General features: G+C 36.8%; 60 protein-coding genes, 1 tRNA gene and 2 pseudogenes (2 of these 63 only partly in view). 45 read left to right on the top strand and 18 right to left on the bottom strand.

Annotation, left to right across the window (positions count from 1 at the left end; all coding sequences use genetic code 11):
• From fabF to CUN60_RS12110, 4 genes are all read left to right on the top strand, one after another.
• A protein-coding gene (gene fabF, locus CUN60_RS12125) for a beta-ketoacyl-ACP synthase II (protein ID WP_102952292.1) crosses the window boundary here: on the top strand, positions 1 to 299 show its final stretch. It extends 934 nt beyond the left edge of the window; only the last 299 of its 1,233 coding nucleotides appear in the window; its start codon lies off the left edge, out of view; it ends in the stop codon at positions 297 to 299.
• A 20-nt stretch (positions 300 to 319) separates the two neighbouring features.
• Positions 320 to 547: an oxidative damage protection protein gene (locus CUN60_RS12120; RefSeq protein ID WP_425266147.1), complete on the top strand. Its 228-nt coding sequence runs from the start codon at positions 320 to 322 to the stop codon at positions 545 to 547.
• Complete coding sequence (galU, locus tag CUN60_RS12115; protein ID WP_102952290.1) at positions 548 to 1,426, top strand: UTP--glucose-1-phosphate uridylyltransferase GalU; 879 nt, start codon at positions 548 to 550, stop codon at positions 1,424 to 1,426.
• Positions 1,427 to 1,831: 405 nt separating this feature from the next.
• Positions 1,832 to 2,563: a hypothetical protein gene (locus tag CUN60_RS12110; RefSeq protein WP_158649421.1), complete on the top strand. Its 732-nt coding sequence runs from the start codon at positions 1,832 to 1,834 to the stop codon at positions 2,561 to 2,563.
• 68 nt (positions 2,564 to 2,631) lie between these two features.
• Here CUN60_RS12110 and CUN60_RS12105 read toward each other — a convergent pair whose 3' ends face one another.
• Positions 2,632 to 3,843, bottom strand: a complete 1,212-nt coding sequence (locus tag CUN60_RS12105) for an aromatic amino acid transport family protein (protein ID WP_102952288.1) — start codon at positions 3,841 to 3,843, stop codon at positions 2,632 to 2,634.
• Between the two features lie 189 nt (positions 3,844 to 4,032).
• On the opposite strand from CUN60_RS12105, the gene CUN60_RS12100 reads away from it, so the two are divergent.
• The 19 genes from CUN60_RS12100 (at position 4,033) to CUN60_RS12015 (ending at position 21,300) form a co-directional block, all read left to right on the top strand.
• Positions 4,033 to 6,237 (top strand): UvrD-helicase domain-containing protein, encoded by a 2,205-nt coding sequence (locus CUN60_RS12100; protein WP_102952287.1) that lies wholly within the window; start codon positions 4,033 to 4,035, stop codon positions 6,235 to 6,237.
• Between the two features lie 7 nt (positions 6,238 to 6,244).
• The gene (gene hemL / locus CUN60_RS12095) at positions 6,245 to 7,537 is read left to right on the top strand and encodes a glutamate-1-semialdehyde 2,1-aminomutase (RefSeq protein ID WP_102952493.1); all 1,293 of its coding nucleotides are present in this window, start codon (positions 6,245 to 6,247) and stop codon (positions 7,535 to 7,537) included.
• A gap of 233 nt (positions 7,538 to 7,770) precedes the next feature.
• Entirely contained in the window at positions 7,771 to 8,445 is a 675-nt protein-coding gene (locus CUN60_RS12090; protein ID WP_102952286.1) for an alpha/beta hydrolase, read from the top strand.
• Between the two features lie 69 nt (positions 8,446 to 8,514).
• Positions 8,515 to 9,264 (top strand): OmpA family protein, encoded by a 750-nt coding sequence (locus tag CUN60_RS12085; RefSeq protein ID WP_102952285.1) that lies wholly within the window; start codon positions 8,515 to 8,517, stop codon positions 9,262 to 9,264.
• Positions 9,265 to 9,324: 60 nt separating this feature from the next.
• Complete coding sequence (gene ribF / locus CUN60_RS12080) at positions 9,325 to 10,254, top strand: riboflavin biosynthesis protein RibF (protein WP_102952284.1); 930 nt, start codon at positions 9,325 to 9,327, stop codon at positions 10,252 to 10,254.
• Between the two features lie 10 nt (positions 10,255 to 10,264).
• Entirely contained in the window at positions 10,265 to 13,048 is a 2,784-nt protein-coding gene (ileS, locus tag CUN60_RS12075; RefSeq protein WP_102952283.1) for an isoleucine--tRNA ligase, read from the top strand.
• 19 nt (positions 13,049 to 13,067) lie between these two features.
• The gene (lspA, locus tag CUN60_RS12070) at positions 13,068 to 13,553 is read left to right on the top strand and encodes a signal peptidase II (protein WP_245866355.1); all 486 of its coding nucleotides are present in this window, start codon (positions 13,068 to 13,070) and stop codon (positions 13,551 to 13,553) included.
• A gap of 2 nt (positions 13,554 to 13,555) precedes the next feature.
• Positions 13,556 to 14,488 (top strand): 4-hydroxy-3-methylbut-2-enyl diphosphate reductase, encoded by a 933-nt coding sequence (ispH, locus tag CUN60_RS12065; protein ID WP_102952282.1) that lies wholly within the window; start codon positions 13,556 to 13,558, stop codon positions 14,486 to 14,488.
• Positions 14,489 to 14,510: 22 nt separating this feature from the next.
• Positions 14,511 to 15,854 carry a signal recognition particle protein gene (gene ffh, locus CUN60_RS12060; RefSeq protein ID WP_102952281.1) on the top strand — a complete coding sequence of 448 codons (1,344 nt, stop codon included), beginning with the start codon at positions 14,511 to 14,513 and terminating at the stop codon, positions 15,852 to 15,854.
• 190 nt (positions 15,855 to 16,044) lie between these two features.
• Complete coding sequence (locus CUN60_RS12055) at positions 16,045 to 16,416, top strand: Arm DNA-binding domain-containing protein (RefSeq protein WP_102952280.1); 372 nt, start codon at positions 16,045 to 16,047, stop codon at positions 16,414 to 16,416.
• A gap of 25 nt (positions 16,417 to 16,441) precedes the next feature.
• Positions 16,442 to 17,272, top strand: a complete 831-nt coding sequence (locus tag CUN60_RS12050; protein ID WP_158649420.1) for a tyrosine-type recombinase/integrase — start codon at positions 16,442 to 16,444, stop codon at positions 17,270 to 17,272.
• A gap of 101 nt (positions 17,273 to 17,373) precedes the next feature.
• Positions 17,374 to 18,096 (top strand): hypothetical protein, encoded by a 723-nt coding sequence (locus CUN60_RS12045; RefSeq protein ID WP_102952278.1) that lies wholly within the window; start codon positions 17,374 to 17,376, stop codon positions 18,094 to 18,096.
• Between the two features lie 199 nt (positions 18,097 to 18,295).
• A complete protein-coding gene (locus CUN60_RS12040) occupies positions 18,296 to 18,529 on the top strand; it encodes a hypothetical protein (protein WP_158649419.1) in 234 nt (77 codons plus the stop codon).
• Positions 18,530 to 18,668: 139 nt separating this feature from the next.
• Positions 18,669 to 18,827, top strand: coding sequence for a hypothetical protein (locus CUN60_RS13025; protein WP_158649418.1), 159 nt, complete (start codon positions 18,669 to 18,671; stop codon positions 18,825 to 18,827).
• 12 nt (positions 18,828 to 18,839) lie between these two features.
• Positions 18,840 to 19,574, top strand: coding sequence for a hypothetical protein (locus tag CUN60_RS12035; RefSeq protein ID WP_102952276.1), 735 nt, complete (start codon positions 18,840 to 18,842; stop codon positions 19,572 to 19,574).
• 24 nt (positions 19,575 to 19,598) lie between these two features.
• Positions 19,599 to 20,039: a hypothetical protein gene (locus tag CUN60_RS12030; RefSeq protein ID WP_102952275.1), complete on the top strand. Its 441-nt coding sequence runs from the start codon at positions 19,599 to 19,601 to the stop codon at positions 20,037 to 20,039.
• A 214-nt stretch (positions 20,040 to 20,253) separates the two neighbouring features.
• Positions 20,254 to 20,484 (top strand): DUF6290 family protein, encoded by a 231-nt coding sequence (locus CUN60_RS12025; RefSeq protein WP_102952274.1) that lies wholly within the window; start codon positions 20,254 to 20,256, stop codon positions 20,482 to 20,484.
• On the top strand, positions 20,462 to 20,737 hold the full coding sequence (locus CUN60_RS12020; RefSeq protein ID WP_222593271.1) for a type II toxin-antitoxin system RelE family toxin: 276 nt from the start codon (positions 20,462 to 20,464) through the stop codon (positions 20,735 to 20,737). The genes CUN60_RS12025 and CUN60_RS12020 overlap by 23 nt, the downstream gene beginning before the upstream one ends.
• A gap of 236 nt (positions 20,738 to 20,973) precedes the next feature.
• Positions 20,974 to 21,300, top strand: coding sequence for a DUF4156 domain-containing protein (locus CUN60_RS12015; RefSeq protein WP_158649417.1), 327 nt, complete (start codon positions 20,974 to 20,976; stop codon positions 21,298 to 21,300).
• A 69-nt stretch (positions 21,301 to 21,369) separates the two neighbouring features.
• Here the strand turns inward: CUN60_RS12015 and CUN60_RS12010 are convergent, their stop codons facing one another.
• Genes CUN60_RS12010 through ygfZ form a run of 3 tightly spaced genes read right to left on the bottom strand, consistent with a single transcriptional unit; the run spans position 21,370 to position 23,404 of the window.
• Positions 21,370 to 21,963, bottom strand: coding sequence for a thymidine kinase (locus CUN60_RS12010; RefSeq protein WP_102952272.1), 594 nt, complete (start codon positions 21,961 to 21,963; stop codon positions 21,370 to 21,372).
• The gene (upp, locus tag CUN60_RS12005; protein ID WP_102952271.1) at positions 21,963 to 22,592 is read right to left on the bottom strand and encodes a uracil phosphoribosyltransferase; all 630 of its coding nucleotides are present in this window, start codon (positions 22,590 to 22,592) and stop codon (positions 21,963 to 21,965) included. Before upp ends, CUN60_RS12010 begins: the two co-directional genes overlap by 1 nt.
• Positions 22,593 to 22,597: 5 nt before the next feature.
• Positions 22,598 to 23,404: a CAF17-like 4Fe-4S cluster assembly/insertion protein YgfZ gene (ygfZ, locus tag CUN60_RS12000; protein WP_102952270.1), complete on the bottom strand. Its 807-nt coding sequence runs from the start codon at positions 23,402 to 23,404 to the stop codon at positions 22,598 to 22,600.
• A gap of 185 nt (positions 23,405 to 23,589) precedes the next feature.
• Here ygfZ and ychF point away from each other — a divergent pair, with 185 nt between their 5' ends.
• Positions 23,590 to 24,681 carry a redox-regulated ATPase YchF gene (gene ychF / locus CUN60_RS11995; RefSeq protein WP_102952269.1) on the top strand — a complete coding sequence of 364 codons (1,092 nt, stop codon included), beginning with the start codon at positions 23,590 to 23,592 and terminating at the stop codon, positions 24,679 to 24,681.
• Positions 24,682 to 24,736: 55 nt separating this feature from the next.
• On the opposite strand, the gene CUN60_RS13370 is transcribed toward ychF, so the two are convergent.
• From CUN60_RS13370 to CUN60_RS11975, 5 genes and pseudogenes are all read right to left on the bottom strand, one after another.
• A complete protein-coding gene (locus tag CUN60_RS13370) occupies positions 24,737 to 24,862 on the bottom strand; it encodes a hypothetical protein (RefSeq protein ID WP_279639054.1) in 126 nt (41 codons plus the stop codon).
• Positions 24,863 to 25,210: 348 nt separating this feature from the next.
• Positions 25,211 to 25,564, bottom strand: a pseudogene (locus tag CUN60_RS11990) (IS1595 family transposase); the annotation flags it as partial.
• A gap of 401 nt (positions 25,565 to 25,965) precedes the next feature.
• A complete protein-coding gene (locus CUN60_RS11985) occupies positions 25,966 to 26,589 on the bottom strand; it encodes a hypothetical protein (protein WP_102952267.1) in 624 nt (207 codons plus the stop codon).
• 534 nt (positions 26,590 to 27,123) lie between these two features.
• Positions 27,124 to 27,660, bottom strand: a complete 537-nt coding sequence (locus CUN60_RS11980) for a hypothetical protein (protein ID WP_102952266.1) — start codon at positions 27,658 to 27,660, stop codon at positions 27,124 to 27,126.
• A 274-nt stretch (positions 27,661 to 27,934) separates the two neighbouring features.
• On the bottom strand, positions 27,935 to 29,557 hold the full coding sequence (locus CUN60_RS11975; protein WP_102952265.1) for an electron transfer flavoprotein-ubiquinone oxidoreductase: 1,623 nt from the start codon (positions 29,555 to 29,557) through the stop codon (positions 27,935 to 27,937).
• Between the two features lie 194 nt (positions 29,558 to 29,751).
• On the opposite strand from CUN60_RS11975, the gene xth reads away from it, so the two are divergent.
• The 7 genes from xth (at position 29,752) to CUN60_RS11940 (ending at position 36,066) form a co-directional block, all read left to right on the top strand.
• Positions 29,752 to 30,525 carry an exodeoxyribonuclease III gene (gene xth, locus CUN60_RS11970; RefSeq protein WP_102952264.1) on the top strand — a complete coding sequence of 258 codons (774 nt, stop codon included), beginning with the start codon at positions 29,752 to 29,754 and terminating at the stop codon, positions 30,523 to 30,525.
• A gap of 20 nt (positions 30,526 to 30,545) precedes the next feature.
• The gene (rbsK, locus tag CUN60_RS11965) at positions 30,546 to 31,433 is read left to right on the top strand and encodes a ribokinase (protein WP_102952263.1); all 888 of its coding nucleotides are present in this window, start codon (positions 30,546 to 30,548) and stop codon (positions 31,431 to 31,433) included.
• Positions 31,426 to 31,824, top strand: coding sequence for a D-ribose pyranase (gene rbsD, locus CUN60_RS11960; RefSeq protein WP_102952262.1), 399 nt, complete (start codon positions 31,426 to 31,428; stop codon positions 31,822 to 31,824). The genes rbsK and rbsD overlap by 8 nt, the downstream gene beginning before the upstream one ends.
• A gap of 9 nt (positions 31,825 to 31,833) precedes the next feature.
• Complete coding sequence (locus CUN60_RS11955) at positions 31,834 to 33,324, top strand: sugar ABC transporter ATP-binding protein (RefSeq protein WP_102952261.1); 1,491 nt, start codon at positions 31,834 to 31,836, stop codon at positions 33,322 to 33,324.
• Positions 33,311 to 34,249: an ABC transporter permease subunit gene (locus CUN60_RS11950; protein ID WP_102952260.1), complete on the top strand. Its 939-nt coding sequence runs from the start codon at positions 33,311 to 33,313 to the stop codon at positions 34,247 to 34,249. Before CUN60_RS11955 ends, CUN60_RS11950 begins: the two co-directional genes overlap by 14 nt.
• Positions 34,246 to 35,163 (top strand): D-ribose ABC transporter substrate-binding protein, encoded by a 918-nt coding sequence (locus tag CUN60_RS11945; RefSeq protein WP_102952259.1) that lies wholly within the window; start codon positions 34,246 to 34,248, stop codon positions 35,161 to 35,163. Before CUN60_RS11950 ends, CUN60_RS11945 begins: the two co-directional genes overlap by 4 nt.
• Before the next feature lie 180 nt (positions 35,164 to 35,343).
• Positions 35,344 to 36,066: a queuosine precursor transporter gene (locus CUN60_RS11940; RefSeq protein ID WP_102952258.1), complete on the top strand. Its 723-nt coding sequence runs from the start codon at positions 35,344 to 35,346 to the stop codon at positions 36,064 to 36,066.
• 16 nt (positions 36,067 to 36,082) lie between these two features.
• Here the strand turns inward: CUN60_RS11940 and CUN60_RS11935 are convergent, their stop codons facing one another.
• The gene (locus CUN60_RS11935) at positions 36,083 to 36,802 is read right to left on the bottom strand and encodes a ComF family protein (RefSeq protein ID WP_102952257.1); all 720 of its coding nucleotides are present in this window, start codon (positions 36,800 to 36,802) and stop codon (positions 36,083 to 36,085) included.
• Here CUN60_RS11935 and CUN60_RS11930 point away from each other — a divergent pair.
• Complete coding sequence (locus CUN60_RS11930; RefSeq protein WP_102952256.1) at positions 36,801 to 37,634, top strand: class I SAM-dependent methyltransferase; 834 nt, start codon at positions 36,801 to 36,803, stop codon at positions 37,632 to 37,634. The two genes, CUN60_RS11935 and CUN60_RS11930, sit on opposite strands and share 2 nt — an antisense overlap.
• On the opposite strand, the gene CUN60_RS11925 is transcribed toward CUN60_RS11930, so the two are convergent.
• Entirely contained in the window at positions 37,603 to 38,385 is a 783-nt protein-coding gene (locus tag CUN60_RS11925) for a lysophospholipid acyltransferase family protein (RefSeq protein WP_102952255.1), read from the bottom strand. The genes CUN60_RS11930 and CUN60_RS11925 overlap by 32 nt on opposite strands.
• A gap of 136 nt (positions 38,386 to 38,521) precedes the next feature.
• Between CUN60_RS11925 and CUN60_RS11920 the strand changes: the two genes are divergently transcribed.
• Entirely contained in the window at positions 38,522 to 39,019 is a 498-nt protein-coding gene (locus tag CUN60_RS11920) for a low molecular weight protein-tyrosine-phosphatase (protein ID WP_222593270.1), read from the top strand.
• Between the two features lie 32 nt (positions 39,020 to 39,051).
• Here the strand turns inward: CUN60_RS11920 and CUN60_RS11915 are convergent, their stop codons facing one another.
• From CUN60_RS11915 to tal, 4 genes are all read right to left on the bottom strand, one after another.
• Positions 39,052 to 39,996 carry a ribose-phosphate pyrophosphokinase gene (locus CUN60_RS11915; RefSeq protein WP_425266146.1) on the bottom strand — a complete coding sequence of 315 codons (945 nt, stop codon included), beginning with the start codon at positions 39,994 to 39,996 and terminating at the stop codon, positions 39,052 to 39,054.
• Between the two features lie 64 nt (positions 39,997 to 40,060).
• A tRNA-Gln gene (locus CUN60_RS11910) sits at positions 40,061 to 40,135 on the bottom strand.
• A gap of 13 nt (positions 40,136 to 40,148) precedes the next feature.
• The gene (gene ispE / locus CUN60_RS11905; RefSeq protein ID WP_102952253.1) at positions 40,149 to 41,000 is read right to left on the bottom strand and encodes a 4-(cytidine 5'-diphospho)-2-C-methyl-D-erythritol kinase; all 852 of its coding nucleotides are present in this window, start codon (positions 40,998 to 41,000) and stop codon (positions 40,149 to 40,151) included.
• A gap of 7 nt (positions 41,001 to 41,007) precedes the next feature.
• A complete protein-coding gene (gene tal, locus CUN60_RS11900) occupies positions 41,008 to 42,069 on the bottom strand; it encodes a transaldolase (protein WP_102952252.1) in 1,062 nt (353 codons plus the stop codon).
• Between the two features lie 291 nt (positions 42,070 to 42,360).
• Between tal and aceE the strand changes: the two genes are divergently transcribed.
• The 8 genes and pseudogenes from aceE to CUN60_RS13130 all read left to right on the top strand — a co-directional run bounded on the left by aceE (position 42,361) and on the right by CUN60_RS13130 (position 49,869).
• A complete protein-coding gene (aceE, locus tag CUN60_RS11895; RefSeq protein WP_102952251.1) occupies positions 42,361 to 45,018 on the top strand; it encodes a pyruvate dehydrogenase (acetyl-transferring), homodimeric type in 2,658 nt (885 codons plus the stop codon).
• A 12-nt stretch (positions 45,019 to 45,030) separates the two neighbouring features.
• Positions 45,031 to 45,261, top strand: a complete 231-nt coding sequence (locus CUN60_RS11890; RefSeq protein WP_102952250.1) for a hypothetical protein — start codon at positions 45,031 to 45,033, stop codon at positions 45,259 to 45,261.
• Positions 45,258 to 46,885 (top strand): annotated as a pseudogene (aceF, locus tag CUN60_RS11885) (dihydrolipoyllysine-residue acetyltransferase). The gene CUN60_RS11890 and the pseudogene aceF overlap by 4 nt, the downstream one beginning before the upstream one ends.
• A gap of 295 nt (positions 46,886 to 47,180) precedes the next feature.
• Positions 47,181 to 47,510 (top strand): LysR family transcriptional regulator, encoded by a 330-nt coding sequence (locus CUN60_RS11880; RefSeq protein WP_102952249.1) that lies wholly within the window; start codon positions 47,181 to 47,183, stop codon positions 47,508 to 47,510.
• A gap of 4 nt (positions 47,511 to 47,514) precedes the next feature.
• Positions 47,515 to 48,105: a LysR substrate-binding domain-containing protein gene (locus tag CUN60_RS11875; RefSeq protein ID WP_102952248.1), complete on the top strand. Its 591-nt coding sequence runs from the start codon at positions 47,515 to 47,517 to the stop codon at positions 48,103 to 48,105.
• Between the two features lie 161 nt (positions 48,106 to 48,266).
• The gene (locus tag CUN60_RS11870; protein ID WP_102952247.1) at positions 48,267 to 49,136 is read left to right on the top strand and encodes a tetratricopeptide repeat protein; all 870 of its coding nucleotides are present in this window, start codon (positions 48,267 to 48,269) and stop codon (positions 49,134 to 49,136) included.
• A gap of 119 nt (positions 49,137 to 49,255) precedes the next feature.
• On the top strand, positions 49,256 to 49,690 hold the full coding sequence (locus CUN60_RS11865; RefSeq protein ID WP_222593269.1) for a pilin: 435 nt from the start codon (positions 49,256 to 49,258) through the stop codon (positions 49,688 to 49,690).
• A complete protein-coding gene (locus CUN60_RS13130; RefSeq protein ID WP_222593332.1) occupies positions 49,615 to 49,869 on the top strand; it encodes a hypothetical protein in 255 nt (84 codons plus the stop codon). The genes CUN60_RS11865 and CUN60_RS13130 overlap by 76 nt, the downstream gene beginning before the upstream one ends.
• Positions 49,870 to 50,009: 140 nt before the next feature.
• On the opposite strand, the gene CUN60_RS11860 is transcribed toward CUN60_RS13130, so the two are convergent.
• The 3 genes from CUN60_RS11860 to CUN60_RS11850 form a co-directional block, all read right to left on the bottom strand.
• On the bottom strand, positions 50,010 to 51,164 hold the full coding sequence (locus CUN60_RS11860) for an iron-containing alcohol dehydrogenase (protein WP_102952488.1): 1,155 nt from the start codon (positions 51,162 to 51,164) through the stop codon (positions 50,010 to 50,012).
• A 232-nt stretch (positions 51,165 to 51,396) separates the two neighbouring features.
• Positions 51,397 to 51,672 carry a cyclase family protein gene (locus CUN60_RS13500; protein ID WP_102952246.1) on the bottom strand — a complete coding sequence of 92 codons (276 nt, stop codon included), beginning with the start codon at positions 51,670 to 51,672 and terminating at the stop codon, positions 51,397 to 51,399.
• A gap of 196 nt (positions 51,673 to 51,868) precedes the next feature.
• Entirely contained in the window at positions 51,869 to 52,621 is a 753-nt protein-coding gene (locus CUN60_RS11850; RefSeq protein ID WP_102952245.1) for a helix-turn-helix transcriptional regulator, read from the bottom strand.
• A gap of 338 nt (positions 52,622 to 52,959) precedes the next feature.
• On the opposite strand from CUN60_RS11850, the gene CUN60_RS11845 reads away from it, so the two are divergent.
• The 4 genes from CUN60_RS11845 to CUN60_RS11830 form a co-directional block, all read left to right on the top strand.
• Positions 52,960 to 54,891: a hypothetical protein gene (locus CUN60_RS11845; protein ID WP_102952244.1), complete on the top strand. Its 1,932-nt coding sequence runs from the start codon at positions 52,960 to 52,962 to the stop codon at positions 54,889 to 54,891.
• 210 nt (positions 54,892 to 55,101) lie between these two features.
• Positions 55,102 to 55,866 carry a helix-turn-helix transcriptional regulator gene (locus CUN60_RS11840; protein ID WP_102952243.1) on the top strand — a complete coding sequence of 255 codons (765 nt, stop codon included), beginning with the start codon at positions 55,102 to 55,104 and terminating at the stop codon, positions 55,864 to 55,866.
• A gap of 584 nt (positions 55,867 to 56,450) precedes the next feature.
• Positions 56,451 to 57,116: a hypothetical protein gene (locus tag CUN60_RS11835; RefSeq protein ID WP_102952242.1), complete on the top strand. Its 666-nt coding sequence runs from the start codon at positions 56,451 to 56,453 to the stop codon at positions 57,114 to 57,116.
• A 141-nt stretch (positions 57,117 to 57,257) separates the two neighbouring features.
• Positions 57,258 to 57,671 carry the beginning of a glycosyl hydrolase family 18 protein gene (locus tag CUN60_RS11830; RefSeq protein ID WP_102952241.1) on the top strand. 3,549 nt of this gene lie beyond the right edge of the window, so the window shows 414 of its 3,963 coding nt (coding positions 1-414); the start codon lies at positions 57,258 to 57,260; the stop codon falls past the right edge of the window.

Genomic DNA, 57,671 nt, shown 5'->3' with positions numbered 1-57,671 from the left:
ATGAGACTAATGCGGTAAAAGAAGTTTTTGGTGAACATGCTTATAAATTGTCTGTTAGCTCAACTAAATCGATGACTGGACACTTATTGGGTGCTGCTAGTGCGATTGAAGCTGTGTTTACAGTTAAAGCAATTCAGGATGGAATTATTCCGCCAACGATTAATATCTTTGAACAAGATCCAGAATGTGATTTGGACTATACTGCCAATGTAGCTAAAGAACGTTCTTTAGAATATGGAATGTCAAATTCATTTGGCTTTGGTGGTACTAATTCAACAGTAATTTTCAAGAAAGTTTAGAGCTTCGTATAATGGGAAAAATGATTAATTGCATAAAGTTAGGGGTTGAATCAGAAGGGCTTGATTTTCCTCCGGTGCCTGGAGAACTTGGGCAGAAAATATTGGATAATGTTTCAAAAGAAGCATGGCAGGCATGGCTTAAACAGCAAACAATGATAATTAATGAAAATCGTCTGAATTTATCTGAAGAAGCCGCCCGTAAATATTTACGCCAGCAAATGGAGTATTATTTTTTTGCAGGTAAGTAAATGGTTGCCAAAATAACTAAAGCAGTATTTCCTGTTGCTGGGATGGGTACGAGGTTTTTGCCTGCTACCAAAGCTTCACCAAAAGAGATGCTTCCTATTGTAGATAAGCCATTGATTCAATATGCTGTTGAAGAGGCGATTGATGCTGGTATTACCGAGATGGTATTTATTACTGGACGGAATAAGCGGACAATTGAGGATCATTTCGATAAGGCTTATGAGCTGGAAACTGAGCTTGAGCTAAAAAATAAGACTAAATTGTTGGAAATTGTCCAGAATATTTTGCCAAGTAATGTAAACTGTATTTATATCCGACAGGCTGAAGCTTTAGGTTTGGGGCATGCGGTATTGACTGCCAGCAGTGTTGTTGGTAATGAGCCTTTTGCAGTGATTCTTGCAGACGAATTGATTGATGCTAAGCCAGGTGCTTTAGCACAGATGATGGAAGTATATAAGGAGACTGAGTCTTCTGTTTTAGGTGTAAATGAAGTTGATCCGGCAGATGTTTCTTCGTATGGTATTGTCAAACTTGCTGAAAATGCAATGAAACATAAGAAGATTGAACAGATTGTTGAAAAACCTAAACCAGAAAATGCGCCATCTAATTTAGCCGCTGTTGGTCGTTATATCCTGACACCACGCATTTTTACTGAGTTGCGTAATACCAAACGTGGCATTGGTGGTGAAATTCAGCTGACAGATGCAATCTCTGAAGTTCTTCATTATGAAGCTATTTTTGCCCATGTTATTGAAGGTAAACGCTATGATTGTGGATCTAAACTAGGTTATCTTGAAGCCACCATTGGCTACGGGCTTAAACACCCTGAAGTTGGTGATGAATTTCATAATTATCTCAGGCAGTTACAGCTGGGGTTGTAAGCTATCTATCTTATCCGGGTTGATATTATGATTAATCCGGATCCTTTACCCTCTTCTTTATTCATTTTCGGTTTAGATTCTGGACTCTATAGTGTATCAAAGTGCAGCACTTTCCAGATGAAGTTATCAAGTAATTTTCTTTAATAATCTTTATCTATTTTCATTGAACATTATTTTCCTCAACTCTATTAACCGCAACGATTATCATTGTTTGTAAAATGGTTTATTGTGCAAATATATTGCAAATAAAGGATTATGTAATTAAAGTTTATTTCATAAAAACCATATTTTAAATGTTGACATTTCCTTTTGAGTTAAATTAAAATTACTAACTATGTGGTTATTTAACCATTCTATTAAAATGGTTAAATGATGGGATATAATTTTGATAAACTAAAAGGTAAAATGATGAAAAAAACGTTACTGATAATTCTATCTTGTGGAACTTTTGGGGTAGCTAATGCAGACTCGTTTCAAGATTTTAATAATAATGCTTTCTTGCAGTATGGTAACGTATATGTTAACCAAAATCAAGCTGGACAAGCTCAAGAATGGTCTGTTGGTGCTAACGTTCAAACAAAGAATAATATCTGGATTAATGCAATAGCAACTGGTATGCCTAATAATGATTCATTAGCAGTAAGTTTGCCTGGTTATAATACGACTTTAGGTGGATCGACTTATGGGCAGTTTCTGGCTACAGCAAAAGCTGGTTATGCTTTCCAGTTTGGCAATGGAAGTAGTAATGGCTTTCAAGTAATTCCCTATGCAACTTATACGTATGGTACATCGCTAGGTGCGATTAATCAGTATTACGGGCTTGGCGTGAAGCCGGAATATCGCTTTGGTTCTTCACTCAAAATCTCACTTGATATGACCGCATATGATGCTACCCAGGCTGGTGGTGGCGCAGGATTACAGCCAGCAACAGTAAACCCTACCTTCTGGGGGCAGACTAATAATGGATATATTCAGGATTTTAGATATACCATTAACCCTGAGGTTCAGTACGACATTGCCAAAACAATTTTATTAGGGGTTGGATATTCTTATGATAATTCATTTAATCAGCAGCAAACAACAATGAATGGTGCGGGTAATTCTACTCTTTATGCAAAAATTGGTTATTTGTTCTAATTTTTGTAGGTGCTTTCTTTTTGTGTTTTTCCTCTGCCGGTATTCCCTACCGGCCTTTTTACTGACTATCAGGCTACTGCTACTACGTGACTTCCACCATAGCTTGGAAAAATGGATAAATCATCTAGAACTTGTGCTGTAATCAGTGCGAATCCAATTAGGAGCATAATAATTTCCATTATTATGGCTTTTTTGAGCTTTTTCTTGTAAATTATACTAGCTGCAACCGGGATTAATGCGGCACCGATTTGAAACATATTTGATTGTTGGTATATAACCACGAATGCTTTTGGAAACAGAAGTGCAATTATAACTGGAATTAAAAATGCCATAAGCGTTGCGCCAAAACGAGTTATTGCAGTCTCTTTCCATTTTAATGCATCTATTACAAACGCTACTAGAGCAAAACCAATTGACAGAAAAGCAGTTAATACCGTAATCGCTGCAAATCCACCAACCATAGTAGAAATAATCGATGGAACACCTGGCTTGGTTAAGGCAAAATGCATTATATCGCCAATAGTTGCCAGATCAACAAACTTGGCTCTTGGTACTAATGAGAATATTAACATCATCCAGCCAACATAAGCTAGTGCCGGAATAATCATTCCTACCAAAACTGCTTTTTTGGCTTTCGCTGGGTTCCAGTGATTAATCTTTAATACCAGTGGTAAAACCATATGCATCATCCAGATACAAAACATTGTCGATGCGCCAGCTCCAAGATATTTTACTCCACTTGGTATAAATTCGAAAATCTGAGGATTAACCAAATGCAGTCCGAGAATAATTCCACCTATCAGAAGAGTAAATTTAATTGTAAAAATAACCCCATTAAGACGGCTTATAAAGCCAAGACCAATAACAAATGCAGGCATGAAGACTAGAAAGAAAATAATCATACCAATTTGAGAGGGAATATGTATATTAAAAATAGGCAGTACAGTTTTTACTAGTAGGTCACCACCTGCATTCACATATGCTGCAGCAAGTGAACCCATAGATAGCACGTTTAGTATTGCAGTTAGCCAGTAACCTTTCTTGCCAAAGTAGTCAACTGCCAGTGTTGCGGCATTTACATTATGATTGTCGTAGCTGGCATAAACATCAATGCTGACTCCAGCCATAAGAAAGGCAACTATAAAAGTAATTGAAATAAAGATAAATGTATTTACAATCCCGGGACCCGAGGCTAGAATTGGTAAAGCCAAGACCCCAGAACCAATTGCTGCTCCAGCAACCATAAACGAAGATAGTAGCAGTCTTTTAAAATCACCCACTATAAAGCCTTTGTTAAATTATTGTTATTACGGTATTGTAAGGGGATAGGTTCATTAAATAATACATGCATTGCACAAATCCAGATATTAAAATGAGAGTTCGGCAGGATTTGATGGGTTTATTATGTTAAAATAATTGATAATTATGAAGAAAAATAATCACATACTATATTAATTGGTCAAATTTTAATGAATGAACAGTCTTTACTAAATAATCTAAATGATGCGCAACTTCAAGCTGTTACTTATACCAGTGGCTCTTTGCTTGTCCTTGCTGGTGCTGGGAGTGGTAAAACTAAAGTCCTTACAACCCGTATTGCATGGTTAATAAAAAATGCTCAGATTGGGGTTAGTGAAGTTCTTGCGGTGACGTTTACCAATAAAGCCGCTAAAGAAATGCTTCATCGAATCGGAAGTATACTTCATATTGATACCAAATACATGTGGGTAGGTACTTTTCATTCAATCGCACTACGACTATTGCGCCTTCATTATCAGGAAGCTGGATTGCCAAGCGGATTTCAGATTTTGGATTCCCAAGATCAACAGTCATTGATTAAGCGCTTAATCAAGCACAATAATATTGATGAAGATCGTTATCCGGCAAAAGAAGTACAGGGTTTTATCAATTACCAAAAAGAGCAGGGGATCCGTGCTAGTGAGCTTTCTCCTGATAATTTGAAAAACAAGATTCTGATAGATTTGTATCTTTTATATGAAGAAAATTGTAATCGCGATGGTTTAGTTGATTTTACCGAGTTATTACTCAGGAGTTATGAGTTATTAAGCATGAATCTACCGTTATTAAACCGCTATCGGCAGCAGTTTAAGCATATCTTGGTTGATGAGTTTCAGGATACCAATGTTTTACAGTATAAATGGCTTCATCAGCTAGTCGGTGAAAGGACTATGATTTTTGCGGTTGGTGATGATGATCAATCAATATACTCATTTCGTGGTGCCAAAGTTGCCAATATGCATGCTTTTTTACGTGATTTTCAGGTAACTGAGCCAATCAGACTTGAGCAAAATTATCGTTCTACCCAAGTAATTCTTGATGCTGCCAATGCGGTTATTGATAATAACTCTGAGCGGATTGGTAAGAAGCTTTGGACGGAAAATCGTCATGATGAAAAAATTCGCCTTTATGAAGGATATACTGAAGAGGATGAGGCTTATTATGTGATTGATGAGATTCGCCAGTTGCATAATGCTGGAATTGAGCTAAATGAGATTGCGATTTTGTATCGTTCCAATGCCCAATCACGGGTTTTTGAACAACATCTTTATAATCGTGGGATTGCTTATCGGGTTTATGGAGGCTTACGCTTTTTTGACCGACAAGAAATCAAGCGAGTACTTGCCTATTTACGTTTGATTATTAATCCGAGCGATAATGAAGCATTTTTGCGCGTAGTTAATTTTCCAGCTAGAGGGATTGGCCCACGAACGATTGAACAATTACAGGAAACTGCTACTCAGTTAAAGCGTTCTCTTTTTGATACTGTGGATGAATTAACTGGTAAACTTAAAGTATCACTTAGCAAATTTACTGATTTGATAAGGTTGATGCAGATAGAAAGCAAGGTGCTTAATCTTGCGGAGACTATTAGCTATGTTATTGAAACTAGTGGTATTCGCGAACATTATGAGAATGATCCTAAAGAAGGCGAAGAGCGTATTGAGAATCTAAATGAGCTGATCTCGGCTGTTACTGGTTTTCAAGCTGAAGATACAACTAATCCGCTGGTTGAATTTTTGGCACATGCAGTACTTGAATCAGGTGATAATCAGGCAAATAGCTATGATTCTGCGGTTCAGTTAATGACGGTTCACGCTGCTAAAGGGCTTGAGTTTAAAGTAGTTTTTGTCGTTGGTTTGGAAGATGGTTTATTTCCGCATGAGAATTGCTTAAATAATCTGAAAGAAGTCGAAGAAGAGCGCCGTTTGATGTATGTTGCAATCACCCGGGCTAAAGAAAAGCTCTACCTCATGCGTGCATGTAGTCGCCTAATGTGGGGTAAGCGACTGGCTGCACCTATTTCCAGATTTGTTAATGAAATTCCGGCAGAGTTAATCAAGAATATTTCTGGAGTAAGTAAAATCGGCTATAGTGAGTTGTCTGGTTATTATGACCCAGCAGAGAGTAATTATAGTGGAATGCGAAACTCACGTGCTGAATTTGAACACCCAGAGACAAAAACCTCGCGAGTATCTTTGAAAGACAGTGATGTTACTCTCAAAATCGGTGATATGATAAAACATGCCAAGTTTGGCAATGGTAAAATTCTTCGCCTAAATGCAGATGGCAAAAAAATGACTGCTGAGATATTTTTTATCGGAATTGGTAAAAAAACACTGGATTTAAATATTGCAAATATTGAGAAAGTTTAAAAGAAAAATGTTAACAAATAAAGAGCTTTTTGAGCAAGCGAAGTTATGTATTCCGGGGGGAGTAAATTCTCCGGTACGCTCGTTTAATTCGGTTGGTGGGACACCATTTTTTACCGCTCGAGCAGAAGGAAGTAGTCTTTTTGATATTGAAGGTAAAGAATATATCGATTATGTTTGCTCGTGGGGAGCTAATATTGTTGGTCATGCCAATAAAACTGTCATTGCTAGAGTTACTGAAGCTTTAGCCAATGGCTTTTCTTATGGGACGCCAACAGAGCTGGAGGTGGTTTTTGCCAAGAAAATATGTGAATTGGTACCAAGTATTGACAAATTTCGCTTAGTAAGTTCTGGAACGGAAGCGGTAATGTCGGCAATTCGCTTGGCTCGCGGTTACACTCGGCGTAATTATATAATCAAATTTAATGGTTGTTACCATGGGCATAGTGATAGTCTATTGATTAAGGCTGGCTCGGGTTTACAGACTTTTGGTAATCCAAGTAGTAGTGGTGTTCCCGAAGAAGCTGTTCGTCATACATTGGTGCTTGAGTATAATGATACTGAGCAATTAGTCGAGGCTTTCCGGGTGTATCCAGAAGCGATCGCTGCTGTTGTAATCGAGCCTTTTGCCGGGAATATGAATCTGGTTCGTCCTACTTCTGAATTTATCCAGCAGCTACGTGAATTATGTACTAAAAATGGAACAGTGTTGGTTTTTGATGAGGTTATGACTGGTTTTCGGGTTGCTCTTGGTGGAGCGCAGCAACTTCTTGGAATTAAACCGGATCTGACTACAGTTGGTAAAGTAATTGGTGGCGGAATGCCTCTTGCTGGTTTTGGTGGTAAGGCAGAGATTATGGATTGTCTCGCGCCTATCGGTGGTGTTTATCAGGCAGGAACGCTTTCGGGTAATCCGGTTGCTGTGACTGCCGGACTTGCGGTGCTGGATCTGATTCAACAACAGGACTTTTATTTAAGATTGGCTAATAGTGCATCGTTACTAATGGATGGCTTAAAGAAGATTGCCAATGAAGAGGGCATTAGTCTTAGTGTGGACTCTGTTGGTGGGATGTTTGGTTTTTACTTTTCTGATCGAGTGCCACAAAGTTTTGCTGAAGTTAAAGAAGGAAATCAGGAATTATTTAACCGCTTTTTTCATCTAATGCTTGATCGGGGAGTGTTTTTTGCTCCGAGCATGTATGAAGCTGGTTTTATTTCCGCTGTTCATGATAGTCGAGTAATTGATAAAACACTTGCAATAGCTCGTGATGTATTCAAGATATTATATACTCAAACTGTTTGAAGTTACTGGGTTGTTGCTTCGCTTCTTACTTACTACTTGTAGGCTTCGTCGCTCGCGCCTACCATGAATCTTCAATCTGATTGAGTATAGTAACTACTAGGACTATTTCGCAATAGCTATGCTGCAAGGTTCCTTATGTACGTTTGTACACTGCGGCCATACTCTTGCTTCATATTCCGGCAATTACATGGCTTATCAATATGAGCAATTACATATTATAAAGGTTAAAATTAATGAGTAATAAATTAGAAACAAAAGTTGTATTAAATAAACCAGATGTAAAGCCCGTTGGCGCAGTCATCTGGATGCATGGTTTGGGTGCAGATTATAATGATTTTGTGCCAATAGTTGAGGAATTACGCTTACCTTTTTCATTAAAATTTGTCTTTCCGAATGCGCCAATTATTCCAGTGACAATCAATAATGGCTACCAGATGCGCGCTTGGTATGATATAACTGATTTTAGCAGTTTAACTCGAGAAGTTGATTCTGCCGGAATACTCGAAAATCGGGAGCGGATTCATCTATTAATCGAGGGTTTAATAAAAGAAGGATTTAAGCCAGAGGAAATCGTTGTTGCTGGGTTTTCTCAGGGTGGTGTGATGGCATATTATACTGGTTTGGGGCTCGATTATAATTTTGCTGGAATTATGGTTTTATCGGCATATCTACCAGATACTTCCTTGATAGATGTTGCCAAAATCCAACATAAATTAAAGATGCCTTTTTTAATCTGTCATGGGCAGCAAGACCCTGTTGTTAGCATAGCCTATGCTAAAGAGGCAGTTAAGTATTTACAATCGCTTGATGTTAATTATCAGTGGTTCGAGTATCCAATGCCGCATAGTGTATGTTATGAAGAGGTTGTAACAATAGCGAATTGGTTAGGGCAAATATTTAACTCTTAATTGCGGCAATATTCATCAATTGTGTATAATTGAGGGAGTTAGAACATAATTTACAATGCGGGGAAGGCGATGTTAAAGGCAAAAGTCTTATTGGTAATGCCGTTGTTACTATTGGGTGGAATAGCAGCTAGTAATGCAGATAATATGCCACCTGCAGGATACGTTTATTCTCCTGCATCTGGGTCAACGGTTGTAAAGACTTCATATCGGCAGTGCTTACACACGGCATACTGGGTGGCGGCTAATGGTATTGAGGAATGTGGTGAAGCTCCGGAAAAGCCTGAAGAGAAGAAGTATGTTACTAAGATGACCTCATTTATGGAGTCTGATACACAGTTATTTAGTTTTAATAGCCCTGAATTGTCTGTTGCAGGTCAGGCCAAACTAGGCGCATTTCTGGAGAATTTGGCTAAATCTTCCGCCGCAATTCATTCTATTACCATTCGTGGTTATACTGATATGATTGGTGGAGTGGATTATAATCAGCGGCTATCTCAGGAGCGTGCTGACGCAATAAAGAGTTATTTCGTGGAGCATGGTGGGCTTAATCCTGATACAATTGTGGCTGAAGGCATGGGGATGAAAAATGCTACGGCTTCTCCTGAGTGTTTCAAGAAGTATGGTAAAGATGATATTGATAAAATCAATTCAATTACTGCTCGTGAGAAGACTCAGCCTAAAGAAGAGCGTAAAAAAATGGATGAAGAGTTGAAGAAATTTGAGCAAAAACATGCTGAACTGGTTGCTTGTGCAGCACCTGATCGGCGAGTTGAAATCTCAGTTGAACAGACTAAACAGGAAGAAGTTCCCGTCGAATAACTAATACTTTTTGTGAATGTCCCGCACTCTTGTGTGGGATTTTTTATTGCCAGAGTTTATATGTTACGTTTAAAAATCACTGAAGCCAAACAAAAGCAGCAGAAGACCATTGCCACTATTGGTAATTTTGATGGTATGCATCGCGGACATTGGCAGTTAATCGAGAAATTAAATGCGGTTGCCAAGGCTGAGAATGCTAGGAGTATGGTAATTACTTTTGATACTCTTCCTCATGAGTATTTTGCAGATCAAAGTGGAACTATCCGTACGCCAAGGATTAGCCTTTTGCGTGATAAAGTGATGATTCTTGCTGAATCTAAACTTATTGACGAAATAGTAGTTCTTCATTTTAATGCTAGTATGGCAAAACTAAGTCCAGATGAGTTTATCGAGGATTATCTTGAAGAAAAACTAAAGATAGATCAGATGATAGTTGGGCACGATTTCCGTTTTGGTGCCAAGGCTCGGGGTACAATTGCCGATCTAATCCGTCATGGTATTGTTACTGATGAGTTTACGGAAGTAAAACATAATCAGATAAGAGTATCTAGTTCTTTGATTCGGGAGTTGGCAAGTGAGCAGCAACTTGGTTTGATTCGGGATTATCTTGGGCGTAATATTCGCTATAGTTCTCGGATAGTACGGGGAAATCAACTAGCCCGTAAATTTGGGATGCCAACTATAAATCTAAATTTATGCAAAATCCGCCCAGTTCTCTGGGGGATTTATGTTTCTTATGTATATATCGATGGAGTTCGCTATAACGGTGTTACGAATATCGGTAAAAATCCAACTGTAAGTGAGGGTAAAGTCTATAAGATAGAAACCCATTTACTCGATGTAAATACTGATTTATATGGTAAAATTGCGACCGTTGAAATACTTGAATATTTGCGTCCAGAATTGAAGTTTGACGATCTGGATACCCTATTTAAACAAATGTATAAAGATATGGATGATGCACGTGATTTTTTTGTTCGTGCAAATTAAGGAATGATTAATGGATTATAAGAATACCGTAAACTTATTGGATACGCCATTTCCGATGCGTGGAGATTTGGCTAAGCGTGAACCAGCAATGCTGGATAAATGGGTAAAAGAAAATCGTTACCAGAAAATTCGTGAAATTAGTCGCGGGCGAAATAAGTTTATTTTACATGATGGACCTCCATATGCTAATGGACAGCTTCATATAGGACATGCTACCAATAAAATTCTTAAAGACATAATCATTCGTAGTAAAACCATAGCGGGCTTTGATGCTCCTTATGTACCAGGCTGGGATTGCCATGGGTTGCCTATCGAGCATAATATCGAAAAGCAGTTTGGCAAAAATATGGAGCCACGTGAATTTCGTAATAAATGTCGTGAGTATGCTAATGGGCAGATAGAGCAACAAAAAGCTGATTTTATACGGCTTGGTGTACTTGGTGACTGGAATAATCCATATAAAACCATGGAATTTAAGACTGAAGCTGGAATTGTGCGTGTTTTGGGCGAAATTTATAAAAATGGTTATTTATTTCGTGGTGTAAAACCAGTTTATTGGTGTATTGATTGTGGATCAGCACTTGCCGAAGCTGAAGTAGAATATTATGATAAAGAGTCGCCAGCTATCGATGTTGCCTTTAAAGCTGTTGATAATCATGAGATTGCCAAAGAGTTTGGAGTTGAGATACCACACAATGCCGAGGTTTATGCAGTAATCTGGACTACCACACCATGGACATTACCTGCCAATCAAGCGATATGTGCTGGACCGGAAGTTGATTATGCTCTGGTTGCGATTAATAGTAAGTATTTAATTGTTGCCAAAAATTTGGTAGTCGATGCGATTAAGCGCTACCACGGTGAAGGAAGTCATCATCAAGTAATTGCAACTGTAAAAGGTAGTAAGCTTGAATTATTAAAGTTTGAACATCCATTTTATGATCGTCAAGTACCGATGATATTGGGTGAACATGCAACTGATGATGCGGGTACTGGATTGGTTCACACCGCTCCAGCTCATGGTATGGATGACTTTTTGGTTAGTTCCAAATACGATCTTGATTTACATAATCCGGTTGGTGATGATGGTTGTTATTTAGCAAGTACTGAGCTATTTGCTGGATTGAATGTTTTTGCTGCTAATGAAAAAGTTATCGAAGTCTTGCAGAATAAGCAGCGATTAATGAATGCTGCCAAGATTACCCATAGCTATCCATGTTGCTGGCGCCATAAAAGTAAGATAATTTTCCGAACTACTGGACAATGGTTTATCGGGATGGATAAGCATGGCAATGATGATCTAACACTACGCGAAAAAGCAAATAAAGCAGTAGATGATACTGCCTTTTTCCCAGCGTGGGGTAGGGCTAGGCTTGAAGCGATGATAAAAAATCGACCTGACTGGTGTGTTTCAAGACAGCGGAATTGGGGTGTTCCAATTGCTTTCTTTGTGCATAAAGAAACTGGCGAGCCACATCCAGAAACCTATAATCTACTTCAGCAAGTAGCTGATTTGATTGAAAGCGAAGGTATCAATGCTTGGTTTGATTTAAAGCCTGAGCAACTACTATCTGGTGAAGATTTAGATAATTACGTAAAACTCACAGATACTCTTGATGTCTGGTTTGATTCCGGGACTACCCATTTGACAGTGGTTGATGCAAAAGAAGAGTTGCAATGGCCTGCGGATTTATATCTGGAAGGTTCGGATCAGCATCGTGGTTGGTTCCAGTCTTCAATGTTAACTGGCTGTGCAGTTAAAGGGCGTGCTCCTTACAAACAGTTATTGACGCATGGTTTTGTTGTTGATGGTAATGGGCATAAGATGTCCAAATCTAAAGGAAATATTGTTGCACCTCAGGAAGTGATTAATAAGTATGGTGCGGATATTTTACGCCTTTGGGTTGCGGCAACCGATTATTCTGGTGAATTATCTATTTCCGATGAAATATTGAAACGGGTAACTGAATCATATCGCCGGATTCGCAATACTTTAAGGTTCCTACTTGCTAATCTAAATGATTTTGATTATAGCAAAGATGCTCTGGGTATAGATAAGCTGCTTGAAATTGATCAGTATGCCTTGGCTTATTTACATAAATTACAAGATAAAGTAGTAAACCAGCTGTATCCAAGCTATCAATTCCATTTTATTATTCAGGAAATGGTTAGTTACTGTTCAGAAGAGCTAGGTAGCTTTTATCTTGATGTGCTAAAAGATCGCCTATATACTTCTAAGGCAGATGGTCATGCGCGTCGTTCAGCACAAACAGCTTTATGGCATATCAGTAAAGCATTGTTACAAATGTTATCACCAATTCTTGCCTTTACTAGTGATGAGGCATGGGAAGTGCTAACAGGTGATAAAGATGATTCAACCTTGTATCATTTACATCATAATTTGCCATTGGCTGGTGATAATAGTAAGCTTCTGGAAAAATGGGCTGCAATTCGAGAATTTAGAACTTTAGTTCTGAAAGAGTTGGAGAATAAACGTACTGCCGGATTAATTGGTGCTTCATTGCAGGCTGAATTAAAAATCAAAGCAGATAGTAAACTATATCCAATTTTGGCATCGCTTGGCGATGATCTCAAATTTGCCTATATGGTTTCTAAAATCAACCTTGAAGAGGCGGCAGAAACGCAGGTAGAGGTGGTAGTGAGTAATGCGCCTAAATGTGAACGTTGCTGGCATTATGATGATGCAGTAGGAACAATTGCCGAGCATCCAGCGATTTGTCCACGTTGTCATGAAAATATTGCGGGAAATGGCGAACTGCGTAAATTTGCTTAAATAAAATAAGGTTTCTAATATGCAAAAAGAATTGACTAAATCATGCCGAATGGGGCTATTGGGTATTAGCCTAATAGTGATTGTTCTGGATCAAATAAGTAAATATATAGTTCGAGGGCATCTTGAATTGTATCAATTGAAGCCAGTAATGCCATTTTGGAATTGGACGCTTGCTTATAATGAAGGTGCTGCATTTAGCTTTTTGGCTTCCCAAAATGGCTGGCAGAAAATCTTTTTTGCTGGTATTGCGATTGCGGTTTCTATAGGATTGATTTACTATATTATGACTAAGCCATTTAATCTGCTTGCTGGGTTAGCCTTCAGTTTTATTCTGGGCGGTGCACTTGGCAATCTGATTGATCGGATTGTTGCCGGGAAAGTAACTGATTTTATTGATTGGTATGTCGGTACTCACCACTGGCCTGCATTTAATGTTGCCGATAGTTTTATTACGGTTGGAGTTACTTTACTGATAATTGATAGTCTTTTTGTCAGTAAGAAATAACCATGAAAAAAATCATTTTGGCAAATCCGCGGGGTTTTTGTGCTGGCGTTGATCGGGCGATAACCATTGTCGAAAAAGCACTTGAAAAGTATGGTGCACCAGTTTATGTTCGCCACGAAGTCGTTCATAATAAATATGTTGTTGATGGACTGGTTGAGCGTGGTGCGATATTTATTGAAGATATAAAAGATGTTCCTGCTGGGAGTATTTTGATTTATTCGGCGCATGGTGTACCTTTGTCTGTCCGTGATGAAGCACAATCCAAAAATCTTACCATGATTTTTGATGCAACTTGCCCATTAGTTAGTAAAGTTCATGTTGAAATCAGAAATCTTTACCGCCAAGGTTATACTATCATTATGATTGGGCATAAGGGGCACCCTGAAGTCGAAGGAACTATGGGGCAGGTAACTGATCACATCCATTTGATCGAACATGAAGCAGATATTGATAATTTGGAGCTTCCACGGGATATTGAGAAAATTGCGGTGGTTACTCAGACAACCTTATCAGTAGATGAAACTAAATCTATTATCGAGAAGCTGAAAAAGACTTTTCCAAATCTCAAGTTGCCAAAAAACGAAGATATCTGCTATGCCACCCAAAATCGTCAAGATGCAGTAAAAGCAATGGCAGAAAGCTGTGATGCAGTAATTGTTATTGGCAGTAAAAATAGCTCTAATTCAAATCGGCTGAAAGAACTAGCCGAGAATTTAGGGGTAAAATCATACCTGATTGATTTTGATTACGAGATTCAGCCCGAATGGTTAAATGAGGTTAGTTCAGTTGGAGTGACTGCTGGGGCTTCTGCGCCAGAGGTTTTGGTTGAGGGTGTGATTAATCGTTTGCGTGGATTGGGTTATAGTACGACTGAATCATTGAGTGTTGTCGAAGAGCATATGACATTTGCCCTGCCAAGTGAATTACGTAGCTAGTATTATTTAGGAATAAATTAGAATGTTTGAAAATTTATCAGCTCGGTTATCTGGGGTTGTAAAAACTCTGTCGGGAAATGCCCGGTTAACTGAATCGAATATTAAAGATGCCTTGCGTGAGATCAGAATTGCCTTACTGGAAGCTGATGTTGCGCTACCAGTAGTTAAGCAATTTGTTGATACGATCAGAGAAGAAGCTCTTGGTGAAAAGGTTGTTGGTAGCCTTACACCTGGACAGGCATTAGTTGGAGTCGTAAATGACAAATTAACCGAACTTATGGGTGGATTTAATGATAAATTAAATCTTAGTGCAGTTCCTCCCGCAATTATCCTGATGGCAGGTTTGCAAGGTGCTGGTAAAACTACCACGGTTGGTAAACTTGCCAAGCGGCTTAAAGAAGCTGAAAAGAAAAAAGTCTTAGTTGTTAGTTGTGACGTTTATCGTCCGGCTGCGATTGAGCAGCTTAAAACGCTTGCTAAATCACTGGATATTGAATGTTTCCCAAGTAGTGTTGAAGAAAAGCCAGAAGCAATTGCTTTAGCTGCTGTTGATTATGCTAAGAAGCATTATTTTGATGTATTACTGGTCGATACTGCAGGACGATTAACCATTGATGAATATATGATGCAAGAGATTAAAAATTTGCATCAGACACTAAACCCAGTTGAGACCTTATTTGTCGTTGATGCCATGCTTGGTCAAGATGCGGTGAATACTGCGAAGGCATTTAATGATACCTTAAATCTGACCGGGGTTATTCTTACCAAAATGGATGGTGATGCTCGTGGTGGTGCTGCGCTTTCAATTCGTCAGGTAACTGGTAAGCCAATTAAATTCATTGGTGTTTCTGAGAAGGTAGCAGGGCTTGAGCCTTTTTATCCAGATCGGATGGCTTCACGTATTCTTGGTATGGGTGATATATTATCACTGATTGAAGAAGTTCAGGGTAATGTGGACGAAGTCGAAGCCAAGAAATTGATGGAGAAAGTCAAAAAAGGTAAAGGCTTTGATTTGAATGATTTCAAAATGCAGTTTGAGCAAATGAATAATATGGGTGGTATGGGTAAAATTCTCGATAAATTGCCGGGAAATATTGCTGAAAAAGCCCCTCAGGTCATCAATGATAAAATGATCAAGAAAAATGTAGCGATAATTGATTCAATGACTTCCGAAGAGCGACGTAAGCCAGACTTATTAAAAGCTTCACGTAAACGTCGGATTGCCTTAGGTAGTGGTACTTCGGTGCAAGAGGTGAATCAGCTTCTAAAGCAATATGAGCAAGTTAGCCAGATGATGAAGAAATTTAGCGGTGGTGGTATATTTAAGATGATGAAAAATTTTAAACATCTGATGCCAAAAATGTAGTCATATTTTATGCTTATACATGACCCTTTATGATGCCTTGCAAATAAAGGGTTTTTTATTCTCTTGTATTCTACATCTATCTATCAAAATCTATAATAAGGTGCAAAAAATACACCTAAAAATTCCCCTTGTATAATATTCATTTAATAAGGTGTACTTGCCTTACTTACTAGACTATAGGGGTACATATATGGCAAAACTAAACAAAACTCAAATAGATAGCTTATTGGGAAAGCGACAGCCAAAGATTAAAGAAATGGCAGACGGAAATAATCTATATCTGATAGTTACTAAGATTGGTAGCTGCAAATTCAAATATCGTATTCGTAACGACAATAAAGCTTCTTGGGTGGTGATCGGTGATTATCCTGATATTACATTAAATGAGGCGAGAAAAAAGGCTTTAGAGTTTCGTGCCCAAATTTCCGAAGGGGTAGACCCGAATGAGGAAAAGAAACGCGAAAAAGATAGACAAATTACTGTCAGTGATTTGTTTGATCGATACATAATAGAGGATTGCCAATTGTCAGAACTAAAGAGCGCAGTAGAAATGAATACCTAACCTCTGTAAGCGTAATATTATTGCGGTGATTGGTAATGAGCTAGTTACTAAAATTACTGATGATTTTATTAAACAACGTTTACTATTGCCAAAGATAGAAAATAATAGTGCTTCTGTGGCGCGATTAATTCTAATAAATATAAAAGTATTAATTGATTTTGCTGTTGAGCTTAAAATAATCGAATATAATCCTGCCACAAAGATTAAAGCGGTTAATATTTATCGCGATAAACCAAGAACCCGCCATTTAAATAATAATGAGATAAAACAATTATTGGATTTTGTCTATGCCTCTAATATAAGAACTCAGACTAAATTAGCCGTTCATTTATCATTAATGCTACTTACGCGTAAGTCCGAATTAATCCATGCTACTTGGGAAAATGTTGATTTTGAGCAATCTAGATTCATTATAAATGAAAGTAAAATGAACTCACAATTAGTTATCCCATTACCAAAACAGGCTTCAAATATGTTTGAAAAGTTAAAAAAGCTTAGTAGAGGTAGTAAATATATTTTTCCCGGTATTACTCAAGATTCCCCGATCAGTGCAACTAATCTTAACTGGATGTTACGTAACTTTAATAAAACTATATTTGGAAATGATAGGCAGAGTTATGTCACTGTTCATGATTTACGCCGCACTGGTGCAACTCATTTGGGAGAACTAGGCTATCCAAGTGATTATATTGAGGTGGCATTAAATCATAGCAAAGGCGGTATTAAGCAGGTTTATCAACGCAGCCAATTTATTGAGCAACGCAAAGAGATGTTACAACGGTGGGCAGATATACTGGATAGTTTAATTGATCAAGAAATATTGTATCATTTTAACATGTTTTATGATGTATTTTAGTTTAGGGTGGACTTTTGAAATTAAAAATTATAGAATCTTGCTGTGAGTGAATGCTGGTGGTCAGCATAAGCTCAGAAAAATAATTTTTATAGGTATGAATAATGAAAGTACAACCAGAGCTTAATTCAATGTATGAAAGTTGTATAACAGGATATTTAAATGATATTTTACCAACTTACTCTATAAGTAATCTTGATTTAAATATTACTATTATGAAATTTATACGGTCGAGAAACTCAATAAGTGGAATCTTTAATGACGAACCTGCTGCTGCTATTATCTCTGAAATTACTCAAGAGTTTTTAGATTTTAATGAATTAAAAGACGGTTTAGGTAAATTAATAAGGAAGACTCAAAATAGCGGTAATAAATCTGGTGAATATAGAGCCTTTAATGTTCTTGAAAGATTGAACCTACTTGATGTTACTAGATGCTCTAAACTTTATTTATTTTTTTGTGATATTGAAAATCCTGACATGATTAATTTAACAGGAAATATGAAATTGTTGAAAGGTAGTACTTTCACAATGGTAAATCATAGTTTATTCAATGATATAAAATTGCCAGCAGACTGCGATGGAGCAATTTATCTTTGTTTGATCAAATGCTATGAAATAATATATCAATATAGTCAGTTAAATGTAGATGATGATCAGTTGTTGGATAAACTAAGAAAGATTTCAATTATTTTAGGTTTACTATATAAAATATATGTAGATATAAATTGGATAAAAATATCTAAATCTAAAGCTAGTAAAAAGCGTCCCAAAAGTTACCAAAATGAAAGAGGGGATATAGCCAAACCCTTCTCAGAAATAAACTGAAAATTTTAGGCTAGTCCACTGGATATGGTGGATTAATGGAGTTATGAGAATGAGAAAATCACACAATACTAAATCCAACTTGGTTGGTATCCCTAGTAATATGGATATACGCAGGCTACCTGAAAGATGGCAGAGATTATATTATGCGTATAAGTGGAAAACGTGGAAAGTTCAAAAGATGTGTAGGACGTATCCCCATATGCGTAAGATAGTTAGATATATGGAGCTTAGCATAGGTACAAAGAAAGAAGCTGACTGTTTACGGATTGCCCCCTTACTTGAGCGTTATCCTGCATCATGGTTTAAAGCTATGTATGACTTGAGTATTGATCATGAATTAACTGCATTATGCAATATTTTAAATGCAGCCGCAGCTGGTGATGACCCGGTAAAACCGGCTATTTCATTTAGAATTTTTGATTCTGGGTTTTAATATTTGTAGTAAAAAACCACTAAATTTAAAAGCGATTTTAAGTTTTTCTATATAATTACCCGATTGTCAGGACTTTTAAGGTATAAATAATGGGATTTGTATTAAAATTACAATTATAAAGTTCTTCTTGGTGCGATAAATGAAATTATGGATTCTAAATTTAATTATTGGTGCTATTTGTGCTGAAAATATTCCATATAACTCAACAACTCTTACAACCTATAATCAAGGTGTAACAACGTACTATAATAATAGTGGGAAGATACAGGCTATGTCTACAGATAATGTTATTTTTTGAAGGCGTGAATTGATGGGGAAATTGATATTTATACTTGCGTTATCGGGTTGTAGTAGTATGCCTATAGTAAGCGATAACAAAGTCTATGAGAATAAAATTTCTGAAATTATAGCTAAGCAATTAGCATATGACTGCACTTCATCTGTAAGTTTTAAAGGACAAGGGGTGAAGTATGATGATATATCGGACTATAAAGAAAATTCATGTAATACGGTAATTGATAAAAGTAGTATTCAACAAAGTATAAATAGTCTTGCAATACAGTTAAATAATTATAATGTTTGTAATCCTATAGATGATCGTGACTTAATTAGACTACAACGTAGTTGGAGTTCGCCATGTATATTCTTAATGACCCCTAAGGATCGATATGGTGAAAAATATAATGGAACTTTTTTACAGGATTTTTCAACTGATTTAAATAGTCAGTATAACGCGCTCAAAAAGAATGTACTATTCCAAGCGCAAAAGATAGTTGATACTCAACAAGTAGCTGATGAAAAAAAACAAAATGAGAAGATAGCGGAAGATAATAGAAAAAAAGAAGCAAAAGAATCATGCATTGCTAATTTTCAAAAAAGTATACTATATAAAAAATATTACGCCCAAAAGGACAAATTTATTAAACAAAGGTATAATCAGTGTATTAACAATGGTTTTAGTAGTATGCAATGCTATTCTTTTAAGCTTCAAGATAGCATTGGATATGATATAGAAAATCATCCCCCAAGTGCAAATTGTGATTAATTTAGGGTTTTAGAAGGTGTGCATGTGAGTAAGGCAATATTATTTATTATTATGCCTGTAACAATTCTGATAATTAGTTATAGCTATTACCAAAGTAAAGTGAATGTACCTAAATGCGGCTCTCAAGCTACATTAAACATTGTCGGACAGATGTATAGTAGTTATTTAAATTCAATCACAGATGATAGATATGGATTTGTTATTAATGCTGTTACTCACGGGGATCAATTATTTACGACTGAAAATAGTCAAAATGATATTGTATGTGATGCCTATATGCTTCAACTCATTGTAAATACAGAGCCATCTGAGCCAATTTTATTAAACAATATAAAGTATAATGTCAAGATGTCAGATGATAAAAGTTCTTTACTGGTGAGTATTCAAAATTTTAAAATTTGGGATTTGGATAATACTGCAACTATTTATAAGTGGTTAGAAAGTCATTCTTATCAGCATAAGTGAAACTCTAAGCTATGCGCAAGAAAATATAATGATGATTCTGCTATAGAACATTATAATACTCAAGTTAATATAATAAATTTATATATTATACCTAAAGTCATTGAGACAGAGCAAAAGCCAATTCCTAATCTTCCAGAAATTTAATTGACGCCCTATAAATAACCTTGTATAATATTGTAGTTAATATTGAATACAAATTGTAGTGAGGTAAATAATGAAACATGCTGCTGTATCCACCAGTGTAAGGCTTCCAGCTGGTGCTGATGAGATATTGAATAAGCTAGTGGAGGGTATGCACACTACTAGAGCTAAATTTATTCGTGATGCCATCATTGAAAAGATAGAGGATGCATTAGATATTAAAAGCATTGATGAAGTGCTGGCACGTAAAGAAAAGACATACTCTATGGAGCAGGTAAAGCGTGAGCTTGGCTTGGAAGATTGATTTTAGCGAGAGTGCATTAAAGCAGTTAAAGTCATTAGATAAGCCAATTACTAGGCGCATAATTAAATGGCTTGAGGATAGGGTTTTGTCCGGTGTTAACCCCAGATTGTGGGGTAAGCAGCTAAAAGGTGATGCGCTAAGTGAATATTGGCGTTATCGGGTAGGGGATTACCGCGTGCTTTGTATCATTAAAGATAATATTGTTACTGTAGAAGTGGTAAGTATTGGGCATCGTAAGGAGATTTATAAATAGTTTTTCCATTGCCAAATAAGTTATAATTTTTGGCTATACTTTAGCTTGTAATTGCCTGCTTTTTATAAGAATACACCTTGTTTTACACCTAAATGCTTCTTGGTGTTGTTTTATTTGATTGTAAAACAGTGTGTTGATTTACAGCTTAATTTTTTGATGCCAAAAATGTAGTCATGTTTTTGGGAAATTTAGTTATAATTATTACGATAAAAAATATAATGCATTGGAGTCTTGACGTGAAAAAAAATGGGATAAATATTATATTGGGTGCTTTTGCTGTTACTCTTACCGCTTGTTCTTTTGTCAGCCTCAATCCACAGGCTGAGAGTACTACGGTTTTACCTAAGGGAAGTTCCTATACTAATTGTAAGTATTTGGGTAATACCAATGTGTCAATCTGGTCGAAAGCTACTACATTCCAGAGCCAAGAGAAAGCTGAAAGCCAGCTTGATACTTTAGCCAGAAATGAAGCCGCATCAATGGGTGGTAATACGGTAACGCCGACTTCTGAAATTGTCAATGGGCAGAGAACTTATGGAGTATATAATTGCCCGGTCAAATAATAAAGGTCTGTGCTAGTAATCTATTATAAGATTCTAATCGCAGAAAATGGTAATATAGCTTGCGTTTACTTACTGCCAAACGCCAAGCTTCCAATGTTTGCGACAAACGGAGATATACTTACTATCAACAGTTTTTAGATTGTCATCATCAACGACAACCTGTTCTCCGGCTTTGATAACAGTACCATTTCTGACTAGCATATTAAAATTGGCTTTACGCCCACAGTGGCATATGGTTTTTACTTCTTCCAGTGTATCAGCAATTGCTAGGAGAGTTGATGCCGCAGGAAATGGTTCTCCTCGATAGTCGCTCCTTAATCCATAACAGATTACCGGTATATTGAGGAAATCAACCACATCAGATAGTTGTAGTATTTGTTCTGGGCTAAAAAAGTGAATCTCATCTATTAGTACGCAGGCAATTTTCTGTTTCTGATTTTCCTTTTGAATCAAATCATGGAGATTATCACCGATCTGTGTTGATAATGCCTCTTTGTCAAAACCAATTCTTGATTTGACTTTATTATTGCCAGCACGTTTATCTATAGCTGAAGTAACTATTAGTGTATGCTGTCCACGATCTTCATAATTATAAGCAACTTTAAGTAGGTCAAGGGTTTTGCCTGCATCCATTGCCGAATAGCGAAAATAGAGCTTTGCCATTATTTTGTTCCAAATATCCGGTCGCCAGCATCACCAAGTCCTGGAACAATATAGCTGTTTTCATTTAGCTTTTCATCAATTGCTGCGGTGTAGATATCTACATCAGGATGTGATTCATGTAATTTTGCAATACCCTCTGGCGCAGCAAGAAAGCACACAAACTTTATATTTTTGGCACCGTGCTCCTTCAGAATTGAAAGCGCTGCAATCGCTGAACCACCCGTTGCTAGCATGGGGTCAAGTACAAATACTTCACACAGGTCAAGTTCGGTTGGGAATTTACTATAGTATTCGATTGGTAGATGAGTTTCTGGATCACGGTATAAGCCAATGTGACCAATTTTGGCATGAGGGACAAAATCGGCAATAGCATCAGACATAACTAAGCCTGCTCTTAGGATGGGAATTAATGCCAGCTTTTTACCTGATAAAGTTGGAGCTGACATTTTAGTTAACGGGGTATCAATTTCCATATATGAATTTGTCAGATGGCGCATAGCCTCATAACCAAGTAACTGTGATAACTCTTTAGAAAGTTCGCGAAACTGCTTGGTGCCGGTGTTTTTATCGCGCATAATAGTTAACTTGTGCTGGACTAATGGGTGATTTATAAGATGTGTGTTTTTCATGGTGATTATTCGGTTTCGGCTAAAATGGGTGTACAAAGAATAGGTGTTTCTAGATTGTTATCAAGGTATGCATCGCTAGCACAATCAGTCTGAATTGATACTAGTCCATGATACTTGTCTTCAGCTTTATAGTAGTCAACAATAAAACCAACTTCCTGATTATCCAGTTTTGGACTAACGACGGTTTGTCCTATTGTTGGTTCATTGACAGAGGTGAGTTTTTGCATCCGCCTTTTGACTTTGCCAAGATAATGAGTGCGAGCAACGATTTCCTGTCCGGTATAACAGCCTTTTTTAAAGTTAACTCCACCGATAAGTTCATAGTTCACCTGCTGGGGAATAATCTTCTCGCTGGAGTTTGCATAAATCATGGGGATTCCATTATCAACCAGCACTTTGTGCCATGAGTTTGTATCTTCTATTGCATCTTCAGGCAGATCACCAATACATAGAAAATTATTCGTTGCCAATTCGGCAAATTCTATTGTGGCAGGTTTTATTGTTTGATAATAAATGCTTTTGGTACTGAGTTGGCATTGTACTTTACTACGTAAAATGAACATTTTTAAGCGCGGTAGAATTTTATCAGCAAGAGTTTTACTGGTGATGAGATAAAATCCGCCAGTCATATTTTTTAGAATAAAAAAGGAGGCAATTATTCTCCCCTTATTGTTTAAATGTGCCGATAACTGAAATTGGACATGGCTTAGTTCACCAATGTCATTGGTAAGCTGTCCTTGTAAATAACTTGCTGCATCTTCTCCGGTTATTTCAAGCGCAATTAATGCTGAATCTAGATTTATTACCTTCATTTGAACTCCTCCTGAAGAATAGATTTTAGCATAAATACCCCAATCAGGCTAAAGTCAGCAAATAAAGGATACTTTGAAATAGTGCATCATTCATTTCCTTTCTGCCAAGATTTCAGAGACGGTTTAGGCTATTTTGTGCTAGAATGTCAGATATATACAAGTTGTATTGATTAGAAGGAATCTAGATGTCTTTAAAATGTGGAATTGTTGGTTTGCCAAATGTTGGTAAATCAACTTTGTTTAATGCGTTAACTAAAGCAGGAATTGCTGCTGAGAATTATCCGTTTTGTACTATTGAGCCAAATGTAGGTATTGTTGAAGTGCCAGATCATCGTTTGGCTGAATTATCAAAAATTGTTAATCCACAAAAAATTCAGTCGGCAATTGTTGAATTTGTCGATATTGCAGGTTTGGTTGCTGGAGCGTCAAAAGGTGAGGGTTTAGGAAATCAATTTCTTGCTAATATCCGTGAAACTGATGCAATAGTAAATGTGGTACGTTGCTTTGAAGATAATAACATTATCCATGTCAGTGGCAAAGTTGATCCGATTAGTGATATTGAAGTGATTACAATGGAATTGGCACTTGCAGATATGGCAACAGTTGAAAAAAGTATTCAGCGTGAAGGTAAAAAAGCTAAGTCGGGTGATAAAGAAGCTCAAAAATTAATTGCTACACTGGAGAAATTGTTACCACATCTAAATGAAGGAAACCCAGCCCGGACACTTGGTTTGGATGAAGAAGAATTGTTACTGATAAAGCCTCTTTGCCTTTTAACGGTTAAACCTGCAATGTTTGTTGCTAATGTGAGTGAAGCTGGCTTTGAAAATAATGCACATTTGGATAAATTAACGGCTTACGCTAAAGAGCAAAATGCACCGATTGTGGCAATCTGTGCTGCAATAGAATCTGAAATAGCTGAGCTTGATGATGCTGATAAGCTTGAATTTTTGAATGATATGGGAATGGAAGAGCCAGGGCTAAATCGCTTGATTCGTGCAGGCTATAATCTTCTTGGTTTACAAACTTATTTTACAGCAGGAGTGAAAGAAGTTCGCGCCTGGACTGTTAATATTGGAGCTACTGCACCACAGGCAGCGGGAGTAATTCATACTGACTTCGAGCGTGGATTTATTCGCGCTGAAGTGATTGGCTACTCTGATTTTATTCAGTATAAAGGTGAACAGGGTGCTAAGGAAGCTGGCAAAATGAGGCTCGAGGGGAAAGAATATATCGTCAAAGATGGCGATGTTATGCATTTCCGCTTTAATGTGTAATTGGTTTTCTGTTCTACTAAATAAAATAACCCCGGAGTATAATACCGGGGTTATTTTATTTTTCAAGAATACAAAAGTTACTTGTATTTAATGGACATACTTTTCCGCCCCGGTTTAGCACCGCAACTTTAAGGTAGGTTAATGTTCCTGGGATAAACGGAGTTATTGTACTTAGCATCATGATTATTTCCCTCTTTAGTTATTTTTGTTTCTTACAGGGAGATATTTTAATTCAAACCATCCTTAAAGTCTAATTAATTGAATTTATATTCTTAATAGCCTTTAGCTATTATTTTAGGCTGATACTCGGGTAATGTCCTTTGCTACCTTGTTCTAAGATAGCTATGCCTCGTTAATAGTAGTACCACATAGTGTAATTATCTGAAAATATCTAATTTTTATCTCAGTTATTGCAATTTTTGTTAACATTTAAAGATCTTAAAGGTGCTTTTAGATAAAACAGAATCAGATTGAATTTTTAATGCTACAATAGTTGTCTTAAAGAATTATTAATCCCTAATTAAAACAATCAAAGCGGATTATTTCTAACCAATTTTAATATTATAGCATAGAGATTATCATTCCGATAATTGGACCTAAACTCACATTCTTTTAAATGCAGATTAAATGTGCTTTTAGAAATACCATGAAACTTTACTAATCTAGTTTTGGCAAATGACCAAAAGCGCTCTATACCGTTAATATGAGTTTGTTTATTAGCAAACTCATTGTTACCATGATTAACACGAAAGTGTTTATCATATCCTATATCCACTAAACCGTCATAACCACGCCAGCCATCTGTGTGGATTACTGATTCAGCTGATACTTTACCTCTAACAATATCCTGTAGTGTCTTGCTTTTACAATCAGGAACTATTTCAAACTTTAGTTCAGCGTAGCTATAATATATTAGCACACCTTTAAATGTGCTTTGATTGTCTAGCCCCAAAATCTAATTGTATATCTACTCATAGAACTATATTAGCATATACTAATGTAATGTCAATAAAAAAACTGATCGGGGTCAATTGGGTAATTTCCTTGCTTATTTGGTAAATTTTTTTGTAACTTTAAATAAAAGTTTGTAGCAAATTATGGTAATTTGGGTAGTGTAATGTCATAAATTCATTGTGCTACAATCGATACAGTGGGCTACCATGGTTTAAAAGTGGTAGTATAAAGGTAGTAATAATAGTAGTCTTTTTCTATCTATTGGACTATAGGCAAGAAAAAACCTGATCGAGGGTTGATCAGGTTGGTAGATATTAATTATCAATAACTTTATAAGCTTATCATTGGACCTGGTGGGCATGCAGACATAAACTCAGGAATAGACTCATTTGCAAATGGCAGATTACTCCAGGTGGGATCACTAGGCTGGGTTAGTACCATATACGCCCAATGACTAACAGAACCACCATTATTAGCTGGTCCAGTCATGGTATTTACCATGGTCCACTTATTATTTATAAGTACCATATTACCAATAGGCTCATTAGTAATTGTCCCATCATCAGCATTAAACATAGTCATATATACTGCGCCCTGGGGTGTAACTTCACCCAGAACATACTGGCAACTAGGAACCAGGTTTTGCGTAAGTTTTACAACAACTGCACCAGTGAAATAGCCATTGAAGTAATCAGTTAAATGAAAGACTGTTTGCCCGCGCAAAACATTAAATTCTCTTGGATTACTGGGATTATGTGCAATTGAGTAAATACCTTGCTCTGGTACAATCCAATAAGTATCTTTAAACCATGACCAATCATTATAATTAGACGATGGCGGCTGAGTTTGTGCTACTGCATGGCAGGCAACTTCACCAAGCAACACAGTGCCTATCAGAAACAAAAGGGGGATTCGCAATAACAAAGTTCTCTTACGTGTTTGAGTGTTAGCCATAATGTCTCCCAAAAATATAATTTTTATATTGTATCATATACTACAGAATAAAGCTGGTTAAATAAAATCTAACTGGCATATTAATTAGTTTATAACTATATAGGGTTTACTTAAGCAACAGAGTGGCTCATTATTGGTAAAAAACCTGATCGGGATTAATCAGGGGTTCATTATAAATTTAGTTTACAGGTTTGCCATAGCGTTCAAAATGGCTACCTAATCCATAAATAAAATCTACTTTATGTGCCTTGTTCTACTCAATAGCAAAATCCGATGATCAGGAGTATTAACAGATGGGATGATGCGCTGAATAGGTAGCTTCGGTTGAGTAACCAAATTTGTCCGGTTGAATTTAGAAAATGCGCCGCGTGGGTTGATAGATGTTACTAACCTCAAGGTCTAATTAATCCATCTATATGGGATAATCTGTAAAGTAATGCTAAAGATAGGGGTAGCAGTTCCCTCTGTAAATTTTGGGATTTTGATGTCTAAATATCTATGCTAAGATAGATTAACAGTACTCATCAAGATTTATTAAGCTGGAATTATAATGTTTTTATACTTACTAGCATATTGCTTGTATACTATATTTATAGCATCTTTTAGTCTTGGTAATTTAGTTATAGTATTTTGTATATCGAACAGTGTAGCAGCCTCATGTGCTATTTTATTCATAATTTCCTTTACTTCCTTAAATAAATCTCCACTGGCATTAGATAAATCATCTGGCAACCACAGCTCAATTTTAGATTGAAGTATTTCGAAACTGGATAATGTACCAAGCATCTTTTGTAGATAACTGGGATCCATCGTGATTATTTGAGTATTAGGAATGTCTCTATTATAATAAGTACATGTCCCAAAATGCTCCATAAACTGCGTATGCATATTAACTAATTGTAGATAATATTCCTGAAACCTTAATGCTTCTGATATTTGCCTATCTTTTCTTTCTAATTTTAATTGCCGATAGGCGATCCACATTACCCCGCCACCAGTTATAAGAGTTGCAATAGACCCAACCCATGTACCCCAAATATTCCAATCTACAGAACATAGGTAATTTGACATAATGATATTCCAAATAAAGAAACACTGATCAAGTCAGTGGTTATAACATTCAAAAGTATCTAACCACAAAGGTAGGAAAACTGTTCTAGAATGAATATTTTCAACGTAGCCTATTAAAATTCCAGCTTTAGTGCCACAACACATGCCCCGAATATATGCTTTATAATTTTCTAACAAATTTAATTAACATTTCTAAATAATTATAGAGGGCTTTATTTGTTAGCTTGTTCTTTTTCATATCAAACTGTTTTGCAATCTGCTTTAGTTGTGAGGGCTACATATCACTGTATTGCGGTCCTGAGCCAGCTTCAGGTACAGTCCAAGTAATATTTTGAGTTGGATCTTTAATATCACATGCTTTACAGTGTACGCAATTTTGCGAATTAATCTGTAGTTTTGGCGTACCTTGCTGTTTTACAATTTCATATACTCCAGCAGGGCAGTAACGCGTTTCTGGAGCATTAAATTGTGTTAGATTTATAGTCGTTGGAGTAGTTTTATCTTTTAAAACCAAATGTACTGGTTGACTATCATCATGAACAACATTTGCCAAATGGAGTGAAGATGCTTTATCAAAGCTTATTTTATTATCATAGGCTTTATATTCGATTGGTTTAAATTTTGATTTATGCTCAAGACGTTCATTATCTTTATGTTTTATTTTTAATGTCCAAGGAGCCTTATTTTTTAGAATAAATTTTTCAAATCCAGTATAGATTAATCCAAACCATCTTCCATATTGAAATGATGAGCGGATATTACGGACTTTATATAAGTCTTTATATAACCAGCTTTGTCTGAAGAGGTCGCGATAGGTATTGGCTTCCGCTTTATCATGTTTGATTGCTTCAATTACTGCTTTTGCGCCAAGCATTCCTGATTTTATAGCATTATGTACCCCTTTTATTTTGGGCACATTTAAGAATCCTGCACTATCTCCAACAAGGATTCCACCGGCAAAATTTAATCTTGGTAAAGCTTGTATTCCACCCTCAACAACAGTTCTTGCACCATATTCAAGCCGTTCAGCATCTTCAAGTAATTTTGTTACCATTGGGTGATGTTTGAATTTTTGAAATTCTTCATATGGGCTTAAATATGGATTTTTATAATCAAGAGCAGTTACCAGCCCAATTGCGATTAAATTGTCTTCTAGGTGATAAATAAATCCACCACCATATGCATTATTGTTAAGTGGATAACCAATCGTATGTACAACTGTACCTTCCAAATGATGTTTCGGATTAATTCGCCAAATTTCTTTAATGCCAAGTCCATAAGTTTGCGGTTGTGAGTAATGGTTAAGGTCAAATTTTTCTATCACCTGCTTTGATACCGACCCACGGCAACCTTCTGCTAAAATAGTTTGCTTTGCTCTTATTTCAATTCCTGGTTGGAAATTAGGTGTAGGATTTCCTTGCTTATCAAGTCCCATATCACCAGTAATTACTCCTTTCAGAGTATTATCTTCGATAATAGCTTCTTTAGCTGCAAATCCCGGATAAATTTCCACGCCCAGTGCCTCAGCATACTCGGCAAGTTTGCGACATAGCTGACTAAGACTGATAATATAATTATCATAATTATGCCAGTCTTTAGGGAGGGGCATTCTAAATGCTTTTTTTTCACCTAGGAATAGTAATTTATCGCTAATTACAGCGGTAGTAACTGGAAATCCGAGTTCTTGCCAGTTTGGTATCAATTCAGTCAATCCTTTGGGATCCATTACGCAACCAGATATAATATGTGAACCAACCTCGCTACCTTTATCGAGTATGCAGACGCTTAATTCCTGACTTTGTTGTTCAGCTAACTGCTTCAAATGGATAGCAGCAGCTAATCCAGATGGACCTGCACCAACAATTACTACATCATATTCCATAACATCACGTTGCATCGTAAATCCTTGTGTTGACTAATTTTACAGTACCTGATTTTATCATTTTTAGAGGCTTAGAGTCCTACTATTAAAAATATATCCAAAGTTAATCCTAGATACTGTATTATTCAATACGCCAAACGAGCAAGTGAAAAAATATCAGTAATATTTATTATGCTTTGCGTGATATATGGATAAAAGGATAAATACAAATGCAAATAGCAACGTGGAACGTAAATTCATTAAAGGTACGATTGCCGCATGTACTGGACTGGTTACAAACAACTGGTTGTGATGTGCTCGGACTACAAGAGCTAAAATTAGATAACGATGCCAATGCCAAACTAGTGGAAGAATTTAAAAATATCGGTTATCAATTTGTCTATAACGGGCAAAAAACGTACAATGGCGTAGCTTTTATAAGTAAGCATCCAATCGAAGACATAACTCTGGATATTCCCGGTTATGATGATATTCAAAAGCGGGTTATTGCCGCGACAGTTAATGGCGTACGGGTGATTTGTACTTATTTTGTCAATGGTGAAAGCATTGGTAGCGAAAAATATCAGTATAAACTTGAGTGGCTTAGTAAATTGCATGGTTATGTTAGTAGTCAATTACAAAGTCATAAACGGCTGATCTTACTTGGCGATTATAATATTGCACCTGAACCACGTGATACCTATGATCCAGCGATTTGGGAAGGGCAAGTATTATGTAGCGAACCCGAACGAGAAGCTTTTCAGAAGCTGATCGCTCTTGGGCTTATTGATAGCTTCCGTCACTTTAATCAGGAAGATCGCCAATATACGTGGTGGGATTATCGCAATCTGGCATTTCGCCGTAAACAGGGCTTACGGATTGATCATTTACTAGTAACTCCTGATATTATCAATGTGGCTTCATCTTGTGTTGTCGATACTGCACCACGCAAGCTGGAGCGTCCATCTGATCATGCGCCTGTGGTTATTACATTAAATATATAGATGAGTTTGTGAGAGATTTTATGTCAAAAATAGTTGTAGTTGGTAGTGCGTCAATTGATTTGACGGTTATATCCGATAAACGTCCACTAGCTGGTGAGACTGTGATTGGTAAGGAATTGCTCCTATCACCCGGTGGCAAAGGTGCAAATCAGGCGGTAGCTGCGGCAAGGCTTGGGGCTGAGGTAGCTTTTGTCGGTGCAGTTGGTAAAGATAATTATGCTAGCGAAATCATTAAGAACCTGAAGCAGAATCAGGTAAATACCGAATACTTATGTCAACTTGAGAATGCAGCAAGTGGAACTGCACATATAACTTTGGCAGAAGGTGATAATAGTATTGTCGTAATACCTGCGGCTAATATGCAGCTAACTCCAGCGATGATTGATGCCGCGTTTGAGCTTATTCGTAGTGCAGATATTGTTATGGTTCAGCAGGAAATTCCGCTAGTCGTGATTGAGTATGTCAGTAAAATTTGCCATGACTTGGGCGTGAAGCTGCTCCTGAACCCAGCACCAATCCGTGAGATTCCAGCTAGTGTTATCAATGCGGCTAGCTACATTACCCCAAATGAACACGAGGCGGCGGCACTTTTCCCGGGATTATCTTTGGAAGATTACTTAGCCCAAAATCCACATAAGCTGATAGTTACACAAGGTAAAAATGGTGCGCTATACCATGATGGGAAAGAGCAGGTTTTAGTTGCTGGATTTAAGGTATCAGCATTAGATACTACAGGAGCTGGTGATACTTTTAATGCGGCTTTTGCGGTAGCGATTGCCGAAGGTAAATCATTTGCTGAAAGTATTTGCTTTGCTAATGCGGCGGCGGCATTGTCGGTACAGAAACTTGGTGCGCAGGGTGGAATGCCTTATCGTAACGAAGTAGAAAAGATGTTAAGCTATGAATAAGTATGGAATATTAAACAGTGAAATTTGTAAAGTGCTTGCTGATCTGGGGCATACGGATATGGTTGTGATTGCTGATTGTGGCTTACCGATACCCGAAGGTGTGAAAAAGATTGATCTGGCACTAAAGGTTGGTACTCCCGGATTCATCGAAGTAGTCGAGTTACTAGCTCAATATATGCAGGTTGAGAAAGCGACGATTGCTCGTGAGATTCATGGGAGAAACCCAGTTACTTATGAAAGCTTGCAGAAAACTCTTGGTGCATCGATATCGTTCGAAGAGTTAAGCCACGAAGAATTTAAACTACTTACTCATAAGGCGCGCGCGATTATCCGTACAGGTGAAGCAACTCCCTATGCGAATGTTATCTTACATGCTGGCGTGATTTTTTAATTTATCGATATGAAAATACAATTAAATAATATACATAAAAAATTTGCCAGTAACGTGGTGTTAAACGGCGTTAATTTTGAACTCCTTGATGGTGAGATTCATGCACTAATGGGTGAAAATGGCGCTGGTAAATCTACCTTGATGAATATACTGACGGGGATGTTTTCTGCTGATGATGGTACTATCTTTATTGATGGTAAGGCTATGCAGTTTACAAATTCACAACAGGCAGAAGCGTACGGCATTACTTTTATTCGCCAAGAACTGAATGTTTGGCAAAATCTAACTGTGCTTGAGAATCTGTTTCTAGGCAAAGAAATCCGTAACCGGATCGGCTTACTTGACAATCAACAGATGAAAAAGCTGGCTAATGCCAAATTAGCTGAGATAGGTATTCAACTCGAGCTAGATAAGCTAGTTAGTAACTGTTCAATCGGTGAACAGCAAATGATAGAAGTCGTCAAAGCTTTGATGACTAATGCAAAAGTTTTAATCATGGATGAGCCAACTTCAGCATTAACCGAACGGGAAGCTAATGTTCTTTTTCAGGTAATGCAGCGCCTAAAACAAAATGGGGTCGGGATGGTATATATTTCTCATCGAATGGAAGAGATTTTTACTCATTGCGACCGGATTACTGTGATGCGTGATGGCGTAAGTGTAAGCACTAGCCCGATTGCCGATACTTCGTTTAATCAGGTAGTTAAAGAGATGGTTGGGCGTGAGCTATCCGAACGTTTCCCAGTTCGTGATGCTTATATTGGTGATGAGATTCTGGAGGTTCGCGGGTTAACCGGTGCTAAATTTAAAGATATTAGTTTTACGCTAAAGCGTGGTGAGATTCTTGGTTTTGCTGGCTTAATGGGTGCTGGTCGCTCGGAAATTATGCGTGCTATCTTTGGGCTTGATCCATTAATCAGTGGGACAATCAAGATTAACGGGCAGGAATTAAAGATAAACTCCCCCAATGATGCAATAAAAAAGGGTATCGGATTTATTACTGAAAATCGCCGTGATGAAGGTGTTATCTTAGGCTTTTCAATCCGCGATAATATTGCGATCAATAATATGCAGAATTACGTTCGTTCTGGCTTGATTGATAGTAAGGCAGAAGATAAATTTATTCTCGAATTGACCGATAAGCTTCTAATCAAGATGGCATCAGTCAATCTGAATGTCGGTAGTTTATCCGGAGGTAATCAGCAAAAAGTGGTTATTGCCAAATGGCTTGGGAATAAACCACAAATATTGATAATGGATGAACCTACCCGTGGTATTGATGTAAATGCCAAACGGGAAATCTATCAGCTAATGAATGAATTAAGTAAAACTGGAGTTGCCATAATCATGGTTTCTTCTGAATTACCCGAAATTATCGGTATGAGTGATCGGGTGGCCGTAATTCATGAAGGTACATTAGCTGGTATTTTAGGGCGTGAGAATCTGACTCAGGAAAAAATAATAAGTTTGGCAGCAGGGGAAGCTAATGCATATACATAAAAAGCTCATTGAGAAATTTTTGCCGTTTATTGGCTTTATTGTGTTATTTGGTGCTATTGGTAGTATTAATCATGATTTTTTGGCACCGATGAATATTCTTAATCTATTACGGCAGGTATCGATAAACGCTCTGATTGCCTTTGGGATGACTTTTGTTATCTTAACTGGCGGGATTGATTTATCGGTTGGTGCAATTCTGGCTTTATCGAGTGCGCTGATGGCAGGGATTATGCTCCATGGCTGTGATCCCATTCTTGCGATAATTATTGCCTCACTGATTGGGGCATTATTTGGTGCTTTCAATGGCGTGCTCGTAACCAAAGGTAAAATTGCGCCATTTATCGCAACTCTTGCGACGATGACGATTTATCGCGGGCTAACTATGGTTTATACTGATGGTAACCCGATTACTGGACTAAGTGATAGCTTTTGGTTTCAGGTCTTTGGACGTGGTTATTTGTTTGGCTTACCGATCCCGGCAATTACGGTAATGATTACCTTTGTGATTTCTGCGATTATCCTAAATAAAACACCTTTCGGGCGGCATATTTATGCGATTGGCGGCAATGAAAAAGCTTCGATAATTTCTGGGGTGAAGGTAAATAGGATAAAAATTATGGTTTATGCGATTAATGGTTTGCTGGCTGCATTGGCTGGAAGTATCGTTGTTTCAAGACTTAATTCGGCACAACCAACCGCAGGCACTTCATATGAGCTAGATGCGATTGCTGCAGTCGTGCTTGGTGGCACAAGTCTCACTGGCGGACATGGGAAGATTCTAGGAACTTTGATTGGAGCACTGATTATCGGAACACTAAATAATGGGCTTAATATCCTTGGAGTTTCGAGTTTCTATCAGCTCATTGTTAAAGGGGTAGTGATTCTGATCGCTGTATTTATCGATCGTAGAAAGGCGACATCATGAAAAGAATCCTAGATTTATTGTGTGCCTTTAGCTTATTGCTATTGATTAATGCTTGTAGTATGGAACCACCAGCATGGGCGAAAACCAAACACGAAATAGACCCAAATAATCTAAAAATAGGGGTATCGTTATCAACGCTCAATAATCCTTTTTTTGTTGCGATAAAAACCGGGGTTATGAATGCCGCAAATAAAGAACATATGCAAGTGAAAATCGCCGATGCACAGAATGATTCTGCCAAACAAAATAATGACGTTGAGGATTTGATTCAGCAAGGTGTGGATATTTTATTAATTAATCCGGTCGATTCTGATGCCATTTCTTCGGCAATTTTGCTTGCTAATCAGACTGGGATTCCGGTAATAACTATCGATAGATCGGCAACTAAAGGGAATGTTGTTACTTTTATTGCTTCAAATAATATCGAAGGCGGCAAAATGGCAGCACAGTTTATTATAAGTAAACTCGGTAAAAAAGCAATAGTGGCTGAATTACAGGGGATTCCTGGTGCTTCTGCGACTCGTGAACGTGGGCAAGGTTTTCATCTGACCGCGGATAAGGAATTAAATGTAGTAGCCAGTCAAAGTGCTGATTTTGATCGGGCAAAAGGACTAACTGTAGCTGAAAATATCTTACAAGCACATGATAATATTCAGGCGATTTTTGCTCAAAATGACGAAATGGCACTGGGTGCTTACGAAGCTGCCAAAAGTGCTGGGGAAAATATAATCATTGTTGGCTTTGATGGTAGTCAAGATGGTTTAAAATCAGTCAAAGAAGGGCAATTATCAGCAACGGTAGCCCAGCAACCAGAATTAATCGGTGAAAAGGCGATTGAAGTTAGTAAAGATATCGCCAATAAAAAAGCTATTTCGCCGCAAATCCCTGTAGCATTGCAATTGATTAGTAACTGATTTGTGGAGCATTAGATGGCTAAATTCTAATTTAGAATTTAGCTCTCTAGGAACTGCTATAATTCTACCTTTAATACTCCGGCTTTTGTGTGACCATTGCAATTTGTCGGAACAAATTTGACCTGATTCATAATCAGGTTGCTGTAAGTTTAACTGTTTTTAATCCTACAGGATATCTTTATGCAACAAAATTCAATTGCGCAATACCCGCGCTATCTCTGGTTTATTCAGCTTTCATATACCGCAGTGATTTTATTGGCTAACTGGTTTGATATTCGCATGATACGCCTTGGCTCACTAGAAACTGATGCCGGGACACTAATTTTTCCGTTTACTTTTATTTTATCCGACTTGATTACCGAAGTTTATGGCTATAAGTTTGCTAGACGTGCAATTTGGGTCGGGTTTTTGTTTAATTTCGTTTTTATTGCATATGGGCAATTGATTATTCATTTACCAAGCCCAGATTATGCTTTGGAGACTAATGCTAAATTTGATAGTCTGCTTGGGTTTAACGCGCGGATTATTATTGCCTCGACGATTTCCTATTTATGTGCAGAGCCATTAAATTCATTCATTATGGCAAAATTAAAACTTAAAACTGCGGGTAAATTTATGTGGTTCCGGTTTGTTGGCTCGACAGCGGTAGCCTCCTGTTTTGATAGTTTTATTTTTGGCTTTCTAGCATTTTATGGAACTATGCCAATACATGATTTAATTATATTCAATGCTACGATGTGGCTAATTAAAGTTACGATTGAAGTACTTGGTTTACCGTTGTCGCTTTCATTGGCAAGGCGGTTAAAGCATGCTGAGGGACTTGATATGTATGATGTTGGAACAAAATTTTCGCTATTTAGTCTTGAGGCAAAATATTTACCCATCAATAATCGCTACCAATAATTTTGATATGAATTAATTAATCTTGGGCGCGCATCAAACACCATATTTCAACCTGACGTGCGCCTTTTTGTTTACATAGCTTTGCTAATTCATTTACTGTGCTTCCAGTAGTTACCACATCATCAATGATGGCAACCGATAGATTATTTAGATCAGCATTTATTGCAAAAGCATCTGCTAGATTATTTATCCGTTCTTGGCGGTTTAATGTTGCTTGTGCTTTGGTTTCTTTGATTCTTTCGATCTCTAAAAATTTGCTATCTGGATTAGAGTGTCTTAACTCTCTGATTAACTCATTTACATGATTAAACCCACGGAGTTTGTGTTTATTGATATGTAGTGGAACTGGTATAATTATGTCCGGTAATTTATGTAGCCTTTTGGATATGGCATTCCAGAAAAGCTGGCTCAAAACATGACTATATTCAAGTGAATTACTGTATTTAAGTTTATGTAATATCCGGTTTAGTGGAAATGCGTATTCAAAGCCAGAGATAATTCTGTCAAAATAGAAATTATTTTCCTGACAGTTTTTGCAGTGTAGTTCCTTGGGTGGTAGATAAAGCATGCATCTCGGGCAGTATGGCTTATTTAGCATGTGTGGCAAGCTTTGATAACAATCTTGACAAATTTGTTGATCTGCTGCTACTCCACATAAAACACAGCTTTCTTCAAGCAGGATAATTTTTACTATCCATTGCTGTAATTTATAAAAACCTTTTGTTAGTAGTTTCATGCAAAATTCCCATTTAATCAGGCAAATATTAAGACGTAATCATAACCGACTTGATACTCTTGATTTTATTTATCGTGAACTTGCCTCACGAATGTTATCTAGACTAGATTATATCAAGATTACTCCCGACTTTATGCTTGATTGTGGTAGTGGCATGGGTTATGATTATGAATTACTTAAAAATAAGTATCCCGCTAGCAATATTATCCAGATTGATCTTTTAAACGAGTTTTATCGACGAGAAAATAAGTCTACCAGCTGGTTAAAAAATATCTTTAGCAAAAAAAATCCTAGTGACTTTATAGCTGCGGATGTCCTTTCTTTACCCCTTGCTAATAGTAGTGTAGATTTTTATTATAGCAATTTACTCTTACCGTATTTGTCTGATCCTGTGCCAATGGTAAAAGAAATGCGCCGGGTATTAAAAGTAGGTGGTGGTTTTTTTATTGCCGGATTAGGGGTTGATTCCTTAAAAGAACTACGCGAGTTAGGGTTGATAACTAATACCTTTCCAGATATGCATGATATCGGGGATATGCTGATTGCAGCAGGATTTTCTAACCCAGTGGTTGATACTGAGTATTTGAGCCTTGACTATGAACATTTGGCTACATTATTGCAAGATATTAAGTTGCTGGGCTGTGGTGCAGCATATGGATCAGGAAACTACTTTGGCAAAAATGCCTATCAGGAGTTAAAAAAATGCATTGACTCACCAGTTAAATTAACTCTGGAGGTATTTGTGGCTCATGGCTGGAAAGACCGCGAGCAGATTGAGTTACCAGAAGGTATGTCTGCTATCAGTTTTCATCGAACAAAATCTGGCGATTAGAAAATTTAGCATTTATTTGTTGGTATAAATGTTCGGTTAATTGGTCGCGGTTAGCAAAATTTTCTGCCTTAACTGTCTCAAGTACAAATATCTTCGCAATTAGTCCATTCAGAGTTAAGGTATTTAATACCGATTGAACAAGATTATATTTTTTACCAAAGCTAGTTTCTTCTGCGATAGTACCATCTTTACGATAGTAGATAATAACTACGGGGATTATGCTACTTTTGGCTAGAAGTGCTGACTCCAAAATTGGCGCTTTGAATGGTAATAACTTGTCGCCATCGCCTACAGTTCCTTCAGGAAAAAAACCTATGCAGCGTCCATTTAATAGATGCTCACTTACTGCTTGATTTACATATAGTAGATCACGTTTTTTTTTGCGATTAATAAATATTGTACCGCCTGCCTTAATCATTCTGCTTAATATTGGCCAGCGTGTCATCTCTACCTTACCGACAAAATTAATAAAATAGACTTGGTATAATACGAGAATATCTAGCCATGATAAATGATTTGAAGCAACGAGCATATTAGGGGGGAAGTAGTCAAAATTAGTTCTACCAATGATCTTTACTTTTACACCTGTAACGGCTAATGTTACTTTTGCCCAGAATCTAATTATCTTTCCTCTGGTTCTTAAAGATAAAAATGGCATGCCAACCCAGCACCAGATAGCAGATATGATTGTTATTGTCAGAATTAAAATAAATCTTATAATAGCGACTAACTGGTTGAATATATTAATCATGAAATTTATGCTTTGATAGATTATTTTTGGTATAAATGTCAAGCTGCGGGAGATATTTTACTAAAAAAATAGTTCTACTACCGATTAATTTGTTACAATTTCAGTTTGCAAATTTTAATTAATGCTATCTATGGATGTGAACAAAATTAGGGTTTTATTTGTCTGTACCGGAAATATCTGTCGCTCTCCGCTTGCGGAAGGTGTATTTAAAAAGCTATTAAGCGACCATGGTTTATCGGCGCTATTTGAGGTTGACTCTGCCGGAACTGAAGATTATCACGTGGGAAGCCCACCTGATTCAAGATCGATTAAAGTGGCAGAATTTAATGGAGTAAGCGGACTGAATCATAAGGCTAGGCAGTTTATTAAGAGTGATTTTGATAAATTTGATTATATTTTGGTTATGGATCACTTAAATTACGATGCTGTAATCAGTAAAACTAGTAACCACGAATATCATGGCAAAGTGATGCTTTTTAGAACATTTGATGTTGATCTAACTGATTTTTACGATGTTCCAGATCCTTATTATGGAACAGAAGATGATTTTGCTGAAGTTGGCGAAATAGTCAAGCGTGCAGGGTATGGGTTTATTGAGTATCTAAAACAGCAAGGAAAAATAAGCTGTACTTAATTTTTAAGCACAGCTCTTATAGTGTTGATAAGTTAGTCGTTTAACAGTAGGCTTATTGATTCTTCGTTATTAATGCGACGAATGGTTTCCGCAACCAGTTCAGCTATCGATACCACTCTAACGTTACTTGCTGATTTGCTTAGTGGTATAGTGTCGGTGACAATTAACTCATCTATGATGGAGTTTTCAACCCTTTCCAGTGCTTCACCAGAGAAGATTGCATGAGTGGCATAAGCATATACCTGTTTTGCCCCACGGTTTTTTAATGCTTCTGCTGCTTTGCATAAAGTTTTGGCAGTGTCAATCATATCGTCAACAATTACACAATTCTTGCCACTTACATCTCCGATTATATTCATAACTTCGGCTTCATTAGCTTTTGGGCGGCGTTTATCAATGATGGCAAGCTCGGTTCCTAGCCCTTTAGCGAATGCTCTTGCACGCATAACTCCACCCATATCCGGTGAAACCACGATTAAATCATCATAGTTTTTGGTTTTGATATCCCGTAATAATACAGGTGAACCATAGATATTATCCACTGGAATATCAAAAAAACCTTGGATCTGATCTGCATGCAAATCTACGGTTAATACACGATCAACCCCAGCAGAAGTTAGCATATTTGCAACTAACTTGGCAGAAATTGGCACCCTCGCAGAACGCGGGCGACGATCTTGCCTAGCATAGCCAAAGTATGGGATTGCTGCCGTAATTCTTCCTGCGGATGCTCTTTTTAGAGCATCCGCAAGAACTAGTACTTCCATAAGATTATCATTAGTTGGATAGCAGGTTGGCTGTAAGATAAAAACATCTGAACCACGGACATTTTCAAGGATTTCTACAGCTGTTTCACCATCACTGAATTTCATAACCTCGGCTTTACCAAGTTTGATATCAAGACATTTGGAAACTTTTTCTGCAAAAGAGGGATTAGCATTCCCGGTGAATATCATTAGGTTTTTACGCATAAACATGATTACCCCTGACGATTATAAAAAAAGCGCAAAATATCACACGGATAGTTTGCGCTTCTATATATGGCTGGGGTGGTAGGGATCGAACCTACGAATGTCGGAATCAAAATCCGATGCCTTACCACTTGGCGACACCCCAATAAAATCTTTTCTTAATTACAAGCTACCGGTGATTCGGGTATGCTTGCTGCGAGGTAGGTATTATATCGTGGAGCTAAAATATTTGCAACCTTTTTTGCACTATTTTTGTCAGGGTAACAAAGATAAATGCAGCTTCCGGAACCTGTCATTGCTGGAGTTCCATATTTTTCCAATTCGGAAAATATTGTAAGAGCTTCCGGATGGAGTTTTTTTACTACCGTGGCAAGATCATTTTCTAGCGTATTAAGGAGATAGTCTTGATTATACTTTTCTGCTACAATTTTAGTGGGATCCAGTTCCAAGTTTTCAAAAACTTCTTTGGTTGATGCCTGAAACGCTGGTTTAATGATTATAAAATATAAATCTGGGAGTACAATTGGTTCTATAATTTCGCCAATTCCAGAAACTAGCGCATTTTTACCCTTGATGAAAAAAGGTATATCTGCCCCAAGCTTCACACCAAGTGCACAAAGCTCTTCAGTCGTTAGCTTGGTTTTCCAGAGCTGATTTAGTGTTATTAGTACACTGGCAGCATTGGAGCTACCTCCTCCCATACCAGCACCAGAGGGAATGACTTTTTTTATACGAATATTAGCCCCAGCATCTTTTATTTCAGTATATTCTTGTAAGAGAATTGCTGCTTTGTAGGCAAGGTCCTTTTGGTAAAACCACGCCTGATTATGCTCAATTAAAGAGATTTTGCCATTATCTGTAAGTTGCACCTCAATCCGGTCATATAAATCAATCAGACAAAAAATACTTTTTAGCAGATGGTAACCATCTGCCCGTTTTCCAGTGATTTTAAGACCTAGGTTTAGTTTGGCTGGGGATAAAAACCCAATAAACTTGTTGGGATATGACATGTTTATACTATTTTACCAATTCCAGTAGTTGATCAAAAGCATCGTCGAATAATTTTAGTCCGTCAATTTGAAGTTTATTGCCAAGCTCCTCTAAGTTAATCCCGGTTGCTTCAACTTCTTTAAGAACTTTATCTGCTTTTTCTATGTCATTGGTAAGGCGTTCCGCAGCGACTCCATGATCTCTGAAGGCATCTAGGGTAGCATCCGGAACTGTATTGATTGTTTCTGGTCCAATCAGTTCTTCAACATAAAGTACGTCTGAATAAGCTTTATTTTTTGTCCCAGTACTTGCCCAGAGTAAATATTGGCTGAATGCTCCTTGAGATTTCAGCTTTTTGAAGCGTTCACCATGAAAAATAGCCAGATAATCAAGATAAGCTTGTTTAGCAAGGTTTATTGCGGTTTTACCTTGTAAATTTGTCGGTAATTTATCATCAATTGCTGAATCAACCCGTGATAAAAAGAAACTTGCAACTGTTTTTATTCCTGATACAGGCAGACCCTTGCTACTGCGCTTTTCTAATCCAGTTATATATGCATCCCAAACGGCATTTACTTGTGATAAGGAGAAAAGTAGGGTTATATTTACGTTTATCCCAAGGGTAACTAATTCTTCAAAAGCAGCAATTCCTTCTTTAGTTGCTGGAACTTTAATCATTAGATTTGGTTTTCCAACCGCATTCCATAGCTCAAGTGCACTTTTTACAGTACCTTCTTTGTTGTGGGCAAGGTGTGGTGAAACTTCAAGGCTTACATAACCATCTTCTTTATCGCTTGATTGATACAATGCAGACATTATTTGACAAGCTTCACGTATGTCAGATATTGCCATTTGTTCGTAACGTTCTAGAGGAGTAAGATTTTGTGTTTTTAGTTGAGTTAATTGCTCCTGATAACGCAGATCACTTGAGATTGCTTTAAAGAAAATTGCTGGGTTTGAAGTAACACCAGCAATTTGATCTTCCTTGACCATTTTTGCCAGTGCTCCAGAATTTAAAAATTCTCTGGAGATATTATCTACCCATATTTTTTGCCCATATTGGCTGACTGTAGCAATTTTGCTTGTCATAAATTGATCCTTATTGTTAAACGTAATGTGTGTGCTAAAAATCTTTGAGTTTCGGAATAAATTCAGTGTCAAATCAATTAAGCAATTGTGCATGTTGGACTTAAAAGTCCACTAGTTGGTATTAACGTGTATTGTTAGATTAATATTATACCGACAAATCCATTGCAAATGCTGTTTTTTTTTAGTGCGGCGCAATAATCATTCTGATATATGAATGATTATTGTTTGCTATACTTATGTCAGTTTTTAACATGCTTTATTTAATTTGCCGTTAGGTGGTAAGGAGTAAAAATGAGTAACGATATCGATCAATTGCAAACCCGTGAGTGGCTTGATTCGATTGATAATGTCATTGAGTATGATTCGATTGATCGTGCAGCTTATTTGATTAAGACTGTAGTAGGACATTTTCATGACAAAACTGGACACCATATAGCAAAATCAGCAACGACTGATTATGTAAATACCATAACACCGTCTCAGGAAGCAGTTTATCCAGGCGACAAGGATATTGAAAAAAGGATTTCTGCCTATGTAAGATGGAATGCAGCAGCAATGGTTCTACGTGCCAATAAGGTAAGTAGTGAGCTTGGTGGACATATTGCTTCTTACGCTTCTTCTGCGTATTTATATGAAGTAGGATTTAACCATTTCTGGCGCGCACCAAGCGATAAGAATTATGGTGATATGGTATTTATTCAGGGACATTCTGCACCTGGTGTTTATGCGCGCAGTCTTGTAGAAGGCAGGATTAGTGATGAACGAGCTGACAATTTTCGTCAGGAAGCATTTAAGGTTGGTCTATCATCGTATCCGCATCCATGGTTGATGCCGGATTACTGGCAATTCCCGACCGTATCAATGGGACTTGGTCCATTGATGGCTATTTATCAAGCCCGTTTCATGCATTATCTACATGATCGTGGGATTGTAAATACTGAAACGCGTAAAGTATGGTGTTTCCTTGGTGATGGTGAAACTTCTGAACCTGAATCATTAGGTAATATTCATCTAGCTGGGCGTGAAAAACTAGATAATTTGATATTTGTAATTAACTGTAATTTGCAACGTTTGGATGGACCTGTTTGGGGTAATGGTAAAATTATTCAAGAACTTGAAGGTTTATTCACTGGTGCTGGTTGGAAGGTCATCAAGGTAATCTGGGGTCGTGGTTGGGATCGCTTGCTGGATAAAGACAAGACTGGTAAATTGAAACAATTGATGATGGAAACGATTGATGGTGACTACCAGGATGTTCGTTCTAAAGATGGTGCTTACGTTCGTGCCAAATTCTTTGGTAAATATCCTGAAACACTTGAGTTGGTAAGAGATATGTCAGATGATGAAATCTGGGCTTTAACCCGTGGTGGTCATGATCTGGAAAAAGTCTATGCTGCATATCATGAAGCTGTAAACAACCCTGAGAGTAAGCCAGTATGTTTACTAGTTAAAACCGTAAAAGGCTTCGGTTTGAAAGGTGAAGGCGAATCACAAAATATTGCGCATCAGCAGAAAAAATTATCGGTTGATACTTTAAAACATGTACGCAATAAGTTTAATATCCCCTTGACTGATGAGCAGGTTGAGCAGGTTCCATACCTTAAATTTGAAGCTGGTACTCCAGAATATAATTACTTGCATGATAGACGTGAAAAATTGGGTGGTTATTATCCAGTACGTAGACCAACGACAAATACACTACCAATCCCTGAGCTATCTGCATTTGAATCACTTATGAAAGATACTGGTGAGCGTGAAATGTCTACTACCATGGCATTTGTACGGATGCTAAATATCTTGGTTAAAGATAAAGAATTAGGTAAACATATTGTACCGATTGTTCCGGATGAGTCACGTACTTTTGGTATGGAAGGAATGTTCCGTCAGTTGGGTATTTGGTCACACGTTGGTCAGTTATATACTCCTGAAGATGCTGGTCAGTTAATGTATTATAAAGAATCACAAACTGGGCAAATTTTCCAAGAAGGTATTAATGAGCCTGGTGCCATGAGTACGTGGATTGCGGCTGCAACTAGCTATGCAAATCATGGTGTACCAATGATTCCATTCTATATTTATTATTCAATGTTTGGATTCCAGCGGATTGGTGATTTGGCTTGGGCTGCAGGTGATATGCGTTCACGTGGTTTCATGATCGGTGGAACTGCAGGTCGTACGACACTTAATGGTGAAGGCTTGCAACATGAAGATGGACATAGCCATATTCAGGCTGGGTTGATTCCTAATTGTGAGACTTATGATCCAACTTTCTCCTATGAGTTAGTAACTATTCTTCAACATGGTATGCATGAAATGTATGTAGAGAATAAAGATAAATTCTACTATATAACAACCATGAATGAAAATTATCATCATCCAGAAATTCCGGCTGGTTCTGAACAAGATATTATCAGTGGTGCATATCTGTTTAAAACAGTTGGTGACGGAGCAATTAGTGTCAACTTAATGGGAAGTGGTACAATTTTCCGTGAAGTTATTGCTGCAGCTGATTTGTTAGCTCAGGATTTTGGTATCAAGGTTAATCTATTCTCGGCAACTTCTTATAATAAGCTTGCTCGTGATGGACGTGCTATTGTTCGCCATAATATGCTTAATCCTAGTAAAGAAAAAGCCAAGCCATTTGTTACCCAATTACTAGAGAAAACTGGTGCTAATGTAACTGTATCGTCAACTGATTATATTCGTGCTTATTCAGATCAGATTCGTGAGTATGTTCCTGGTAAATATGTAACTCTTGGTACTGATGGTTTTGGTCGTTCTGATTACCGCAAAGCATTAAGAGAGTTCTTTGAAGTTAACCGCTATTATGTAGTTTTGGCTGCACTAAATGCTCTTGCTGAGACTGGGCAGATTGATGCTGCTAAAGCAGCTGAGGCAATTAGTAAGTATGGTATTAATACTAACAAGGCTAATCCTTGGGAAGTTTAACTGGAGATTGAGATGAACAAATTATTGATACTCGCTGCTTGTTTATGGATTGGTTCAAGTTATGCTACTGACGGACGCAATCAGGGTGCTGTCAATAATTTGTGCCAGAATCTTTCTGCTGCATGTTCCGGAGGTGATCAGCAATCTTGCGATGCTTATAAGAGCGCAGGTTGTGGCTGTGATGCTGAAACTGGTACTTGCACTAGAGGTAATTATTCAGATAATAATGAGGCTAAACAATGAGTATAATTGAATTAAAAATCCCTGATATTGGCGGACATAGTGACGTAAATGTTGCTGAAGTTTATATTAAAGTTGGTGATACGGTTAAAGTTGATGATAATTTATTGATGCTTGAAACTGACAAGGCTACAATGGAGGTGCCTGCCGAGGCTGCTGGTGTTGTTACCGAGGTCATGGTTCAGGTTGGTTCAAAAGTTAATGAGGGCGATGTTGTTATAAAGATTCAGGCTGAAGGTGTTGCAGCAGCGGCAGCTCCAGTAGCTGAGCCAGTTAAAGAACAGCAAACTGCACCTGCTAGTGAGCCTATCAAGGCAGCAGCGTCTGCTGGTAGTGTTCAAACTGTTCAGGTTACAGTGCCTGATCTAAGTGGACACAGCAATGTAGCTATTATTGAGATTGCAGTTAAGGTTGGCGATAGCATCAAAGAAGATGATACTATCATGACATTGGAAACAGATAAAGCAACGATGGAAGTTCCTTCGACTGCGACAGGTGTGATTAAAGAATTAAAAGTTGCTGTTGGTGGTAAAGTTAGTCAGGGTGATCTGATTATGTTGGTTGAAACAGTTGGGGCACAACAGTTGCAGCAGCTAATACAGCTCCAGCATCTCCACAAGCATCAGCTCCAGTAGCACCAGTTGCAACTGAATCAGTAGCAAAAGCTGCACCGTCTACACCAGTAGCAGTAGTTGATGAAGCTTCATTTACCAAAGCCTTTGCATCTCCGTCAATGCGTAAACTTGCTCGCGAACTTGGGGTTGATCTAGGTAAGGTTAAAGGTACTGGAACTAAAGGTCGTATTACTGAGAATGATGTGAAATCATTTGTTAAAGGTGTCATGACTGGTCAAATTAGTAACGGTGCCGCCGTATCTAGCGGTTCTGGTGTTGGACTTGATTTATTACCATGGCCAAAAGTTGATTTTGCCAAATTTGGTCCAGTTGAACGCAAAGAGATGACCAGAATCAAAAAAATCTCTGGTGGAAATATGGCTCGTAACTGGGTTATGATCCCGCACGTAACTGTATTTGAAAAAGCCGATATTACTGATATGGAAGAATTCCGTAAACAGCTTAATGAAGAATATAAACGTGCAGAGATCAAGGTTACGCCATTGGCGTTCTTGATCAAAGCTTCAGTATTTGCGCTAAAAAAATTCCCAGAATTTAATGCGTCAATTGATGGTGATAGTATTGTTTATAAGCAATATTTCAATATTGGTTTTGCAGCCGATACGCCAAATGGCTTGACCGTTCCTGTGATTAAAGATGCTGATAAAAAAGGTCTGGTAGAAATTGCTCAGGAGACTTCAGCTTTGGCAAAAGCTGCTCGTGATGGTAAGTTGAAGCCAACAGATATGCAAGGTGGTACATTTACTGTATCAAGTCTTGGTGGACTTGGCTCAACTGCATTTACGCCGATTATCAATGCTCCTGAGGTGGCTATTCTTGGTGTATCCAAATCAGCTATTGAGCCTGTTTGGAATGGTAAGGAATTTGCTCCACGCTTGATGTTGCCACTATCATTGTCATTTGATCATAGAATTATTGATGGTGCTTTGGCTGCTAAATTTACCACTTTCCTAGCTCAGGTATTATCCGATCTGCGTAGAATGGCATTATAATTGCTTATTACTATAAAATGATAAGGTCAAAGTGTATTAACTTTGGCCTTGTTTTTTTATCCCTATTGAAAAATAGGAGACACGTTCCTATTCTGCTTCTTAACCCCTCATCCCTGTTTGGATAAAGTAAGGGAGTATGAAGAAAGAGATCTAAATTCCAGCAGTTTAATTCTACTCTACTGTCTTAATCCATATTCGTATTTTGCAATTATATCTGTGCATTTTTCGTTGTTTACATATTTTCTCAAATTAGTTAAAATAGCGAGTGTAGTAGTTAGATCTAGGAAATCCAATAATGTACTCGTATGATGATATTTTCTTGTTTGTAAAAGTTGTTGATGTGGGTAATTTTAGCGATTCAGCAAAACTTTTGAAGATCAGCGCTGCTACTATTAGTAGACGGATTCGAGGTTTGGAAGACAGCCTCGGTGTGGCCCTTATACGGAGAGATACTAGGAACTTTGAGCTTACCGCTGCTGGAGAGCAAATTTATCAAGAGTTTTTAAATAAGGATAAGCTATTTAGTGAAGCAATAAAAAATATTATTGCTCAGGATCAAGAAGTAAAAGGGGTTTTACGGGTTGCATTACCACTTATTCTTGGGTTAGAAAAAATAACACCATGAAAAAATAACACCATACATATACAAATTTAATCAACAATATCCAAATATCAGATTGGAAGTTTGTTACCAGCATCGAGTGATTAATATGGTAAAAGATGGCTTTGACATTGCTATTGTTAATCATTTACCAACACAACAAATGCAAAAAGTAAAAAAGGTTTTCTCAACATATATGAACCTTTACTGCACCAAAAAATATGCTGATAAATATGGAATACCTGAAAGCCTTGATACTATTTTTGATTATCCTATTGCCAGTGCAATTTCGCATGATTATACGATTCCTGATTCAATTATAGCGAAAAATAATAAAACTGGAGAAGAAATCTTAGTGAGGATACCAATAAAAAAATTAAAGTTATGCATAAATAACGCTCTAGGTGGCGTCATATTATTGAAAACAGATGAATATATTGTTGGGCTTCCGCATTTTCTGAAAGTTGATACTATAAATGAACCATTAGTAAAGGTATTGCCAGACTATAACTTCGGCGAAGCCGACTTCTATTTATTGCGTCATCCTAATGAAAAACATGATATAACTGAAATTCTCGTGAAATACTTACTGTTGGCTCTAGATATAGGCTCATCATAGACTATCCTAATTTTAATTTCTTTTGTTAGATAAGTATAAACATTAGTTTAACTAAATGCTTTAGTATACTGTGTCTGTACTTATGATGTCTAAATACCATGCCTCATGCAAGTTTGTTGAGGATACAAGTTTTAAATTTGATAATGAAGTAGAGGGAAATTATGAGAAATAAATTACTTATCTTTTTGACTGTTTTTCTGATTAAAATGGTCTATGCCGATAGCGGTTCTGATTGCATAAAACTTATTGAGCAAGAAAGCTATTCTCAGGCAAGAAAATTATGCCAGCCATTGGCAGAAAGTGGCAATAAGGATGCGCAGTTAGCTATGGGGGTTCTTTATGCTGGTGGCTATGCAGTAAATTTAGATTATCCTACGGCAATAAAGTGGCTTACACTGTCGGCAAATCAAGGACAAGCTACAGCTGCCTATGATTTGGGAAATCTATATGTGAATGGTACAGTAGGTATAAATTATACTCTTGCACTTAAATGGTATTTACTAGCTATACCAGGTAGCAAATTAGGTTATGTGGAGAATACAGTTGCCTTATTTTATTTACAGGGTATGGGTACTTCTCAGGATTATACTTTGGCGCGCAAATACTTCTTGGATGCAGCTAATAAAAATTATACTCCAGCAATGACTTATCTTGGGCTTATGTACCAAAATGGTTGGGGTGTGGTACAAAGCTATGCTGATGCCTTAAATTGGTATCAAAAAGCTGCGAAATTAAATAGTCCTTCAGCAATGAATCAGCTGTATATCTTATATAAAGATGGCTTAGGGGTTCAAAAAAATGAGTCTCAGGCTATGCGATATCTCTTTAAAGGCGCAGATAAGGGGAGCGCATTTGCAATGTTAAATCTTGCTTGGAATTATGCATATGGTGAAATGGGACTACCAAAAGATAAAGATAAAGCTATTTTATATGCCAGAAGAGCATTATCATGTGACGATAGTAGTAATCTTTATCCTGATGCTGATCGCCTAGCAAAGAAAATTCTGAAAGATATGGGTGTGGAGCGGTAATAGTTTGATATTCTTTACTGGTAGACTCTAATTGGCTGGAATTACTAACCATCATAATGTGTAGCCAATTTATAAGGAGTTACACTATTTGATTGGTAGCTAGTTCCGTGGGATCAGGAATGTTTATTTATAAAAAAGGCTTCACAATTATAGAGTTAATGATAACTGTGGCAATTATAGGAATCTTGGCAACAATTGCTATTCCTGCATACAATAACTATGTAAATCGTGCTGCCGTAAGTGAAGCTATTCGTATGGCTGGACCTGCACAGCTTGCTGTGGCTGAATATCATAGTTTTAACTCAGTTTTTCCTTCTACTAAAGCCGATGCTGGTTTGGATCCGGCAGATTCTTATATTGGTAAATATGTGACTAAAGTAGAAGTCGGTGCCAATGGTGTAATTTCTTCATGGTTAATATTACCTAGTGGTGAGTTAGGGGTAATTAATTATACCCCAGCTGAATCAGGAATGATAACATGGGTATGTACAAAACACCATCTTCAGGAAGTGGGGCAATACCAGCTCCGTATTTACCATCAAGCTGTTCTATAAAAGGACCACAGATAGGTCCATTGATTACAGACCCAAATCTAGTAGATTGGAACCAAACAGATTGTCTAAATTCAGGAGGAGTCTGGCATTCTGAGTGGGCATGGGCATGTGATTGTGCTACTGGGGCTGGTGGGCATACAATTGGTTGGCGCGATGGGGTTGGTTGTGCCAGTCAATAAATGTTATTTAATGAGATGAGGGAAAAGAATGTCCTAGATTTCTCAAATAGTTTCGGAGAATTTTTAGGGGCGAAAAAGATGCCTGATAAATGAGAAGACATCTTTTTAATCTGATCTAATTAATAATAGAGAAATGATTTCTAATGTGCCATTTGTAAAATTTCTTTTACTGCTTTTTCATCTAGATTACGCCTTTCACCAAGAGGAGTTTGGCTATATTTAAATAAGTTTTTTGTGATTTTGTCATAATCAGGAGAAATATCATATTCTTTCAAGCTTAGTTTTATATCAAGACTGGCAAAGAACTCTTCCGTCAAAATTATACTTTGCTTGATCGCAATTTCATCATGACTATTTTCTAGTCCCCAAACATTATGCGCAAATTTTAGCAATTTTGCCGATTTATTCTCCATTTGATGGCGCCAAAGTTTTGGTGCTATGATTGCTAGTGTTTGGGCATGATCTAGTCCATAAGCTGCAGTTAGCTCATGACCTATCATATGGGTTGCCCAGTCATGATCTACACCTACTCCGATAAAGCCATTAAGCGCATTGGTTGCTGCCCACATCCAGCTAGCTCGTGTATCATAATCCTTCGTACCATTTACAATATCTTTACCAACCTTGATCAGGGTTTTTAAGACAGTTTCTGCCATACCATCCTGAATTGGCGTATTTAGATCAGTTGTCAAATACTGCTCGGCAACATGGATGAATGGATCTACGATACCATTTTGTAACTGGCGTTTGGGTAGCGTGTAAGTTGTTTCTGGGTCAAGGATAGAGAATTGTGGAAATACTAGCGGATTCATGAATGCTAATTTATCACCATTCTCTCTTCTTGATATTACAGCACCACAGTTCATTTCAGAACCAGTTGCTGGTAGTGTAAGCACTGTACCGAATGGTATTGCTGAATTAATCGTAGCATCTGGCTTAGTCATTATTTCCCAAGGGTCGCCCGCATAATTGGCTGCAGCAGCAATGAACTTTGTACCATCGATAATTGAACCGCCCCCAACTGCTAGAATCAAATCAATTTTCTTGTTTTTGCAAACTTCTACTGCTTTCATCAGTGTATTAAATTCTGGGTTTGCTTCAATTCCAGCAAATTCAATAATTTCATATCCATCAAGGGCTGAAATCACCTGTTGATAAACTCCATTTTCCTTGATAGACCCACCTCCGTAAGTAAGGAGAATCTTTTTCCCTTTAGTGATTAAATTTGTGAGTTCTTTAATTTGCCCTTTACCAAATAGTACTTTTACCGGGTTATATAAAGTAAAATTATGCATGCTAGATTCTTTCATTAACAAATTTTTATCAATACTCTTAACGGACTTGCTTCCAAACGAACGAGCTTTAAGGGAATTGCTATTTTCTCATAAATTCCCACCCTTACTTTAGTTAATTTTAGTCTTCAATAATAGCAGTTTCATTCTTTAAGAGTAAAACATGGTTATTATACTCTTCACTGTTAAATGGGTCAACATTTGGTGTATCAATTCTGACCAAAACACAATTATTCTAGAGTAGTAGTTTGCATGTTTCATGACCAAATGTTACAAAATTAGGATTAAATGGCTGCTGATAATTGAAGCTGCTAGTTGAAAATAAAATACGTGGGGCTTCCGGCAAATGGTGTGGTTGAATTAGACCATTATCTGCTTTTGTCAGATTTACTTCAACGGTCTGACATCTACCAATATATTTATCTAAGTCAACAAGGTCAATTGATTTTCCTTCTGCTAGAAAATGACTTGGGGCATCAGTATGGGTACTCAGATGGAGGGTAGTATTAATACTTCATTTGCTATCGGCATAAGTTTCGGTTTTTAGACTAAATGGCGTATCGCCTAGATAAATATTAATGTTTTCCGTAATCGGCTGGCTAATATCAATCCACATGTTTATATTTTACTCCCACTGATGAATTATTGATATCTGACTAGTCCATATTACTCTATAGATAGATTTCATTTTAGATTGTTAATACGGTTTATTTAGAAATTAGTAGAACATCATTTAATTCATAACTTCCCACTTTAAGAAGTTGGCGCGGAATAAATAGATGATATTTCAGACTAATAGCTTTTTCTATTAATTGCTCTTTGGTTTTTACTGCAAAAATGTATTTTAAATTTTCCAAATGGTTATTTACTCGTCCGGCAGATATTTTATAGCCGAGAGTACTCATTATTATTGAAACTTCACTATAGGAGTACTTATTTAGGTAAAAGAATAAAATCATGTGTTGTCGCGGAGTCAACTCATATTTTAATGGCTTGGATTGTTCTTTATTTATTAGCCCAAAATTAACTCCATTTATTTTATAGATAATATCCAAAACATTTGGTAGCATGAATGATTGTGCTGAACCTAGTATTCCAACAAAGTTATTGGTTGATGGATTAATAATTGGTGATTTATGGATTAAAATTATGTGTTTATAGCTATCAACATAAATAAATTTATGAGTTTCCAAATTTTTACGAATAAGTTCATCTTGTTGTAATATGATTCTTGCCTGCGTTCTTTCTTCTTCCGTTTGTAACTTTTCTTGAGTTTCAGTTAGAACGCTACTTTCTGGGTCAAAGTCAGATATATATCCAGGAGAAATATAGCGGAAAGCATAGTTTTTATCTTTTATAAAGATAGCTTCTTGTTCACCGTTGTTATAAACTATATCAGCTGAAGAACAATAATATTCAAAAAAAGCCTCATCAGATAAATTTTGTTGCTTTTGATTCATAGTTAATTCCTTTTAAATGGAAAATATGCTGAAGAAACATTTATTATAAATTATAAAAATAATAGTAAAGTTGTAATATTAGGGCATTTTAATATTCTGTCACTTAATAAGGGTAATTAATTATAACAGTAATGATAGATTTTACCAGTTTGCCGGACAACGGTTACGAATGAATACTACAGATGGTTATTGTTATATTTTACCACCTAAATATTTGGGCGGTAATATAATGGATGGAATTACTTTGGACTTTTACTAACTCGTCCTTTTTATTTAGAATATCTCCTGTAAATTCAAAGTGTAATTTATAAAATTACAAAATAAAAAGGATTCTATAAATGAAAAATATATCTAATTATTTTATATTGTTAAGCATATTGGTACTTGTAGCGTGTAGTAGTGGCATAACTTCTACGAATCAAGCTGAATACGTTCAAGGAGAAGTTGATGTCTCTAATTCTTTAGTGTTAGATGATTTTGGGGTTTTACCAATACTTCAAGAATCTGCGTCCTATATTTTACGGATTAACAATTATAGCAATCAGCGTTATTCTTTGACATCCGTGAGAGTTACAAATGTAAAAGATTTGCTAGATCAATCTAATTTATTAAAGGTAAATACAATTGATTGCACCAAATTAGCTGCAGCAAGTAAATGTAATCTTAAACTTACACCTCAGGCAAATAGATCTGTTGATGTTGTTCTTACAGTTAAATTGGAAGATGAGTATTCCAATTTTCATACGTTAAGAAAATTGATTCGGATGAGCAACAAAATTAGTTTTCAGAATGGGGTTAATTTTGTAGGTGACTTTGGTAAAGTTGTCACTACTGATGGTCGATATAATATTGCTATACCTTTAGCTATCAGGGGGGAATTTGATGAGTTTAAAAATAATGGCGGACAAATAATTTGTGAATCAAATAAATCAGAACAACGAGGTGGATGTACTTACCTTTTAAGTGGTTATGTAGAAAGTTCTACGTTAAAATTTATAGCTAGTGTGTCTGGTTTTAACGGTGGTATTCTCAGATCCTCTGCCAGTGAAAGCTTGACAGTGGTAAAAGGTGAGTACTCGAATTTACTTATCTCACATGGGCTAACTATAGATAGAGCTAAGGGAGTTAATCATGTGTATACTACCTTATGGAACAGTGGTAATGTATCTGCTTATAAAATTAATATAAACTTAGGTAACAATTTAGCTATTTATGAGTCAATTCATATAGAAAATATTGAGCCATCTCAGCGTGAAAATGCCTTAATCAACGTAATTGGAGTTAGCGCTATTAAGGATATGACTGGCAAATCAAATTTAAATATTGAATATTTTGGAAAGGAACAAAAGTTCAATGCAAATACTACAATTTACTATGTAGGTCAAAATGACCATGGAGATGGTGTTGGCACAATTACTAATCCAGTAGACCCCTGTTTTATTGACAATTCCTGTCCTCTTCCATTCAAAGGTACATTTGGAGTTGATGATGTTCTTATTTCTACAATTAAATACCCCCAAAATGCAGAGGAGCATGACCCTAGTATCAAAGACTCCTATAAATTCGTCTGGGAAATAGATGTTAAAGATATGGATGTCTTTGAAGCTGAAGAAAAAATATATCCATATGTAGTAACTCCAATTGTTGGGGGTAATACTATACTTCCGGAAGTACTGGATAGTAAAGGGTGTACAATAAAAGAAAAGAATGATAAATGTACTATCAAAATTGAGTTTGATCCGAGAGCAGATTCATATGCTGTTGGAATGGAAATTAAGGGTAGATTAGAATTAAAGGTTTCATTTGAAGAAAAATATCAATCTTTTTCAGCTTCAGTACCCGTTAAGTTTTATAACTTCCTAGCAAATAACCAGCCCGTACAGATTAGAACTGAAAATAATGGGGATAATCTTGATATACATGTTAAGCTTACATACATTACACCAACAGGGAAGGAAGATGTTATGAGGTTTCCGACTGAGGGAGTAATAGAGCCTTGGAAACGTGGAGAGATTTTCATCCCATTATGGGTCAGAAACCCTAAATTAGAGTTTATTAAGACATGTGGCCATGGATGTGGTGAATTTGTAACTGCCACAAGAGATACTAATTGGATATATGGAGATGTTGATGAAAATGAACCTTTGTCATCAATCATAGACGACTATGGGATGCACCTATATTTTAATAGTATCAATAATAATATAAGATACATGTGCATAAACTTTTATGGTAGAGATCCTCAGAATCGGGATTGCGGAATAATATAAAAATCCCGATTCTGTTATATCGATTGTTTATTGTAAAAAAAGGAAATCTAATATTTTTAGTTCAATAGGGTGCCCTAGGTTTGCTTGGGGTATTTATATAAAATAAAGCTAAAGCATAAAATATGTAATTTTTAAAAGTTATTACATTATTTTTAGTATAATTAGCATCGTTGAATATTTTTCTTATAAATTTTGAGCATTATACAAAATATGGAATATAGTAAGCAAAACCTATCTGATGCCGATTTCTTTGAGTTATACTGTCAATCAGCAGATGTTATTTACAATGGCATCTGTAAAGAAGTAGTATTTATAAAAGACAGTGATTTCATTTTTCGCTATGTCTCAAACGCATATAAAGATGGGCTCAATCCAAATGGTTCGATAGCAAAAGATTTAATTCATGGGGCAAATAGCGCAAAACAGAAGATGGACACTAGCTTGGTGAATCTAGTTGACGCTCAGGATGAATTAATTAAAACCAGTTTAAAAGCTCAGAATTATTTATATGTTGATATATATAAACATATCGGATTAATCCGAAAACGGCCAATTATTAATCCTTCAACTAATGGTTTTGTTGGGATTTTGGGTGTGGTTCGTCCTTTTATGTTGCCAAATGTTCTGGATATTATTTATAAAATTAACAGTATTGATTTGGAAGTAATGGAAGACCCTATAGGCGAGCAGTTGAAATATGAACTGACTCCACGCCAGCATATTGTATTGTTTTTTTATGTGAATAAATACTCATATAGTGAGATTGCATCAATTTTGACAACTTTGGGGCATAAAATTTCGGCGGGGCGAGTGAATGATCATCTCGAAAATCTTAAATATATTTTTGCGGTAAAGACTAAGAACCACTTAATAGAAAAGGCAATTAAACTTAAATATCACTTATTTGTTCCACGTGAGTTACTTAGAGTTGGTAGCTATGCCCTTGACGATACAATGATTATTTCGGAATTATAATAATTCCAAATTTTAATTAGTTTTGCAATAGTTTTCCAAAAATTTAACAAATTCTAATTCTAGAAGGCTTTGAATTATACTACTACTACGAATAATATAAAAACTCAAATCAAAAAATATTTTTTGGAACAAAATCACAACCAAACTTCCCTTTAGCTACCTCAGATCTCGTATCTAGCTGTATTTTAATTTATCTTTAAATATTCACTCTACTTAATATGGTTGGCTATGCTACTTCTAGAGCTATTGCCTGACAGGAACCTGTTGTCCTCGCGCCATATATTCATACTATTAAACAAAAGAATACACAACCGTCATTTTTGGACGGTTAGCAAAATATTATAAATTAAGTACAATTACTAAGTAAATTTTTAAAACGTTAGCTTGGGGTATAGGTCTTATGTTGTAATTTGTTACAAATATACTACTTGACTGCTCAGGATAGTCAGATAGTCTTTTGTTATTTAATATGGTCATGCCTAAAAGCTTCTTTATAAATTTTACATGACGTACTGTGAAATATAGCTAGGTATCTAGTTTTATTGAGTGGTTAGAATTAAAGTGTGTCAGGAAGGGGATTTATTATGAGTAATCGATATGTTAAACATGCCAAAATTTCGGATAGTAAGTTTAAGGAAATAATCCGTTATTTTGCTCTTGATCTTGATGGGCTACAGATTGCTGAATTATCAGGACTTAATCGCAATACAGTCGGGCGCTATTTAAACCTTCTTCGCCAGCGGATTGCTGAATATTGTGAAGAGGAGTTACCTCCTAAAAAACCTATGGAAAGTAGTATCAGTACTAACATGCTTGATTATGCTAGTGGACTTCAAACAAGGAATGATGGACTAATTTTTGGTTTATTTAAGAGTAGTGACAAGATTCATACCGAGATGGTAAGTGAAGACTACAGTATAAAATTTCGCGATGTTGTGCGCGGCATAGCACCCTGGGAGGCAATTGATTATTCGATAAACTATTGGTATGATTTTGATGGTCTGATTGAAATTGGTAAAAACAGATATTTTCGAATAAATCAGACTAATAAAGGCATAAATGGCTATATGAATCATATTAATAGTATAAAAAGTTTCTGGAGCTTTTCACAAATGCGATTAATGAAGTTTCGCGGAGTAGCTAAACAAAGCTTTTATCTACATCTTAAAGAATGCGAATTTCGCTTCAATAATCGAAGTCAGAATTTATATGGAAAAATAATGGATTTGGTTAAGAAAGCTCCCTTGTGATCTAGGCATGAGCTATTTTTTTATAAAAAATTGCATAAGTTTTATACGGTAATAGCTATTTTAAGAATCTGCATTTTCATTTTACAATTCAGTCATGGCGACAAAAGCCAATCTTTAATTTAATAAGAGGGAAGTTTGTAAATGAAAAAGAAAATAATTGCAGCAAGTTTATCTACATTAGTTTTAATTGGATGTAATAGTGGTAATGTTACAGCTACTGGTACTACCACTCCGACCGGGGTAGTTAGCGCAAAGGCTATCAATTCAACTGATTTGATTACACCTGATGGTAGCTGGGTTGGTGCTTATTTTACTAACTGGAATCAATGGCGTGCTTCAAAAGTAAGTGGTGAAGAAATTGGCAAAACCAAGCATATTGATGTTTTTGATATTAAAGCACCGAGTTTTATTTCCTATTCATTCTTTGCTCCAAAGGTAAGTACTGATACCGCTTCAACTGTTGGTTATGGCGGCGGAGCAATTGGTTCTGGTTGGGCATCTCAGTCTAATGGTACGATAGGTGATTTGGATAATGCATACGAAAAGGATAAGGCA

It is taken from the genome of Aquella oligotrophica (assembly GCF_002892535.1).
GTDB classification, from domain to species: domain Bacteria; phylum Pseudomonadota; class Gammaproteobacteria; order Burkholderiales; family UBA11063; genus Aquella; species Aquella oligotrophica.
Note: the sequence above shows the minus strand (reverse complement) of the source record. Positions and strands in the feature narration are given on the sequence as shown.

Bases quoted from the DNA above. Each gene is read 5' to 3' on its own strand.
- CUN60_RS11945 (WP_102952259.1), top strand. From the start codon at position 34,246: ATGAAAAGAATCCTAGATTTATTGTGTGCCTTTAGCTTATTGCTATTG.
- tal (WP_102952252.1), bottom strand. From the start codon at position 42,069: ATGACAAGCAAAATTGCTACAGTCAGCCAATATGGGCAAAAAATATGG.
- CUN60_RS11865 (WP_222593269.1), top strand. From the start codon at position 49,256: ATGTTTATTTATAAAAAAGGCTTCACAATTATAGAGTTAATGATAACT.
- ffh (WP_102952281.1), top strand. From the start codon at position 14,511: ATGTTTGAAAATTTATCAGCTCGGTTATCTGGGGTTGTAAAAACTCTG.
- CUN60_RS12110 (WP_158649421.1), top strand. From the start codon at position 1,832: ATGATGAAAAAAACGTTACTGATAATTCTATCTTGTGGAACTTTTGGG.
- ileS (WP_102952283.1), top strand. From the start codon at position 10,265: ATGGATTATAAGAATACCGTAAACTTATTGGATACGCCATTTCCGATG.
- CUN60_RS11860 (WP_102952488.1), bottom strand. From the start codon at position 51,164: ATGCATAATTTTACTTTATATAACCCGGTAAAAGTACTATTTGGTAAA.
- ygfZ (WP_102952270.1), bottom strand. From the start codon at position 23,404: ATGAAGGTAATAAATCTAGATTCAGCATTAATTGCGCTTGAAATAACC.
- CUN60_RS13370 (WP_279639054.1), bottom strand. From the start codon at position 24,862: ATGATGCTAAGTACAATAACTCCGTTTATCCCAGGAACATTAACCTAC.
- CUN60_RS12120 (WP_425266147.1), top strand. From the start codon at position 320: ATGATTAATTGCATAAAGTTAGGGGTTGAATCAGAAGGGCTTGATTTT.
- CUN60_RS12040 (WP_158649419.1), top strand. From the start codon at position 18,296: ATGCGTAAGATAGTTAGATATATGGAGCTTAGCATAGGTACAAAGAAA.
- rbsD (WP_102952262.1), top strand. From the start codon at position 31,426: ATGAATAAGTATGGAATATTAAACAGTGAAATTTGTAAAGTGCTTGCT.
- hemL (WP_102952493.1), top strand. From the start codon at position 6,245: ATGTTAACAAATAAAGAGCTTTTTGAGCAAGCGAAGTTATGTATTCCG.
- rbsK (WP_102952263.1), top strand. From the start codon at position 30,546: ATGTCAAAAATAGTTGTAGTTGGTAGTGCGTCAATTGATTTGACGGTT.
- CUN60_RS12035 (WP_102952276.1), top strand. From the start codon at position 18,840: ATGGGGAAATTGATATTTATACTTGCGTTATCGGGTTGTAGTAGTATG.
- upp (WP_102952271.1), bottom strand. From the start codon at position 22,592: ATGAAAAACACACATCTTATAAATCACCCATTAGTCCAGCACAAGTTA.
- ribF (WP_102952284.1), top strand. From the start codon at position 9,325: ATGTTACGTTTAAAAATCACTGAAGCCAAACAAAAGCAGCAGAAGACC.
- lspA (WP_245866355.1), top strand. From the start codon at position 13,068: ATGCAAAAAGAATTGACTAAATCATGCCGAATGGGGCTATTGGGTATT.
- CUN60_RS11950 (WP_102952260.1), top strand. From the start codon at position 33,311: ATGCATATACATAAAAAGCTCATTGAGAAATTTTTGCCGTTTATTGGC.
- CUN60_RS12010 (WP_102952272.1), bottom strand. From the start codon at position 21,963: ATGGCAAAGCTCTATTTTCGCTATTCGGCAATGGATGCAGGCAAAACC.
- CUN60_RS11845 (WP_102952244.1), top strand. From the start codon at position 52,960: ATGAAAAATATATCTAATTATTTTATATTGTTAAGCATATTGGTACTT.
- CUN60_RS11915 (WP_425266146.1), bottom strand. From the start codon at position 39,996: ATGTTTATGCGTAAAAACCTAATGATATTCACCGGGAATGCTAATCCC.
- xth (WP_102952264.1), top strand. From the start codon at position 29,752: ATGCAAATAGCAACGTGGAACGTAAATTCATTAAAGGTACGATTGCCG.
- CUN60_RS11850 (WP_102952245.1), bottom strand. From the start codon at position 52,621: ATGAATCAAAAGCAACAAAATTTATCTGATGAGGCTTTTTTTGAATAT.
- CUN60_RS11980 (WP_102952266.1), bottom strand. From the start codon at position 27,660: ATGTCAAATTACCTATGTTCTGTAGATTGGAATATTTGGGGTACATGG.
- CUN60_RS12025 (WP_102952274.1), top strand. From the start codon at position 20,254: ATGAAACATGCTGCTGTATCCACCAGTGTAAGGCTTCCAGCTGGTGCT.
- CUN60_RS12085 (WP_102952285.1), top strand. From the start codon at position 8,515: ATGTTAAAGGCAAAAGTCTTATTGGTAATGCCGTTGTTACTATTGGGT.
- CUN60_RS12090 (WP_102952286.1), top strand. From the start codon at position 7,771: ATGAGTAATAAATTAGAAACAAAAGTTGTATTAAATAAACCAGATGTA.
- CUN60_RS11925 (WP_102952255.1), bottom strand. From the start codon at position 38,385: ATGATTAATATATTCAACCAGTTAGTCGCTATTATAAGATTTATTTTA.
- ispH (WP_102952282.1), top strand. From the start codon at position 13,556: ATGAAAAAAATCATTTTGGCAAATCCGCGGGGTTTTTGTGCTGGCGTT.
- CUN60_RS11940 (WP_102952258.1), top strand. From the start codon at position 35,344: ATGCAACAAAATTCAATTGCGCAATACCCGCGCTATCTCTGGTTTATT.
- ychF (WP_102952269.1), top strand. From the start codon at position 23,590: ATGTCTTTAAAATGTGGAATTGTTGGTTTGCCAAATGTTGGTAAATCA.
- CUN60_RS13025 (WP_158649418.1), top strand. From the start codon at position 18,669: ATGAAATTATGGATTCTAAATTTAATTATTGGTGCTATTTGTGCTGAA.
- galU (WP_102952290.1), top strand. From the start codon at position 548: ATGGTTGCCAAAATAACTAAAGCAGTATTTCCTGTTGCTGGGATGGGT.
- CUN60_RS11975 (WP_102952265.1), bottom strand. From the start codon at position 29,557: ATGCAACGTGATGTTATGGAATATGATGTAGTAATTGTTGGTGCAGGT.
- CUN60_RS12045 (WP_102952278.1), top strand. From the start codon at position 17,374: ATGAAAGTACAACCAGAGCTTAATTCAATGTATGAAAGTTGTATAACA.
- CUN60_RS13130 (WP_222593332.1), top strand. From the start codon at position 49,615: ATGGGTATGTACAAAACACCATCTTCAGGAAGTGGGGCAATACCAGCT.
- CUN60_RS11835 (WP_102952242.1), top strand. From the start codon at position 56,451: ATGAGTAATCGATATGTTAAACATGCCAAAATTTCGGATAGTAAGTTT.
- CUN60_RS12055 (WP_102952280.1), top strand. From the start codon at position 16,045: ATGGCAAAACTAAACAAAACTCAAATAGATAGCTTATTGGGAAAGCGA.
- CUN60_RS11840 (WP_102952243.1), top strand. From the start codon at position 55,102: ATGGAATATAGTAAGCAAAACCTATCTGATGCCGATTTCTTTGAGTTA.
- CUN60_RS11880 (WP_102952249.1), top strand. From the start codon at position 47,181: ATGTACTCGTATGATGATATTTTCTTGTTTGTAAAAGTTGTTGATGTG.
- ispE (WP_102952253.1), bottom strand. From the start codon at position 41,000: ATGTCATATCCCAACAAGTTTATTGGGTTTTTATCCCCAGCCAAACTA.
- CUN60_RS12100 (WP_102952287.1), top strand. From the start codon at position 4,033: ATGAATGAACAGTCTTTACTAAATAATCTAAATGATGCGCAACTTCAA.
- CUN60_RS11930 (WP_102952256.1), top strand. From the start codon at position 36,801: ATGCAAAATTCCCATTTAATCAGGCAAATATTAAGACGTAATCATAAC.
- CUN60_RS11985 (WP_102952267.1), bottom strand. From the start codon at position 26,589: ATGGCTAACACTCAAACACGTAAGAGAACTTTGTTATTGCGAATCCCC.
- CUN60_RS11870 (WP_102952247.1), top strand. From the start codon at position 48,267: ATGAGAAATAAATTACTTATCTTTTTGACTGTTTTTCTGATTAAAATG.
- CUN60_RS11935 (WP_102952257.1), bottom strand. From the start codon at position 36,802: ATGAAACTACTAACAAAAGGTTTTTATAAATTACAGCAATGGATAGTA.
- CUN60_RS11955 (WP_102952261.1), top strand. From the start codon at position 31,834: ATGAAAATACAATTAAATAATATACATAAAAAATTTGCCAGTAACGTG.
- aceE (WP_102952251.1), top strand. From the start codon at position 42,361: ATGAGTAACGATATCGATCAATTGCAAACCCGTGAGTGGCTTGATTCG.
- CUN60_RS11890 (WP_102952250.1), top strand. From the start codon at position 45,031: ATGAACAAATTATTGATACTCGCTGCTTGTTTATGGATTGGTTCAAGT.